The sequence below is a fragment of the Pseudomonas frederiksbergensis genome (genome assembly GCF_003732665.1).
GTDB lineage: Bacteria > Pseudomonadota > Gammaproteobacteria > Pseudomonadales > Pseudomonadaceae > Aquipseudomonas > Aquipseudomonas frederiksbergensis_G.
Map to the genome: position 1 here is coordinate 170,878 of NZ_MOBP01000013.1, position 57,459 is coordinate 228,336.

The 57,459-nt window shown below is 60.4% G+C and carries 48 protein-coding genes (2 of these 48 cut by a window edge); 19 read left to right on the top strand and 29 right to left on the bottom strand.

Going from position 1 to position 57,459, the window contains the following annotated elements; translation table 11 throughout:
- The 3 genes from hflK to cfaB all read left to right on the top strand — a co-directional run.
- A protein-coding gene (gene hflK, locus BK665_RS21200; protein ID WP_123408586.1) for a protease modulator HflK crosses the window boundary here: on the top strand, positions 1–482 show its final stretch. The gene continues 577 nt to the left of window position 1, outside the view; 482 of the gene's 1,059 nt are visible here — the last part of the coding sequence; the start codon falls outside the window, past its left edge; its stop codon occupies positions 480–482.
- Positions 479–2,389, top strand: coding sequence for a heavy metal translocating P-type ATPase (locus tag BK665_RS21205; protein ID WP_123408587.1), 1,911 nt, complete (start codon positions 479–481; stop codon positions 2,387–2,389). The genes hflK and BK665_RS21205 overlap by 4 nt, the downstream gene beginning before the upstream one ends.
- A gap of 227 nt (positions 2,390–2,616) precedes the next feature.
- The gene (gene cfaB, locus BK665_RS21210; protein ID WP_123408588.1) at positions 2,617–3,801 is read left to right on the top strand and encodes a C17 cyclopropane fatty acid synthase CfaB; all 1,185 of its coding nucleotides are present in this window, start codon (positions 2,617–2,619) and stop codon (positions 3,799–3,801) included.
- Here the strand turns inward: cfaB and cls are convergent.
- Positions 3,798–5,237, bottom strand: a complete 1,440-nt coding sequence (cls, locus tag BK665_RS21215) for a cardiolipin synthase (RefSeq protein ID WP_123408589.1) — start codon at positions 5,235–5,237, stop codon at positions 3,798–3,800. The genes cfaB and cls overlap by 4 nt on opposite strands.
- 131 nt (positions 5,238–5,368) lie before the next feature.
- On the opposite strand from cls, the gene BK665_RS21220 reads away from it, so the two are divergent.
- Positions 5,369–5,890: a DUF3617 domain-containing protein gene (locus BK665_RS21220; protein WP_123408590.1), complete on the top strand. Its 522-nt coding sequence runs from the start codon at positions 5,369–5,371 to the stop codon at positions 5,888–5,890.
- A gap of 88 nt (positions 5,891–5,978) precedes the next feature.
- Here the strand turns inward: BK665_RS21220 and BK665_RS21230 are convergent, their stop codons facing one another.
- The 7 genes from BK665_RS21230 to folE2 are packed head-to-tail and all read right to left on the bottom strand — an operon-like array spanning position 5,979 to position 12,113.
- Complete coding sequence (locus BK665_RS21230; protein ID WP_123408592.1) at positions 5,979–6,872, bottom strand: His/Gly/Thr/Pro-type tRNA ligase C-terminal domain-containing protein; 894 nt, start codon at positions 6,870–6,872, stop codon at positions 5,979–5,981.
- Between the two features lie 26 nt (positions 6,873–6,898).
- Positions 6,899–8,236, bottom strand: coding sequence for a dihydroorotase (locus BK665_RS21235; RefSeq protein WP_123408593.1), 1,338 nt, complete (start codon positions 8,234–8,236; stop codon positions 6,899–6,901).
- 2 nt (positions 8,237–8,238) lie between these two features.
- A complete protein-coding gene (locus tag BK665_RS21240) occupies positions 8,239–8,799 on the bottom strand; it encodes a gamma carbonic anhydrase family protein (protein ID WP_123408594.1) in 561 nt (186 codons plus the stop codon).
- Positions 8,796–9,671, bottom strand: a complete 876-nt coding sequence (locus BK665_RS21245) for a metal ABC transporter substrate-binding protein (protein WP_123408595.1) — start codon at positions 9,669–9,671, stop codon at positions 8,796–8,798. Before BK665_RS21245 ends, BK665_RS21240 begins: the two co-directional genes overlap by 4 nt.
- An 11-nt stretch (positions 9,672–9,682) precedes the next feature.
- Positions 9,683–10,549: a metal ABC transporter permease gene (locus BK665_RS21250; protein ID WP_123408596.1), complete on the bottom strand. Its 867-nt coding sequence runs from the start codon at positions 10,547–10,549 to the stop codon at positions 9,683–9,685.
- Positions 10,549–11,217: a metal ABC transporter ATP-binding protein gene (locus tag BK665_RS21255; RefSeq protein WP_123408597.1), complete on the bottom strand. Its 669-nt coding sequence runs from the start codon at positions 11,215–11,217 to the stop codon at positions 10,549–10,551. Before BK665_RS21255 ends, BK665_RS21250 begins: the two co-directional genes overlap by 1 nt.
- A complete protein-coding gene (folE2, locus tag BK665_RS21260; protein WP_123408598.1) occupies positions 11,214–12,113 on the bottom strand; it encodes a GTP cyclohydrolase FolE2 in 900 nt (299 codons plus the stop codon). The genes BK665_RS21255 and folE2 overlap by 4 nt, the downstream gene beginning before the upstream one ends.
- 86 nt (positions 12,114–12,199) lie before the next feature.
- Here folE2 and BK665_RS21265 point away from each other — a divergent pair, with 86 nt between their 5' ends.
- On the top strand, positions 12,200–13,390 hold the full coding sequence (locus BK665_RS21265; RefSeq protein WP_123408599.1) for an N-acetylmuramoyl-L-alanine amidase: 1,191 nt from the start codon (positions 12,200–12,202) through the stop codon (positions 13,388–13,390).
- Here BK665_RS21265 and BK665_RS21270 read toward each other — a convergent pair.
- Positions 13,387–13,764 (bottom strand): glutamine synthetase, encoded by a 378-nt coding sequence (locus BK665_RS21270; RefSeq protein WP_123408600.1) that lies wholly within the window; start codon positions 13,762–13,764, stop codon positions 13,387–13,389. The two genes, BK665_RS21265 and BK665_RS21270, sit on opposite strands and share 4 nt — an antisense overlap.
- Before the next feature lie 189 nt (positions 13,765–13,953).
- Here BK665_RS21270 and zigA point away from each other — a divergent pair, with 189 nt between their 5' ends.
- A complete protein-coding gene (gene zigA / locus BK665_RS21275; protein ID WP_123408601.1) occupies positions 13,954–15,159 on the top strand; it encodes a zinc metallochaperone GTPase ZigA in 1,206 nt (401 codons plus the stop codon).
- Complete coding sequence (locus BK665_RS21280; protein ID WP_123408602.1) at positions 15,159–15,827, top strand: DUF1826 domain-containing protein; 669 nt, start codon at positions 15,159–15,161, stop codon at positions 15,825–15,827. The genes zigA and BK665_RS21280 overlap by 1 nt, the downstream gene beginning before the upstream one ends.
- Here BK665_RS21280 and BK665_RS21285 read toward each other — a convergent pair.
- Positions 15,824–16,180: an NADH:ubiquinone oxidoreductase gene (locus BK665_RS21285; RefSeq protein WP_123408603.1), complete on the bottom strand. Its 357-nt coding sequence runs from the start codon at positions 16,178–16,180 to the stop codon at positions 15,824–15,826. The two genes, BK665_RS21280 and BK665_RS21285, sit on opposite strands and share 4 nt — an antisense overlap.
- Before the next feature lie 27 nt (positions 16,181–16,207).
- On the opposite strand from BK665_RS21285, the gene BK665_RS21290 reads away from it, so the two are divergent.
- On the top strand, positions 16,208–17,173 hold the full coding sequence (locus BK665_RS21290) for a CobW family GTP-binding protein (protein ID WP_123408604.1): 966 nt from the start codon (positions 16,208–16,210) through the stop codon (positions 17,171–17,173).
- Between the two features lie 85 nt (positions 17,174–17,258).
- On the opposite strand, the gene BK665_RS21295 is transcribed toward BK665_RS21290, so the two are convergent.
- Positions 17,259–17,672, bottom strand: a complete 414-nt coding sequence (locus tag BK665_RS21295) for a DUF3301 domain-containing protein (protein WP_123408605.1) — start codon at positions 17,670–17,672, stop codon at positions 17,259–17,261.
- Positions 17,673–17,792: 120 nt separating this feature from the next.
- Here BK665_RS21295 and pdxY point away from each other — a divergent pair, with 120 nt between their 5' ends.
- On the top strand, positions 17,793–18,665 hold the full coding sequence (pdxY, locus tag BK665_RS21300; RefSeq protein WP_054048266.1) for a pyridoxal kinase PdxY: 873 nt from the start codon (positions 17,793–17,795) through the stop codon (positions 18,663–18,665).
- A 148-nt stretch (positions 18,666–18,813) separates the two neighbouring features.
- On the opposite strand, the gene BK665_RS21305 is transcribed toward pdxY, so the two are convergent.
- On the bottom strand, positions 18,814–19,296 hold the full coding sequence (locus tag BK665_RS21305) for an acyl-CoA thioesterase (RefSeq protein WP_092275880.1): 483 nt from the start codon (positions 19,294–19,296) through the stop codon (positions 18,814–18,816).
- Positions 19,297–19,498: 202 nt separating this feature from the next.
- On the opposite strand from BK665_RS21305, the gene BK665_RS21310 reads away from it, so the two are divergent.
- Entirely contained in the window at positions 19,499–21,262 is a 1,764-nt protein-coding gene (locus BK665_RS21310) for a cation:proton antiporter (protein WP_123408606.1), read from the top strand.
- Positions 21,263–21,283: 21 nt separating this feature from the next.
- Here BK665_RS21310 and BK665_RS21315 read toward each other — a convergent pair whose 3' ends face one another.
- The 4 genes from BK665_RS21315 to uvrD form a co-directional block, all read right to left on the bottom strand.
- Positions 21,284–21,691 (bottom strand): SMI1/KNR4 family protein, encoded by a 408-nt coding sequence (locus BK665_RS21315; protein WP_007943369.1) that lies wholly within the window; start codon positions 21,689–21,691, stop codon positions 21,284–21,286.
- A 148-nt stretch (positions 21,692–21,839) separates the two neighbouring features.
- On the bottom strand, positions 21,840–22,709 hold the full coding sequence (locus tag BK665_RS21320; RefSeq protein WP_123408607.1) for a Tim44 domain-containing protein: 870 nt from the start codon (positions 22,707–22,709) through the stop codon (positions 21,840–21,842).
- 177 nt (positions 22,710–22,886) lie between these two features.
- Positions 22,887–23,327 (bottom strand): EamA family transporter, encoded by a 441-nt coding sequence (locus tag BK665_RS21325; protein WP_123408608.1) that lies wholly within the window; start codon positions 23,325–23,327, stop codon positions 22,887–22,889.
- A gap of 160 nt (positions 23,328–23,487) precedes the next feature.
- Positions 23,488–25,671: a DNA helicase II gene (gene uvrD / locus BK665_RS21330; RefSeq protein WP_123408609.1), complete on the bottom strand. Its 2,184-nt coding sequence runs from the start codon at positions 25,669–25,671 to the stop codon at positions 23,488–23,490.
- A gap of 258 nt (positions 25,672–25,929) precedes the next feature.
- On the opposite strand from uvrD, the gene BK665_RS21335 reads away from it, so the two are divergent.
- The 3 genes from BK665_RS21335 (at position 25,930) to BK665_RS21345 (ending at position 30,255) form a co-directional block, all read left to right on the top strand.
- Positions 25,930–28,803 carry an EAL domain-containing protein gene (locus tag BK665_RS21335; protein WP_123408610.1) on the top strand — a complete coding sequence of 958 codons (2,874 nt, stop codon included), beginning with the start codon at positions 25,930–25,932 and terminating at the stop codon, positions 28,801–28,803.
- Positions 28,804–28,937: 134 nt separating this feature from the next.
- A complete protein-coding gene (gene hexR / locus BK665_RS21340) occupies positions 28,938–29,804 on the top strand; it encodes a transcriptional regulator HexR (RefSeq protein WP_008027445.1) in 867 nt (288 codons plus the stop codon).
- 238 nt (positions 29,805–30,042) lie between these two features.
- Positions 30,043–30,255, top strand: coding sequence for a PA3496 family putative envelope integrity protein (locus tag BK665_RS21345; RefSeq protein WP_123408611.1), 213 nt, complete (start codon positions 30,043–30,045; stop codon positions 30,253–30,255).
- On the opposite strand, the gene BK665_RS21350 is transcribed toward BK665_RS21345, so the two are convergent.
- Positions 30,197–31,159, bottom strand: coding sequence for a LysR family transcriptional regulator (locus tag BK665_RS21350; RefSeq protein WP_123408612.1), 963 nt, complete (start codon positions 31,157–31,159; stop codon positions 30,197–30,199). The two genes, BK665_RS21345 and BK665_RS21350, sit on opposite strands and share 59 nt — an antisense overlap.
- Before the next feature lie 190 nt (positions 31,160–31,349).
- Between BK665_RS21350 and BK665_RS21355 the strand changes: the two genes are divergently transcribed.
- Positions 31,350–32,765 (top strand): acetyl-CoA carboxylase biotin carboxylase subunit, encoded by a 1,416-nt coding sequence (locus tag BK665_RS21355; protein ID WP_123408613.1) that lies wholly within the window; start codon positions 31,350–31,352, stop codon positions 32,763–32,765.
- An 11-nt stretch (positions 32,766–32,776) separates the two neighbouring features.
- Entirely contained in the window at positions 32,777–34,585 is a 1,809-nt protein-coding gene (oadA, locus tag BK665_RS21360) for a sodium-extruding oxaloacetate decarboxylase subunit alpha (protein ID WP_123408614.1), read from the top strand.
- 205 nt (positions 34,586–34,790) lie between these two features.
- Here oadA and BK665_RS21365 read toward each other — a convergent pair whose 3' ends face one another.
- Complete coding sequence (locus BK665_RS21365; RefSeq protein WP_259699645.1) at positions 34,791–37,127, bottom strand: autotransporter outer membrane beta-barrel domain-containing protein; 2,337 nt, start codon at positions 37,125–37,127, stop codon at positions 34,791–34,793.
- A 517-nt stretch (positions 37,128–37,644) separates the two neighbouring features.
- Positions 37,645–40,602 (bottom strand): autotransporter outer membrane beta-barrel domain-containing protein, encoded by a 2,958-nt coding sequence (locus BK665_RS21370; RefSeq protein WP_123408616.1) that lies wholly within the window; start codon positions 40,600–40,602, stop codon positions 37,645–37,647.
- A gap of 233 nt (positions 40,603–40,835) precedes the next feature.
- Here BK665_RS21370 and BK665_RS21375 point away from each other — a divergent pair, with 233 nt between their 5' ends.
- Together BK665_RS21375 and BK665_RS21380 are read left to right on the top strand one after the other, a co-directional pair.
- Positions 40,836–42,161, top strand: coding sequence for a HipA domain-containing protein (locus BK665_RS21375; RefSeq protein WP_123408617.1), 1,326 nt, complete (start codon positions 40,836–40,838; stop codon positions 42,159–42,161).
- Positions 42,158–42,436: a helix-turn-helix domain-containing protein gene (locus BK665_RS21380; protein ID WP_123408688.1), complete on the top strand. Its 279-nt coding sequence runs from the start codon at positions 42,158–42,160 to the stop codon at positions 42,434–42,436. The genes BK665_RS21375 and BK665_RS21380 overlap by 4 nt, the downstream gene beginning before the upstream one ends.
- An 89-nt stretch (positions 42,437–42,525) precedes the next feature.
- Here BK665_RS21380 and BK665_RS21385 read toward each other — a convergent pair whose 3' ends face one another.
- On the bottom strand, positions 42,526–43,362 hold the full coding sequence (locus BK665_RS21385) for an amino acid ABC transporter permease (RefSeq protein ID WP_123408618.1): 837 nt from the start codon (positions 43,360–43,362) through the stop codon (positions 42,526–42,528).
- Positions 43,359–44,180, bottom strand: coding sequence for an ABC transporter substrate-binding protein (locus BK665_RS21390; RefSeq protein ID WP_123408619.1), 822 nt, complete (start codon positions 44,178–44,180; stop codon positions 43,359–43,361). The genes BK665_RS21385 and BK665_RS21390 overlap by 4 nt, the downstream gene beginning before the upstream one ends.
- A gap of 111 nt (positions 44,181–44,291) precedes the next feature.
- Here BK665_RS21390 and BK665_RS21395 point away from each other — a divergent pair, with 111 nt between their 5' ends.
- A complete protein-coding gene (locus tag BK665_RS21395) occupies positions 44,292–45,191 on the top strand; it encodes a homocysteine S-methyltransferase family protein (RefSeq protein WP_123408620.1) in 900 nt (299 codons plus the stop codon).
- 120 nt (positions 45,192–45,311) lie between these two features.
- Here BK665_RS21395 and BK665_RS21400 read toward each other — a convergent pair whose 3' ends face one another.
- From BK665_RS21400 to BK665_RS21410, 3 genes are read right to left on the bottom strand one after another with little or no spacing between them, the layout of a single operon-like run.
- The gene (locus tag BK665_RS21400; RefSeq protein WP_123408621.1) at positions 45,312–45,983 is read right to left on the bottom strand and encodes a GNAT family N-acetyltransferase; all 672 of its coding nucleotides are present in this window, start codon (positions 45,981–45,983) and stop codon (positions 45,312–45,314) included.
- 17 nt (positions 45,984–46,000) lie between these two features.
- Positions 46,001–46,447: a GNAT family N-acetyltransferase gene (locus tag BK665_RS21405; protein ID WP_123408622.1), complete on the bottom strand. Its 447-nt coding sequence runs from the start codon at positions 46,445–46,447 to the stop codon at positions 46,001–46,003.
- Positions 46,448–46,456: 9 nt separating this feature from the next.
- A complete protein-coding gene (locus tag BK665_RS21410) occupies positions 46,457–47,080 on the bottom strand; it encodes an FMN-binding negative transcriptional regulator (RefSeq protein WP_123408623.1) in 624 nt (207 codons plus the stop codon).
- Positions 47,081–47,184: 104 nt separating this feature from the next.
- On the opposite strand from BK665_RS21410, the gene pdxR reads away from it, so the two are divergent.
- Entirely contained in the window at positions 47,185–48,735 is a 1,551-nt protein-coding gene (gene pdxR, locus BK665_RS21415) for a MocR-like pyridoxine biosynthesis transcription factor PdxR (protein ID WP_123408624.1), read from the top strand.
- Here the strand turns inward: pdxR and BK665_RS21420 are convergent.
- The 5 genes from BK665_RS21420 to BK665_RS21440 form a co-directional block, all read right to left on the bottom strand.
- A complete protein-coding gene (locus tag BK665_RS21420; RefSeq protein ID WP_123408625.1) occupies positions 48,732–53,303 on the bottom strand; it encodes a dermonecrotic toxin domain-containing protein in 4,572 nt (1,523 codons plus the stop codon). The genes pdxR and BK665_RS21420 overlap by 4 nt on opposite strands.
- 124 nt (positions 53,304–53,427) lie before the next feature.
- Positions 53,428–54,528, bottom strand: coding sequence for a polyamine ABC transporter substrate-binding protein (locus BK665_RS21425; protein WP_123408626.1), 1,101 nt, complete (start codon positions 54,526–54,528; stop codon positions 53,428–53,430).
- Positions 54,529–54,540: 12 nt separating this feature from the next.
- Positions 54,541–55,572 carry a histone deacetylase family protein gene (locus tag BK665_RS21430; protein ID WP_123408627.1) on the bottom strand — a complete coding sequence of 344 codons (1,032 nt, stop codon included), beginning with the start codon at positions 55,570–55,572 and terminating at the stop codon, positions 54,541–54,543.
- A 257-nt stretch (positions 55,573–55,829) separates the two neighbouring features.
- A complete protein-coding gene (locus tag BK665_RS21435; RefSeq protein ID WP_123408628.1) occupies positions 55,830–56,822 on the bottom strand; it encodes an AraC family transcriptional regulator in 993 nt (330 codons plus the stop codon).
- A 166-nt stretch (positions 56,823–56,988) separates the two neighbouring features.
- Positions 56,989–57,459, bottom strand: the 3' end of a protein-coding gene (locus BK665_RS21440; protein WP_123408629.1) for an asparaginase. It continues 534 nt past the right edge of the window; 471 of the gene's 1,005 nt are visible here — the last part of the coding sequence; the start codon falls outside the window, past its right edge; its stop codon occupies positions 56,989–56,991.

Below are 57,459 nucleotides of genomic sequence, written 5' to 3' on the forward strand. Positions count from 1 at the left end.
CCGCCGAACGTCGTGAACGCCTGCGCGGTGATCTGGTGCAAGGCATCAACCAACGCCTGTCCGAATTGAGCGCGACCGGGCAGGGGATTGGTATTGAAGTCGCCCGAGTCGATGTGCAATCAAGTCTGCCCGGCCCGGCGGTGAACGCGTTCAACGCCGTTCTGACCGCCAGTCAGCAAGCCGACAAAGCCGTGGCCAATGCGCGTACCGAGGCCGAAAAACTCACCCAGACCGCCAACGAACAAGCCGACCGCACCCTGCAAGTGGCCCATGCCCAAGCCAGTGAACGACTGGCCAAAGCCTCGGCCGATACCGCCACGGTGCTGAGCCTGGCCCAGGCGCAACAGCAGGGCACCGACCCACAAATGCTGCTGCGCATTTACCGTGAACGGATGCCGAAGATTCTCGGCCAGGCCGGTTCGGTGACCACGGTCGATCCGAAAGACGATTCCCGCCTGATCATTCAGGGAGCTGCACAATGACTGCCCAATCCGCCGCCGCACCGAGCATGTTGTCCTCGGCCGAGCAACGCAGCGCCGCGCGCCAACTGACCCTGGCCATGCTTGCCTTGGGCTTGCTCGCGCTGGGGCTGATGTGGCGCTGGGTCTCACCGGAGCAAACCGGGGTCAGCCAATTGCTGCTGGGTTTTGCCTCGATCCTGGTGGCCGTGCCGGTGATGCGCTCGGCCTGGTACAGCTTGCGTTACCCGAGCTTGCACGGGATCACCGATCAGTTGATTGCCCTGGCCATGCTCGGCGCTTGGGCCACTGGTGATTTGCTCACCGCTGCGTTGCTGCCGATCATCATGATCTTCGGCCACGTGTTGGAGGAGCGCAGTGTGATCGGTTCCCAGGAAGCGATTCATGCCCTCGGCAAACTGACCCGCAGCCATGCGCGCAAGGTGCAGGCCGACGGCGCCATCGTCGAAGTCGATAACGGCACCCTCAAGGCGGGCGACCTCGTGGAAGTGCGCGCCGGTGATCGCGTGCCTGCCGATGGCCGCGTGTTGTCCGGTCAGGCGAGCCTCGACACCGCATCGATTACCGGCGAGTCAGTGCCGTTGGAGGCGGTGGTCGGCATGACCGTGTTCGGCGGCGCGATCAACCTCGATGGACTGCTGCGCATTGAAGTGACCCGCACTGGCAACGAATCGACCCTCGGCAAAGTCATCGCGCTGATGCAAAGCGCCGAGCGTTCCAAGCCACCGATCACCCGTTTGCTGGAGCGTTACGCCGGCAGCTACATGGTGCTGGTGTTGTTGCTGGCGGCAGTCACCTGGTTCGTGACCAACGATGCCCAGGCGATGCTCGCGGTGTTGGTCGCTGCTTGCCCTTGCGCATTGGTGTTGTCGGCACCGGCCACGGCGATTGCCGGGGTGGCGGTGGCGGCGCGTCATGGGATTCTGATTCGCAGCTCGGCATTCCTCGAAGAACTGGCAGACCTGACCTCACTGGTGGTGGATAAAACCGGGACGCTGACCTTCGGCACGTTGCGCCTGCAATCCATCGACAGCCCGTTGGAAGATCGCAGTCACGTGCTCAAACTCGCCGCCAGCCTCGGCTCGGCGAGCAGTCACCCGGTCAGTCGCGCGTTGGCCAGCCTGGTCACTCAGGAGCATTTCCTGCTGCTCTCGGACATTCACGAACGCCAGGGTTTGGGCGTGGTGGCAATGACGGAGCAGGGCGAAGCCGCCCTCGGACGTCCGGAGTTATTCGCGCAGTTGGGTATCGATACGTCTGCGGTGCCGGATCACGACGGACCGATTGCCGGCCTGGCACTGAACGGAGAATTCCTCGCCTGGCTGTTGCTGGCGGACACGATCAAACCGGAAGCGCGGTTTGCCTTGAATGAATTGCGCGAGCTTGGCCTGGGTCGGCAATTGCTGCTCACGGGGGATCGGCAAAGTGTTGCGCATACCTTGGCCCGCGACGTCGGCATCAGCGACGTCGAAGCCCAGGCCTTGCCCGAGGACAAACTCAACCGAGTCATGACGGAAATCGGCAACGGCTTCCGGCCGATGGTGGTCGGCGATGGCATCAACGACTCTCTGGCGTTGAAGGCCGGCGTTGTCGGCGTGGCCATGGGCGCCGGTGGGGCGGACATTGCGTTGGCCTCGGCGGACATTGTGCTGATCGGCAGCGACCTGCGGCGGCTCGGCACTTGCGTGCGCCTGAGTCGCCAATGCCGCCAGACCTTGCAGGTCAACGTGATCATCGGTCTGGGCTGGACCCTGGCGATCGTCGCCTTCGCCGCATTCGGCTGGCTCGGTGCGGCGGGGGCGATGATTGCCGCGTTGCTGCACAACTTGAGCACGCTGTTGGTATTGGGCAACGCCGGACGTTTGCTGCGGTTTCAGGAGCCGCTGCTCAAATTGAAAGATGAAGTCTGATATACCCTTGGAGAACGCTCTAAACCGGGAGATATCCGCGCTCTGAACTTTTTAGAACTGTGTGCTCACTTCGTAGTCATCTAGGTGTGGACCATTGGTTGTCAGATTCACGACGGCGGTTTGAAGCGTCGCGAGCTATATAGAAAAAGGCTATTAAATCGATAGCCAGCTATTTTTCTAAGATGGTCTACCCTCAAATCAGACGTCTGAAATAAGGGGGATTTTCCATGCTCGCGCAACTTCCACCGGCCTTACAGAATCTGCAGTTACCGCTTCGCCTGCGACTCTGGGATGGCCATGAATTCAATCTGGGCCCGACGCCCAGCGTCACCATTGTGGTAAAGGACCCACAAATGGTTACCCAGTTGACCCATCCAAGCCTTGATGCGCTAGGAGCGGCGTTTGTCGAAGGCAAACTTGAGCTGGAAGGCTCCATCAGCGACGTGATCCGCGTCTGCGATGAGTGGAGCCAGGCATTGCTGGGCGACACCGACAGTCAGCCGGTGCGCCTCGTCCACGACAAGGAAACCGACGCCAAGGCGATTTCCTACCATTACGACCTTTCCAACGCGTTTTATCAGCTATGGCTCGACAGCGACATGGCCTATTCCTGTGCCTATTTCGAGACCGGCAGCGAAACCCTGGAGCAAGCCCAACAAGCCAAATTTCGTCACCTGTGTCGCAAGCTGCGGCTGCAACCGGGCGACTATCTGCTGGACGTCGGCTGCGGCTGGGGTGGGTTGGCGCGGTACGCGGCCCGGGAATTCGGCGCGAAAGTGTTCGGGATCACCCTGAGTAAAGAGCAACTGGCGCTGGCCCGTGAACGGGTCAAGGAAGAAGGCCTGGAAGATCTGATTGAACTGCAACTGCTCGACTACCGCGACTTACCCCAGGATGGGCGCTTCGACAAAGTGGTCAGCGTCGGCATGTTCGAACACGTCGGTCATGCGAACCTGGCCGAGTACTGCAAGATCCTGTTCGGCGCGGTGAAGGAGGGCGGTCTGGTGATGAATCACGGGATCACCGCGAAGTACACCGATGGCCGTCCGGTCGGGCGTGGCGCCGGTGATTTCATTGAGAAGTACGTGTTCCCCAACGGCGAGCTGCCGCACCTGTCGATGATTTCGGCCGAGATCAGCGAAGCCGGGCTGGAGATCGTCGATGTCGAGAGCCTGCGCCTGCATTACGCACGCACCCTCGATCACTGGAGCGAACGCCTGGAAGACAACCTGGAAGCCGCCGCCAAAGAGGTGCCGCAACAGGCGTTGCGAATCTGGCGGCTGTACCTGGCCGGTTGCGCCTACGCGTTCGCCAAGGGCTGGATCAACCTGCACCAGATTCTCGCAGTGAAAGCCCACCCGGACGGCAGCCATGAACTGCCCTGGACCCGCGACGACATCTACAACCCCTAGAGAATCGGGGAAATAAGCCGGGCGACCCGCATGCCGATCTGTTGCAAGCGGTGGGTCTCCCGGCTTTCTTCTTTGGCGATTTCGTGGGAAAGGGCGAAGTCGTCATTGAGCATCTGCTCCACCTCGGCGGCGAACGCGCTGTCGACCGTCAGCAACATCACTTCGAAATTCAGTCGGAACGAACGATTGTCCAGATTGGCGCTGCCGATGGCGCTGATTTCGCTGTCGATCAACACCACTTTCTGATGCAGGAACCCGGGTTCGTAACGGAACACCCGCACGCCGGCGCGCACGGCTTCGAAGGCATACAGGCTGGAGGCGGCGTAGACGATGCGGTGGTCCGGGCGCGATGGCAGCAGAAGTCGCACATCCACACCGCGCAGGACCGCCAGGCGCAATGCAGCGAATACCGCTTCGTCTGGAATGAAGTAGGGGCTGGTGATCCATACCCGTTCGGTCGCCGCATGGATGGCTTCGACGAAGAACAGGGAACAGGTCTCGTAGGAATCCGCCGGACCGCTGGCAAGCAATTGGCAGAGCACGCCGTCGTCCGGGTACGTGTCCGGCAGGATCAGCGGCGGCAGGGAGCGTGCAGCCCAGAACCAGTCTTCAGCGAATGATTCCTGCATGCTCGCCACGACCGGCCCGCGCACTTGCACGTGGGTATCGCGCCAGGGCGCCAGGGGCGGCTTTTCACCCATGTATTCATCGCCGACGTTGTGCCCGCCAACGAAGCCCAGCACACCGTCCACCACCACAATCTTGCGATGGTTACGGAAGTTGACCTGGAAACGGTTGAGCCAGCCGCTGCGGGTGGCGAAGGCCTTGACCTCGACGCCGGCCTCGCGCAACGGCTGCACATAACTGTGGGGCAACGAGTGGCTGCCGATACGGTCGTACAGTAAATGCACGGTCACGCCTTCGGCGGCTTTCTTCAGCAGCAGGGCTTGCAGGCGTTTGCCGAGGCGGTCGTCGTGGATGATGAAGAACTGGATCAGCACCGCTTCTTTCGCGTTGCTGATGGCTTCGAAAATCGCCTCGAAGGTGGCGGTGCCGTTGATCAGCAGGCGCACTTCGTTATTCGCCAGGCACGGCATGCGTCCCAGCTTCGGCATGGCTCTCAAGGAGGCGTAGGCATTGGAGGCGCGGGCGGTCAGGGCTTCTTCGACCCAGGGCCGCCAATTCAGCTCGGAGATGGCCTTGCGCATTTCTTCGTTGGCCTGGCGCCGGGCCTTAATGTAGCCATCGAAGGTGCTGCGACCGAAGACCAGGTACGGAATGAGCGTCAGGTAGGGGATGAACAGCAGCGACAGGGCCCAGGCGATCGAGCCTTGGGCGGTGCGGACGGTCAACACGGCGTGAATGGCGGCGATCAGGCCCAGCGAGTGCAGCAACGCGATCAGATAACCGAAAATGTGCGGTCCAAAATAATCCATGGGGCAACCTTGCTCCTGAAGATTCAATGCGTAAAAGACCATGTTCCGTGCAGAATGTCGCTATTTAATTAGCCCATGAACCGAAGCCCATGGCTGACGTCTAACGGCCACTATTGATCAGGAGTTACTCGATGAATGTTCGTCTGCTGGGCTTGGCCATGGCCCTTGGTTTGTCCCTTCCTGTGGTGGCTCAGGCGCAGATGCTGCAACCGGGCCTGTGGGAATTGACTACGAGCAACATGAAGGTCGACGACCAGAACCTGCCGGATTTGCAACTGATCCTCGGCCAGTTGCAAAGCCAGATGACCCCGGAGCAACGGGCGCAACTGGAGAAGCAGGGCATCACCATGGGCGGCAAGGGGATTCGTGCCTGTCTGACCCAGGCCCAGGTAGCGTCGGACAATATCCCGCTGACGGACCCGCAATCGGGCTGCAAGCAGGAAATCACCGACCGCACCGGCAACCAGTGGAAATTCCGCTTCAGTTGCCCGAAAGCGCAGGGTACGGGTGTGGCGACGTTCCTCAGTGATCGCGAGTTCACCACCAAGGTCAATGGCACGTTCAATGCCACCGGGATTCAGCAGAAGGGCAGCCTGGATACCCGCGCGGTTTGGCTGGGGCAGGATTGCGGCACTGTTAAACCAAGAGCTTAAAAGCTTCGCGAGCAAGCCCGCTCCCACATTGGATCTGTGTCGTTCACAAAACCAATGTGGGAGCGGGCTTGCTCGCGAAGGCGTCCTGTCAGACCCCGCAATCTTTGGGATGTAAAAACCCACACACCTCATCAATCCTCATCCGCCCGAAATCCTCCCCGCTGCAACTGCGCACGCTGACAAACCCGCCGTGCTTTTCTTTCTCTCCGACCACCAACAGATACGGCACGTTACGCTCACTGTGCACGCGAATCTTGTGGGCGATCTTTTCGTTGCGCAGGTCCACATGGGCGTGAATCCCGCTACGTCGCAGTTGCTCAGTCACTGATTGGGCGAAGGCGATCTGGCGCTCATCAATGTTCACCAGCATTACCTGGGGCGGCGTTCGCCAATGTTCCAGTTCCTCCTGGCTCGGCCAGCAAGTCCCATAAATCCGTTGCAGCGCCATGCCGCCGACATGCTCAAGGGCAAAGGCTTGCAGCACTTTGGTAGCGGGGACGTGCGGTCCCTTGGACAAATATTCACTGTCGCCCATGCAGTACACCGAATGCTGTTCGGTGGCGGACAATGGTCGCTGCCGGATCGAATGGTTGGTTGCCGCCAGCATGCGCATCCGCACTTCAATCGGGATCAGATCCGCCAGTGTCAGCGTGCGCTGCAAGGCAAACTCATAAAAGAAGCCGTCGCCCAGTGCCGAACCCTTCAGCAGCAGGACACTTGGATGCAGCTGCTTGACCGCCATGGCCAACATCAGCGCACAGGAGCGGCGCAGGATCTCCAGACCATCCGGCTCTTGAGGCGTGACGATACTGACCCGGGCATCGCCCTGGATCATGAAGCCACAGTCGACCAATACACCGTCCACCCGGCCGGCCACCGCAGCCTGGGCCAGCGCGAGCCCGATACTCGCCGCGACTTCGAACACCGACAATGGCTGATCGTATTCGCGCAGTGAACCATCGGGTAGGGTGATGTGGATCATGGTCACGGGTCTCGGCAAGGAAGGCGTTAGCGCATGAACCGCAGGGGCAAACCCTGGCAGTTGTCATGTAGACGATTGGCGTGCCAGGCAATTTGCCCCGACACCAGGGTGGTGCTGACGCTGTGGCGAAAACGGTGGTGAGCGAACGGCGTCCAGCCGCACTGGGAGAGGATCGGTTGCTGGGAAACGGCAACGCCATTGGGCTCGGGTTTGATCAGTACCAGATCGGCCCAGTAGCCTTCGCGCAGATAACCACGGTCAGGGATCGCGAACAGATCGGCCACGCGGTGACTGGTCTTGGCCACGAGGGTGGTGATCGGCAGTACTTCGTCCGCGACCAACTCCAGCAACGCGGGGAGGGCGTGTTGTACCAGCGGCAAGCCGGACGGTGCCAGCATATACGGCCGCTGTTTTTCGGCCCAGGTGTGGGGCGCATGATCGCTGCCGATCACGTCCAGTCGGTTGCTCAGCAACGCTTGGCGTAGCGCATCACGGTCGCTCTGGGATTTGATCGCCGGGTTGCATTTGATCAGGTTGCCGAGGCTCGCATAGTCGCGATCATCGAACAACAAATGGTGCAGGCAGACTTCGGCGGTGATGCGCTTCTGGCTCAGGGGTTTGTCTTCGAACAACGCCAGTTCCAGTGCAGTGGTCAGGTGTAAAACGTGCAATCGAGTGCCGTGGCGCCTGGCCAATTCCACGGCCATTGAAGAAGACCGAAAGCAGGCCTCGGCGTTGCGGATCAGCGGATGGGCGCTTGGGGGAATCTGTTCGCCGTACAGCTTTTTCAACGTTGCGGCATTGGCGTCGATGCTCGGCGTGTGTTCACAGTGAGCCAGCAGAATCGTCGGCACCTCGGCGAACAGCCGCTCAAGTATCCGCGGATCGTCCACCAGCATGTTGCCGGTGGAGGCGCCCATGAACACTTTCACCCCGGCCACTTCGCAAGGGTTGAGCGCGGCAACAGTGTCGAGATTGTCGTTGCTCACCCCGAAGTGAAACCCGTAATTGGCTACGGAATTGATCGCCGCCCGGCGCTTTTTATCGGCCAGCGCTTCGAGGGTCAGGGTGGCCGGACGGGTGTTGGGCATGTCCATGAAACTGGTGATGCCACCGGCCACCGCTGCTCGGGATTCGGTGTAGAAACTGCCTTTGTCCGGCGCCCCCGGATCACGGAAATGCACTTGGTCGTCGATCATCCCCGGTAGCAGACACTGACCCCGGGCATCGATTTCCACGTTCGCCTTTTCGCCTTCGATGCTGCTGGCGATCTTGACGATACGACCATTGCTGACCAATAGATCGCCGTCAAACTCACGACCTTCGTTCACCAACCGGGCATTGCGAATCAGCACGCTGCTCATGGTCAGAACTCGTTCTGCAGGGCTTTGTAGCCGCGCACCAGATCGACATTGGTGCGCGCCACATCCTCGGAAAACTCCGAGGCGCTGACACTCACCGGCGGGAACTGCGACAGGTCGGTGCCGGGGCCGATTCGGGTAGTGGACGGCACGTAGAAGGCATCGGGCAAGTCCCGGCCGTCGACTACCGAGTTGTGCCGCACCACGCAGCCGTTACCCACCGAACAGTTGAACAACACACTGTTGAAGCCGATGAACACCCGGTCGCCAACAGTGCAGGGACCGTGGACGATGGAGCGGTGGGCAATGGAGCTGAACTCGCCGATGGTCACCGCCGCGCCGGACTTGGAATGGATCACCACGCCGTCCTGGATATTCGAGTTGGCGCCGATGGTGATCGGCTCCATCTCGCCCGAGGCGTCCACTTCGTCGGCGCGAATCACCGCGTAGGGACCGACGAAGACGTTCTCGCCGATCACTACTTTGCCGCAGATGATCGCGGTTTTATCCACGTAGGCAGACTCCGCGATCACCGGCAGATCACCCGAAGGATTCTTCCGGATCATGGCTTGCTCAACGCGTCGTACAGGGTGTTGAGGTTGTATTCGAACAACCCGGCGAAGGTGCTGGCCGGACCGCTTGCCGCCAATGCATCGGAGTACAAGGTGCCGCCGATGTGTGCGCCGCTTTCATCGGCAATCTGCTTGAGCAGGCGCGCGTCCTTGATGTTTTCCATGAACACCGCTTTGACTTTGGCCTGACGAATCTGGGTGATCAACGCTGCGACTTCGGCGGCGGAAGGTTCGCGCTCTGTGGACAGACCTTGGGGCGCCATGAAGTCGATACCGTAGGCCTGGCCGAGATAGCCGAACGCGTCATGCGACGTGACGATCTTGCGGTTGCCCGGCGGCAGCGAACCGAGCTTGGCCTTGGCTTCGGCGAGCAGGGCGTAGATCTGTTTGAGGTAGGCCTGGCTGTTGCGCTGGTAGTCGGCCTTGTTCGCCGGGTCTGCGGCGATCAACGCTTTGGTGATGTTGGCAATGTACAGCTCGGTGTTCGCCAGGTTGTGCCAGGCGTGTGGGTCGGGAATGGTTTCGCCGTCTTCATCCAGCGAACGCGGAATCACACCGTGACTGGCGCTGATCACTGGAGCTTTGGTTTCAGTGCTGGTCACCAGACGATCCAGCCACGGCTCGAAGCCGAGGCCGTTCTTGATGATGAGCCTGGCCTTGAGCAAGGCCTTGGCGTCGTCCGGGGTCGGCTCGTAGGTGTGGGCATCGGCGTCCGGGCCGACCATGTTGGTGATCTGGATATGCTCGCCGCCGACCTGATGGGTCATGTCGGCGAGGATGCTGAAACTGGTGACCACCTGCAGTTTTTCTGCGGCGGACAGCGACATCGACAGCATCAAACTGAACAGCACGAGTAAAGCGCGCATCGGGAAACACCTCATTGGGATGTGAGCAAAGGCGGGCGGCGCAACAAGCCGTGCACCGGACCAAACACCACGGACAGCAAATACAAACCGCCAGCCACCAGCACGATGGCCGGGCCGCTGGGCAGCGAGTAGTAGAACGACAGCAGTAAACCGAACCACACCGAGAGGCAGCCGAGCGTGGCGGCGATGGCCATCAGCGCCGGCAAGCGACGGCTCCAGAAGCGTGATGCAGCGGCCGGCAACATCATCAGACCGACCACCATCAGCGCGCCGATGGCCTGGAAACCGATCACCAGATTCAGCACCACGAGGGTCAGGAATACGCCGTGGGCGAGTGGCCCGAGACGGCTGACGGTTTGCAGGAACAGCGGGTCGAGGGTGTCCAGCAACAGTGGTTTGTAGATCAGGGCCATGGCGATCAGGCTGAAACCGGAGACCCAAAGCATGCCGGTGAGCGTCGGCCCGTCGACCGCCAATGCCGAGCCGAATAGCAGGTGCAGGAGGTCCAGGCGTTTGCCAGCGATGCCAAGGATCAGCACGCCACTGGCCAGGGAGATCGGGTAAATCGCGGCGAGGCTGGCGTCTTCTCGCAGACCGGTACGCCGGGTGATCCATGCGGCCAGACCGGCCATGCTCAGGCCCGCGCCGAGGCCGCCGATGGTCAACGCGGGGAGACTCAGACCGGCGAACCAGAAACCCAATGCAGCGCCGGGCAAGATGCCATGGGCGACCGCATCGCCGATCAGGCTCATGCGGCGCAGGATCAGAAACACGCCAAGTGGGGCGGTGCTACACGCGAGCACCAGGCCGCCGAGCAGCGCCCTGCGCATGAATACAAACTCGTGGAACGGTTGCCAAAGGTGTGTGGCGGCGATCATCAGGCCACCTGCGTTTGCGGTTGTTGGCGAATCAGTTCGGTGCTGGGGCCGAGCGTGCAGCCGCTGCTTTTGATCAGCAGGGTGTGCGGAATGTGTTGGCGGACGGCGGCTAAGTCGTGGCACACGACGACCAGGGTTTTACCTTCGGCGTGCCAGGCGTGGATGTGTTTCCAGAGCAGTTCCTGGCCGAGTTCGTCGAGGGCTGCGTGGGGTTCGTCGAGCAGCAGAAGGGGCGCTTCGGCGAGACTCAAACGGGCAAGCAGGGCGCGTTGTAATTCGCCACCGGAGAGGGCCATCAAAGGGCGATGTTCCAGGCCTGAGAGGCACCAATCTTCCAGCACGGCTTTGAGTTTTTGGCTGCGGGCTTCAGGCGATTGTTTGCTGCCCCAGAATCCGGCGGCCACCAACTCTTGGAGGCTGATGGGGAATTGCCGGTCCAGGTGTTGTTGCTGGGGCAGGAACGAGAGGCCGCCCTTGCGTGGAACATCCAGCAGGATTTTGCCGGCCAGTGGTTTTTGCAGACCGGCGATGACTTTCAGCAGACTGCTTTTGCCCGAGCCATTGGCGCCGATGACGGCGGTCAGGCTGCCCTTGGGTAGCTCGAAATCTACGGCGGGTGTGAGGGGTTGGCCGGGTGCGCCCCAGCGTAGGGATTGGCCGCGGATCATTCGGCTGCCTCCCAATTCCAGCGGCTTTCGGCGACGGCGTCGTGGGCGTGCAAACTTTCGGCATGGACGACTCGCAGGTGAAACCCGTTGATGCCGGGAGAGCGTTTAAGGGCCAGGTTCAAGCGGCGTGCGGCGTCTTCGCAGAACATCAGGTTCTGCCCGTTGGCTAGGGCGAAGGCTTGTTCGTCGGCGCGTTTCACTGCGGTTTGCACGGCAGTGCCGAGGGCGGCTTCGGCGTCGTTGATGATCGCAATCAACGGTAAGTCGTCGAGGTAATCGTCCAGGCGCAGCTGTAAGTGAGCGGTGCTGCGTTGGCTATGCGGTGTGGCGAGGATGCCTTTTGTGGAACCGAGCCAGGCCAAAACGTCGGCATGTTGCAGAGGCGTGTTGGCGAAATCATCGATGAATTGCTGTTGGATAAGTTGGCGCGACAACGCGGCTGAACACGGGCACGTAGAGGAATAAGCCACGTCGATTTTTAGTTCCACGTGGAACATATCGTTTTTCAACCGCGCTTCAATGCACGCCGGATAGGTTTTCCAACCCGCCAATGGACTGATAAGCGCCGGTCGTTTGAGCAGTAAATCGGTATGAATTTTCAAGTAAGCGCTGGAGGACAATCCTTCGTGGCTGTCGAGAAAATGCTGCAAAACTCTGCGCAGTAATCCCGGCGTGAGGTTTTCCCGTTCAAGCGTTTCCAGCGCCAGATACAGCCGCGACATATGAATGCCGCGCGCTTCGCCATCGTCCAGGCTGACACCGGCATCCGCCTTGGCGCTCAGCCGTTGGCCATCGAATAACACAGGAAGAGCAATGCCGCACATGCCCACCCACTCGAGTGGCAGGGCTTGGCGTGAGGCCTGCGCGGCGATATCCGGCAGAGTCAGCGCATTCATGAGAAGGTCCATCGTGGGAGTTGATTTGGCATGTTATATTATTACATTCAAATCGACGATGCCTTTTTCACGAGCGGGCTTTCACCATGCACAGACGTCACTTGCTCAACTGGATCCTGGCCAGCGCGGCCCTCGTTTTACCCTTTGGTGTTTCGGCCACGCAGATTCGCAATGCTCGGCTCTGGCGTTCGGATGACAAGCTGCGATTGGTGTTCGATCTGAGCGGACCGGTGCAATTCAAGACGTTTTCCCTGAGCGCGCCCGAGCGGCTGATCATCGACTTGAGTGGCGCGAACCTCAGTGGCGATTTCAGTCAGTTGACGCTGAACAACACGATGATTCGCTCAATTCGTTCCGGTCACTACGGCCAGGGCGATACGCGGATCGTCCTCGACCTCAGCGAACCGGTGCAGCTCAACAGTTTTCTGTTGCCACCACAGGACGGGCAGGGCCATCGACTGGTGCTGGATTTGAAGACCGCCGCGCCAATTCAAATCGCCGCTGCGCCGATCATCGACAAGGCTCACCCCAAGCGCGACATCATTGTGGTGGTCGATCCCGGCCACGGCGGCAAGGACCCGGGCGCGGTCGGCGCCAAAGGCGAGCGGGAAAAAGACGTGGTGTTGTCGATCGCCCAATTGCTGGCGAAACGATTGAAACGCGAGAAAGGCTACGACGTGAAACTGGTGCGCAACGACGACTTCTTCGTCCCGCTGCGCAAACGCGTGGAGATCGCCCGCAAGCACAATGCCGACATGTTCATCTCGGTGCACGCCGATGCTGCGCCACGGCTCACCGCATCCGGCGCTTCGGTGTATTGCCTGTCCGAAGGCGGCGCAACCTCGGCCACGGCGAGGTTTATGGCGCAGCGGGAGAACGGCGCGGACTTGCTGGGCGCCACCAGCCTGCTCAATCTCAGGGACAAAGACCCGATGCTCGCCGGGGTGATTCTCGACATGTCGATGAACGCGACCATTGCCGCCAGCCTGCAACTGGGCAGTACCGTGCTCGGCAGCCTCGCGGGCATCACCACGCTGCACCAGAAACGCGTGGAACAGGCGGGATTTGCCGTGCTGAAGTCGCCGGATGTGCCGTCAATCCTGGTGGAAACCGGCTTCATTTCCAACGCCCGGGACAGTCAGCGGCTGGTCACGGCGCGGCATCAGCAGGCTGTCGCTGACGGTTTGTTCGAAGGGTTGCAGCGCTATTTTCAGAAGAATCCGCCGATGAACAGCTATGTGGCCTGGCAGCAGGAGCAGAAAAAAGCCCAGGTCTAGCAGCCGGTAATCCGGCTACAGGTGAACTTGCCGCTGCTGCCGCCAGAGCTGGAAAACCGATTGACGGTGGTCCAGCCAACGCGGCGGCTGTAGCCGACCCAAGCTTCGCCATCGGAGGCGAGCCCGGTGAAAAATGTCAGTTGCCCGTAGCGGCTGCTGGTCTGCGCCCAATAGCGTTTGCCGAGCACTTCGAAACCACGCAGATAGATCGTACTGCCGACGGTGTTGACGCTGTAGGCGTTGCCGTCAGGGTCGACGCACGCGAGCAGATTGGCGCTGCGGGTGCATTTGGCCAGGTTCGGGATTTGTCCCCAGGCATCGACGGCGATCAATAACGACAAGCTCAGCAGCGCGCATTTCAGGGCGTTTCCCATGGCGTTTCTCAAGGAGCGAATGGCTCAAGCATCGTGCCCTTTGTCTTGGCGGACAAGAGGGGAGTGGTTTATTTGTGCTGTTATACTATAACATTAAAAACATACTTGCCCTTGTGCCCCAAGAACGTGAAGAGCTGCGCGAACGCCATAAACGGGCGTCGACCGGCCACATCCTGTGAGGAATACCTGATGCCCAATCGTCTTCCCGTGACCGTCCTGTCGGGCTTTCTCGGCGCCGGCAAGAGTACGTTGCTCAATTACGTACTACGTAATCGCGAAAATCTGCGCGTAGCCGTGATCGTCAACGACATGAGCGAAATCAACATCGATGGCAGCGAAGTTCAGCGCGATGTCAGCCTGAATCGCGCCGAAGAGAAACTCGTGGAAATGAGCAACGGCTGCATTTGCTGCACCTTGCGCGAAGATTTGCTGGACGAGGTCAGCAAACTCGCCAAGGACGGTCGTTTCGATTACCTGTTGATCGAGTCCACTGGCATTTCAGAGCCGCTGCCCGTAGCGGAAACCTTCACCTTCCGCGACGACGAAGGCCAGAGCCTGGCCGACATCGCCCGGCTCGACACCATGGTCACCGTGGTCGACGGCATGAACTTCCTGCTCGACTATCAAGCCGCAGAAAGCCTCGCATCCCGTGGCGAAACCCTGGGCGAAGAGGATGAGCGTTCGATCACCGACCTGCTGATCGAACAGATCGAATTCGCCGACGTGATCCTCATCAGTAAGATCGATTTGATCAGCAGCAGCGAGCGCCAGGAGTTGATCGCGATCCTCGAACGGCTCAACTCCCAGGCGGAAATCATCCCGATGGTCATGGGCGAAATCCCGCTGGAAAAGATCCTCAACACCGGCCGCTTCGACTTCGAAAAAGCTGCCCAGGCACCGGGCTGGTTGCAGGAACTACGCGGTGAGCATGTGCCGGAGACCGAAGAATACGGCATCGCTTCAACGGCCTACCGCGCACGCCGACCGTTTCATCCCCAGCGCTTTTTCAGCTTCATCGACCGCCCATGGGTCAACGGCAAACTGCTGCGCTCCAAGGGCTTTTTCTGGCTGGCCAGCAAGCACATGGATGCCGGCAGTTGGTCCCAGGCCGGCGGTTTGATGCGCCACGGTTTCGCGGGTCGCTGGTGGCGTTTTGTACCGAAAACCCAATGGCCGCAAGACGAGGAAAGCACCGCCGGGATCATGGAAACCTGGACCGCCAGCACCGGCGATTGCCGCCAGGAACTGGTGTTCATCGGCCAGAACATCGACTTCGCGCAACTCACCGTCGAACTCGACAATTGCCTGCTGACCGACGATGAAATGGCCCAAGGCATCGAAGGCTGGCGCCTGCTGCCAGACCCGTTTGGCCCTTGGCACGAAGAGGCCGCCTGATGCTCACACTCACCCCTGTGGGCGCGGGCTTGCTCGCGAAAGCGTCCGCCCGCACACCGCGTCAGCACCACGGAGCCAACCCGAAAGTCCTGACAAAAATCCTCCACGACGACGCCAATCTCGCCGTATGGCAGCGCGAACTCCCGCTGCACATCGCTGATTTCGCTCGACTACTGCTGTCCCTGAACGAACCGGTCGCTGAGTCGCTATCGCTGGAAATCGCCAACGAAGACGCCGAGCCCAACCTGCGTGGATTGGCTGCAAATTACCGCGACCTCGAAGGCTACGAAGGCTTCGTCGCCGACATTTCCTGGCTGGTCAGCGCCTTCGCCTGTTTGCTCGGTGCCCGGCATGTCGGCTTGCGCCTGCGGGTATTGGACAAAGCCATGTGCCCACGCTTCCATGTCGATCACGTGCCGGTGCGGCTGATCACCACCTATGCCGGGGTTGGCAGCGAGTGGCTGAAGGAAGGGGCGATGGATCGTCGGCAACTGGGCAAACCGGAGGCCGAACCGCAGGCGCAGATTCAGCAAGTCCGCAGCGGCGATGTGGCGTTGCTCAAAGGCGAGAAATGGCACGGCAATGAAGGTTTCGGCCTGATCCATCGCTCACCACAACCGGCGCCGGGGGAGCGTCGGTTAATTCTGACGCTCGACTGGCTGAGCTAGGGGTTGAGCCAGTTGCCCTGGCTCTGTGCCTCGCAAAACGGCTTCAGATACGCTGCATCGGTGGCCACGCCGTAATAGTGAATATCCTGACGGTAGGGCATATTGGCGACTTGGGCGTTGCTGCACACGCCGAAGGCGCCGGTGGGGCATTGGTCGACGTATTGCACATCGACTTTCTGCCCGGGAAGGTTCGGCTGGCAGAAACCGTCAGCGAAGAGCTTTTGCGGGATGTTGCGGTTCTGCTGGCAGACTTTCACGTCGAGCCGTTCCGCCGTGCTGTGGACCACACACGCCTGGGCCAACACCTCGCCCGACACCAGCGCCAACAGCAACGACAACCCCATCAACCGCATCCACTACCTCCTCAGAAAACTTCGACCATGTTGCAGAACATCCCCACTCACGTCATTGCCGGTCCCTTGGGCGCCGGCAAGACCAGCCTGATCAAGCACCTGCTGGCGCAGCGGCCGGCGAACGAGCGCTGGGCGGTGCTGATCAACGAGTTCGGCCAGATCGGCCTCGACGCCGCGCTGCTGACCCAGGACGCCGATGGTATCGCACTGGGGGAAGTGGCCGGAGGCTGTTTGTGTTGCGTCAATGGCGCGCCGTTTCAGATCGGTCTTGGGCGGTTGTTGCGTAAAGCACGGCCGGATCGGCTGTTTATCGAACCCTCCGGGCTGGGTCACCCGGCGCAGTTGCTGCGGCAATTGAGTGAGGCGCCGTGGCTTGGGGTGCTGGCGGTGCAACCGTGTGTCCTGGTGCTGGACGCACAGGCGCTGGCGGCCGGGAAGCCGTTGCCGGTGGCGCAGCAGCAAGCGTTGAACAACGCGGGTTTGTTGCTGCTCAACAAGTCGGAAAACCTTGATGACGCGGAACGTCAGCGAATCACCGAGCAGTTGCCGACACGTCCTTTTTATTGGACCCAGCAAGCGGTGATGCCACTGAGCGAATTGCCGGGGCTTGAGAAGCAAGCTGTCGCGGGTGTGGATAACTTCGTCGCGCCCAGAGGGTTGGCGCAGATGCCGGCGATCTGGACCGATACCGCGTTTCCGATTTGCTTGAGCCAGGAGCAGGAGGGCGGTTGGAGCATTGGCTGGCGCTGGCATCCGAGCCAGACATTCGACGCTGCGCTCATTGGCAAGTGGCTCGAAAGCCTTGCCTGGCGTCGCGCGAAGCTGGTTATCCACAGCACTGGTGGTTGGGTTTCGGCGAATGCGGTGGATAACTCGGTGCTGGATTGGCAGGCGAGCGAATGGCGGCAGGACTCTCGTATCGAACTGATCTTCAGTGAGCCTCAAGATGTTGAATCGCTTCAAAGAAGTCTGGCTGACTGTCGGATGGGTTGAAGATCAAAAGATCGCAGCCTTCGGCAGCTCCTACATTTGGAATGCAATCCTCTGTAGGAGCTGCCGAAGGCTGCGATCTTTTGATCTATGGGCGCCACTTCGTATGTTCCTGCCGCCACTGGCTCATCTCGATCACTTCACCACGGGGCTTCACCACCTCAACCACCGGCGGTGTGTCGTCAAACGGCATCGGGTAGGGCGCCAGTTCAATCTGCGCGCTGTGTGCGCCGAACTGGGTGATGGTCCCGGTATGACGGGTTTCGCCGGTCACGGTGAATTCGAAGTTATACACACGCGCCAGACGTCGACGGCCACTGGCATCTTTGATAAAACCGATTTTTTTCAGCGCCACGTTGCCGTCGAGCAACTCGATTTCGAGTTTGGCGCAATGCTGCTTGACCCGTTCCAGCGCGCGCTCGCGCAAACCGTGGTTATGCCACAGCCACGCGCCGCCGGTGGCCAGCAGCATTAGCACGAAGATATTTCCGAGGGTCAGCATCAACAAAGTGCTCCAACAAGATAGTGCCAGCTTAACTGTGTCGCCGGTCTGTCGTACAGGCTGTGTTTAGTCGCATACTGCGCGGCTCGAATTTCATTCGTTTTACGGAAAACTCACCGCATGAAACGTACGCCCCATCTGCTCGCCATCCAGTCCCACGTGGTGTTCGGCCACGCTGGCAACAGCGCCGCGGTTTTCCCGATGCAGCGGGTCGGGGTGAATGTCTGGCCGCTCAACACCGTGCAGTTCTCCAACCACACGCAATACGGGCAATGGGCGGGTGAAATATTGCCGCCGCATCAGATTCCCGAGCTGGTGGAAGGCATCGCCGCGATCGGCGAACTGGGCAACTGTGATGCGGTGCTGTCCGGCTACCTCGGCAGTGCGGCCCAGGGCCGGGCGATCCTCACCGGCGTGGCGCGCATCAAGTCGATCAACCCCAAGGCGCTGTACCTGTGCGACCCGGTAATGGGCCATCCAGAGAAAGGTTGCAGTGTGCCGGCGGAGGTCAGCGACTTCCTGCTGGAAGAAGCGGCCGCCGTGGCCGACTTCATGTGTCCGAACCAGCTGGAGCTGGACAGCTTCTCGGGACGCAAACCGCAGTCGCTGTTCGATTGCCTGGCCATGGCGCGGGCGCTGCTGGCACGCGGTCCGAAAGCGGTGTTGGTCAAGCACCTGGACTATCCCGGCAAGCCTGAAGAGGTATTTGAGATGCTGTTGGTGACGGCCGAGGGCAGTTGGCACTTGCGTCGACCATTGCTGGCGTTCCCGCGTCAGCCGGTGGGCGTCGGTGACCTGACGTCCGGCCTGTTCCTGGCCCGCGTGCTGCTGGGCGACAGCTTGGTGGCGGCGTTCGAATTCACCGCTGCCGCCGTGCATGAAGTGCTGCTGGAAACCCAGGCCTGTGCCAGCTATGAGCTGGAACTGGTGCGGGCGCAGGACCGGATTGCGCATCCGCGGGTGCGGTTCGAAGCGACACCGATCAGCCTCTGAGTGCTGCGTCGAGCCCATTCGCGAGCAAGCCCGCTCCCACATGGGTTCTGAGGTGTGCGCACATTTTGTGCAACGCAACAGAATCCATGTGGGAGCGGGCTTGCTCGCGAAGGCTATCTAAAGAACACCACCTACCAGACTAAACTGATCAAGCGTCGCCCTTGATCTCCTGATAGCGCTTTTCCAGCTCCTGACGAATCTGCCGGCGCTGCTGGGCCTGGATGAAGCGGCGCTTGTCTTCGCTGTTCTGCGGTTGCAGCGGCGGGACGGGGGCCGGTTTGCGCTGGTCATCCACCGCGACCATGGTGAAGAAACAGCTATTGGTGTGGCGCACCGAGCGCTCGCGAATGTTTTCGGTCACTACCTTGATGCCCACCTCCATCGAGGTGTTGCCGGTGTAGTTGACCGACGCCAGGAAGGTCACCAGTTCGCCGACATGAATCGGCTCGCGGAAAATCACCTGGTCCACTGACAAAGTCACCACGTAGCGGCCGGCATAACGGCTGGCGCAGGCGTAGGCCACTTCGTCGAGGTATTTGAGCAGGGTGCCGCCGTGGACATTGCCAGAGAAGTTGGCCATGTCGGGGGTCATCAATACCGTCATCGACAGTTGGGCGTTTCCGGGTTCCATAGCGTTCTCACGGGTCAAGGCAGGATTTCGGGAGCGCACCTCTGCGGGTGCGTGGTCGGCATTTCAAAACCAACAGTTATCGGGACGCCGGGCAGGTGGCTGTCGTCACGCCGGATCGATCTGTTTCCATATATTGCACCGCCTTTCTGCCGGAAGTCGCGGTGTTACGCTCCGGGAAGTCGATTTCAAGGAGCCCCATACCATGCATGCCATCAGTTTCATCCAGGATCTGGCAGTGATCATGTTGGTCGCGGGCGTGGTGACAGTGCTCTTTCACCGGTTCAAGCAACCGGTGGTCCTCGGCTATATCGTCGCCGGTTTCATCATCGGCCCGCACACGCCGCCGTTCGGCCTGATCCACGATGAAGAAACGATCAAGACCCTGGCTGAACTGGGGGTGATTTTCCTGATGTTCTGCCTGGGCCTGGAGTTCAGCCTGCGCAAACTATTCAAGGTCGGGGCCACGGCGTTCATCGCGGCGTTCCTGGAAATCGTGCTGATGATCTGGATCGGCTACGAAATCGGCCGCTGGTTCGACTGGAACACCATGGATTCGCTGTTCCTCGGGGCGATCCTGGCGATTTCCTCGACCACCATCATCGTCAAGGCGCTCAACGACCTGAAGATGAAAAACGAGCGCTTCGCCCAGTTGATCTTCGGTGTGCTGATCGTCGAAGACATCCTCGGCATCGGCATTATCGCCTTGCTGTCGAGCATCGCCGTCAGCGGCACCGTCAGCTCGGGCGAAGTGTTCTCCACGGTCGGCAAACTCTCGCTGTTCATGATCGTCGCGCTGGTCATCGGCATCCTGCTGGTGCCGCGCCTGTTGGCGTACGTGGCTAAATTCGAAAGCAACGAGATGCTGTTGATCACGGTGCTGGGCCTGTGTTTCGGCTTCTGTCTGCTGGTGGTCAAGCTTGAATACAGCATGGTCCTTGGCGCCTTCCTGATTGGCGCGATCATGGCCGAATCCCGGCAGTTGTTGAAGATCGAGCGCTTGATCGAGCCAGTTCGCGACCTGTTCAGCGCAATCTTCTTCGTTGCCATCGGGCTTATGCTCGATCCGCTGATCCTGCTGCAATACGCCTGGCCCATCGCGGTGATCACCGTGGCAGTGGTGCTGGGCAAGATGTTGTCCTGCGGCCTCGGCGCCTTTATCGCCGGCAATGACGGACGCACCTCACTGCGGGTCGGGATGGGTCTTTCGCAGATTGGCGAATTCTCCTTCATCATCGCCGCGCTGGGCATGACCCTGCAGGTCACCAGCAACTTCCTCTATCCGGTGGCCGTGGCGGTATCGGTGATCACCACGCTGCTGACGCCGTACCTGATCCGCGCCGCGGATCCACTGTCGATCAAGCTCGCAGCGGTCATGCCGCAGCGCCTGAGCCGTGTGTTGGGGATGTATGGCGAATGGTTGCGCAGCATTCAGCCCCAAGGCGAGGGTGCGCTGCTGGCGTCGATGATCCGGCGGATTTTGTTGCAGGTCGGGGTCAATCTGGCCCTGGTGATCGCGATTTTCTTCTCGGGGGCATTTTTCGCCGAGCGTATGTCGACTTACCTGCAAGGCTGGATCAGTGACCCGAGCTGGCAGAAAGCGCTGATCTGGGGTGGGGCGTTGCTGTTATCGCTGCCGTTCCTGATCGCGGCCTATCGCAAGCTCAAGGCGCTATCGATGCTGTTGGCGGAGATGGGTGTGAAAGCCGAAATGGCCGGTCGCCACACGCAGCGAGTGCGCCGGGTGATCTCCGAAGTGATCCCGATCCTCTCGCTGCTGGTGATTTTCCTGCTGCTGGCAGCCTTGTCGGCCAGTATTCTGCCGACCAACAAGTTGCTGGTGCTGATTGCCGTGGTCACCGCCGCCGTAGCGGCGCTGCTCTGGCGTTGGTTCATCCGCGTGCACACGCGGATGCAGGTGGCGCTGCTGGAAACCCTGGACAACCATAAGGACGGATCCGGGCATTGACCGGCGGGGGCGCCGGGCGGATCAGCTTTCCAGCCAGACGTCCCGCGCCCAGTGCCAGACCGATTCCCAGGTTTCTTCGGCAATCAGCTCTTCTTCGGCTTGCCACAGCACCACGGTGCCGTCTTCTTCGACCAGGTAGTAGTCGTCACCGTCCTGGCAGATGGGGATCATGCTGCGATCAACCCCTGCGTCCCAGGCGTTGGCGGCAACGTCCGGCAGGTAGGTGTGGGATTGCGGGTCGGTCACGGTGACCGGTTCCAGGCTGCCGTAGACCACATCGCTGACGGTCAGCAAAAATTCTCTGAAGACGAACGGAATGTCGATGAACAGTTGTTCTTCGATTTCCACGATCTGATCTTCGTCGGGCAATTCCAAGGGGACCGGTACTGGTTCGTTGGCTTCACGCAGTTGTTCGATGATTTCTTCCACGTCCGGGATCCTCTTGCTTGATGGCGCGGTTTAGTTGGGGCGGTTTATACAGTAGCTCGCTATAGATGCAACCGCGAAATAGAAAACCCCGGCCAAGGCCGGGGCTTTTTACAGGGATAACATTGCGACAGGTTTAACCCGCGTCGGTTCAGCCGTTCTGGCGGATACCGGCGACCAGCCAAGGCTGGTTCTCGCCTTGCGGACGTTCCATGTTCCAGCTTTCGCTGAACACTTCGCCCTGGTCGAAACGGGAAGTCTTCGATACACCGCTGAAGGTCAGGGTGGCGATGGTCTTGTCCGCACGGTCATCCACGCCGTCCAGTTGTACCTGGAGGTTATCGATGTAGGTGGACTGGAAAGTGTCGCCCAGGTCGGCACGTTCGCGCTTGAGGAACTCCAGCATTTGCGGGGTCACGAACTCGGCGATCTTGTCCATTTCGTTGGCGTCCCAGTGTTGCTGCAGGGACTGGAAGTGGTTGCGCGCTGCTTCGATGAAGTTCTGTTCATTGAACCAGGCTGGAGCGTTGATCACCGGGCGAGCGGCGGCAGGCGCTGCCGAGCCACCGAAGATCGAACCGCCGGCAGGCTTGTTCTCGAACACTTCACGCTGCATCGGCGCGCCGGCTGGAGCCAGGTGCTCCTGCTGCTTGCGACGACGAGCGGCGATGAACCGGAAGATCAGGAAGGCGATGACCGCCATGATCAGGATGTCGAAGATCTGCATGCCCTGGAAGCCGCCGCCCATGAACATGGAGGCCAGCAGGCCACCAGCCGCGATACCGGCCAGAGGGCCGAGCCAGCGCGAAGCACCGCCGGCCTTGGCCGCAGCGCCAGCGGCACCGGCCGCACCCGCGGTGGCAGCAGCGCCGCCCGCAGCAGAAGAAGGGGCCATTTGGCTGGTCTGGTGGGTCGGCGCCGCGCCGGCGCTTTTGCCGCCGCCAAAGCGCTTGGCGTTGGCGTCCAGGCTCATCGTCAGGCCGATGCACAACGCCATGGCGATGCTAAGAAAACGTTTCATAAGGGGAATTCCCATTTGTGGATTGCACGCGGGCCATGTTGCACAGCTGAAGTGCCACTGGCTAGCGGTAGAGTGTTTCGGGCTTTTGCCTGACAGGTTGCGTTCAGCTAGTCGGGGGCAATAAGGCCTTTTACTTTTGTCTGTAGGAAGAGTGGACAGGCTCGGCGGGAAATTTACTCAGCGTCGCAGGGCCAGCATGACCACGCCTGCGGTGATCAGACCGATTCCACCCCATTGGCGCAGGTCGAGTTTTTCGCCCAGCAGGATCACGCCCAGCACCGCCACCAGCACCACGCTGAGTTTGTCGACGGGAGCGACCAACGAGGCCGGCCCGACTTTCAGTGCGCGGAAGTAGCAAATCCATGAAGCACCGGTCGCCAGGCCAGACAGCAGCAGGAACAGGTAGCTCTTGGCCGAGATTGATCCTAATGACTGATATTGGCCCGTCGCGTACAAAATCAAGGCCAGGCTGACCAGCACCACTATCGTGCGCAGGAGGGTGGCGAAGTCGGAATTGACGTTTTCGATGCCGATCTTCGCGAAAATGGCGGTCATGGCCGCGAATACCGCCGATAGCAGGGCCCAGAATGTCCAGGAGGAAAAGAAGCCTGAGCCCATGTTTGCGCCTTATCAGTTCAACCTTCTGAGTGGGGATAAACACCAAACCCTGTGGGAGCTGGCTTGCTCGCGAAAGCGGTGGATCAGCCAACAGCTCTGTTGAATTGAAAACCGCATTCGCGAGCAAGCCCGCTCCCACAGAAAAGCTACCAAGTAGCTTTTAGATTGCTTCCAGTTTGGCGTAGCCGAGCATCAACCACTTGCTGCCTTCCCCGAAGTTCACCTGCACCCGAGCCTGGGCCCCGGCGCCTTCGAAGTTCAGGATCACGCCGTCACCAAACACCGAATGCCGTACAGCCTGGCCCAGGCTGAAACCGGTGTCCGGGATCTCGCTGCCACCGAACAGGCTGCTGGAACTCTGCTGCTGACCACCACCGAAAGGACGGCTGACGCTGTTGGACAAGCGCACTTCCTGGATCAGGCCTTTCGGCACTTCCCGTACGAAGCGCGACACCTTGTTGTAGGTTTCGCTGCCGTACAGGCGTCGGGTTTCAGCATAGGTCATCACCAGGTTCTGCATGGCCCGTGTGATGCCGACGTAGGCCAGGCGCCGTTCTTCTTCAAGACGACCGGGTTCTTCCAGGCTCATCTTGTGCGGGAACAAGCCTTCTTCCATGCCCACCAGGAACACGTAAGGGAATTCCAGGCCTTTGGCGCTGTGCAGGGTCATCAACTGAATGCTGTCTTCATGCTCGTCAGCCTGAGTGTCGCCAGCTTCCAGCGACGCATGGCCGAGGAACGCTGACAGTGGCGTCAGGTCTTCGTCTTCTTCTGCGTTTTCGAAGTTGCGCGCAGCGCTGACCAGTTCCTCAAGGTTTTCTACCCGGGCCTGGCCTTTCTCGCCTTTTTCCGCTTCGTGGTAGGCAATCAGCCCCGACTGCTCGATGACGGTCTGGGTCATCAGGTGCAGCGGCATGTCCATGCACTTGGCGGCGAGGTTCTCGATCAGTTCGATAAACGCCCCGAGTGCGCCGGCAGCACGGCCGGTCAGGCCTTTATTGGCCACCAGCAGGCGCATGGCTTCCCACATCGACACATCGCTGTGGCGCGCGTGATCGCGAATCGCTTCGACGGTTTTTTCGCCGATTCCGCGTGCCGGCACGTTGATCACCCGTTCCAGTGCCGCATCGTTGCCGCGACCTTCCAGCAACCGCAGGTAAGCCATGGCGTTCTTGATTTCCGCCCGCTCGAAGAAGCGCTGACCGCCGTAAATGCGATACGGAATACGCTCGCGCAGCAAGGCTTCTTCCAAAACGCGGGATTGGGCGTTGGAGCGGTACAAAATCGCAATATCGCTGCGGGCCAAGCCAGTTTTCAGCGCGCTTTCAATGGTTTCCACCACATAGCGTGCTTCGTCGTGCTCGTTGAACGCGGCGTACAGATTGATCGCTTCGCCTTCGCCGCCATCGGTCCACAGCTCTTTGCCCATGCGCCCGGTGTTATTGGCGATCAGGGCGTTGGCAGCCTTGAGGATGCCGGCGGTGGAGCGGTAGTTCTGCTCGAGGCGAATGGTCTCGGCATCCGGGAAGTCGTCGGAATACTGATAGATGTTCTCGATTTTCGCCCCGCGCCAGCCGTAGATCGACTGGTCGTCGTCGCCGACCACCATCAGGCTGTCGCCGCCCTTCGCCAATAGGCGCAACCAGGCGTACTGCACGGCGTTGGTGTCCTGGAACTCGTCCACCAGAATGTGCCGGAAGCGCTTCTGATAATGCGCCAACAGGCCCGGATGATCGCGCCACAGATCGAGGGCGCGCAGCAGCAGTTCGGAGAAGTCGATGACGCCGGCGCGCAGGCACGCGGCCTCGTAGGCTTCATAAATGCTGCGCATGGTCGCCAGGAACAGGTCGCCGCTGGCTTGAATATGTTGCGGGCGCAGACCTTCGTCTTTCTGTCCGTTGATGAACCACTGGGCCTGACGGGCCGGCCAGCGCTGCTCGTCCAGGCCCAGCTCGCGGATCACCCGCTTGACCAGCCGTTGCTGGTCGTCGCTGTCGAGAATCTGGAAGGTCTGGCTCAGCCCGGCTTCCTGCCAGTGTGCCCGCAGCAAGCGGTGCGCCAGGCCGTGGAAGGTGCCGACCCACATGCCGGCCGGGTTCAGGCCCATCAACTGCTCGATGCGATGACGCATCTCCGCAGCAGCCTTGTTGGTGAACGTCACCGACAGGATGGAGTGGGGCGAGGCGTTCTCGACCTGGATCAACCAGGCGATACGGTGCACCAGCACTCGGGTTTTACCGGAACCAGCACCGGCCAGGACCAACTGACGACCCACGCGGGCAGCTACGGCCTGGCGTTGGGCATCGTTGAGGGAGTTCAGCAGAAGGGAGAGATCATCGCGCATCGGGGCATTCTAGGGGGCGGCGCCACACCGGGCAAACATCGCTTTGATTTAGCCGATGAAAGATCGATGGAGGACGACCGGTCGGTCACTGGCTGCAGGCGGCGGCGGGACTCGCTTGGGTGCTTTTGCGGCGACGCTCGTGATCGATACTTTGGTCTACTTTGTGACCTGGAGCAGTTTGGTCATCGCCATTGCTTGTGTATGCTCCGTGCAGAATTCGGGCTCACCACGCTCCATATAAGAACAAGAAAATTGCCTATGACCCTCAGCTCCGACCTGTCGGGCCCCTCTGTGGAGCCGCGGGTTATCCGCAAACAGTACGCCATGGAAATGGCGGTTGAGCGCACGCGCCTGCTCTATCAGGGCTCGCTGCTGCCGACGCTGTTCATGCTGATCAACGGTCTGGTCTGCGCCGGGTTGCTCTGGAGCCCGCAGCGCTACTTCCTGGTCAGCGTCTGGCTGGTGTGGTTGCTGTCGCTGGTGGCGCTGCGGGTGATTCAGGTCGCAGCCTTCGATTCGGCGATCCCCAACCGCCAGGCCCATCCGATCTGGATCCGCATGTTCTTGCTGGGCTCGGCCATGACCGGCCTGACCCTCGCCGGCGCCGGCATCGCCCTGGTGCCCGCTGACACCTTTATTCAGCAAGCCTGGGTCTTTGGCCTGATCGGCGCCGCGGCCCTCTCGGCCAGCGTGGCCTACGCGGTCAGCCTTCCGGCGTTTCTCTCCTTTACCTTGCCCTGTCTGCTGCCGGCCATCGGCTATATGTTCTGGGGCGGCGATGAACAGCAACAGGGCTGGGGCTGGTTTGGCCTGATTCTGCTCGGCGCGTTGAGCGTGGTGGCCTGGCAGGTCAATCGGCTGATTGATCGCGGCTTGTTGCGGCGCTTCCAGAATCAGGCATTGATCGAGCATTTGCAGCTTGCGCAAACCCAGGGCGACCAGCTCAATCACGAACTGGCCAAGGAAATCGATCAGCGCCGCAGCGCCGAAGAGGAATTGCGCGAGGCCCAGGTCGAACTGGAAAACCGCGTGGCCGAGCGTAGCCAGGAACTGATCACCGCGACCCAAGCCTTGGGCAAGAGCGAAGCGCGCCTGGCCCTGGCGTTGAAGGCCAGCGAATTGGGGCTGTGGGACTGGAACCTGCAAACCGACGAAGTCCATCACACGCAGATTCAGGAACTGTTCGGTCTGGCGCCGGAATATGTGACCGCCATGCTCAGTCACCTGCGACCGCGCCTGCATCCCGACGACGTGCCGCCCCTCAAGCGCGCGCTGATCGAGCATTTGAAGGGCCGCAGCGAGGATTACCAGATTGAATACCGCGTACGCCATGGCGACGGCCATTGGGTCTGGATCGAGGACCGTGGCCGCGCCGTGGAGCGCAGTGACAGTGGCCGGGTGATTCGCATGGTCGGCACCCGCCGCGACATCAGCGCGAGCAAAGGCCAGGAAGAGCAGCGGCAACTGGCGGCGACGGTGTTTGAAGCGGCCAGCGAAGGCATTGTGATCTTCGACCCGAATTACGCACTGATCGCGGTCAATCAGGCCTTCAGCCGTGTGACCGGTTACGACGTCGAGGACATGCTCGGGCGCAACGTCGTCGAGTTGCCGTGCAGCCGCGATGCCCGCCGCCACTACACCAGCATCCATCAGGCCCTTGAGCAGCACGGCAGTTGGCAGGGCGAACTGGTGGAGACCCGCAAGAACGGCGAACTTTACCCGCAATGGCTACAACTGAACGCGGTGCGCGATAGTCGCGGAAAGGTCAGCCATATTGTCGGCTTCTTCGCCGATCTTTCGGCCCGGCGCGAATCCGAAGAGCGCATGCGCTACCTGACCCATTACGACGAACTCACCGGCCTGGCCAACCGTTCGCTGTTCCGCGAACGGCTGCGTGAAGCCCATCAACGGGTGCGACAGGGCGGGCGGCGCAGTTTGGCGTTGCTGCACATCAATCTCGATCGTTTCAAGTTGCTCAACGACAGCCTGGGCCATGAAATCGCCGACCAGCTATTGCAGAAAATGGCCCGGCGTCTGGTCAACGCGTTGCCCGAAGCAGACACCATCGCACGACTCTCCGGCGACGAGTTCGCTGTGTTGTTCGACGCCTACGGCAACCTGTCGAGCCTGGCCCGGGTGGCCACTCGCTTGTCGAGCAAGCTGCGTTTGCCAGTGACAGTCGAAGGGCATGAATTGGTGGTCAGCGCCTCCATGGGCATCAGCATGTTGCCGGACAACGCCCGAGAGATTTCCGCGTTGGTGAGCCAGTCGAACATGGCCATGCAGCACGCCAAACATCTGGGCGGCAACAACTTCCAGTTCTACACCGACAGCCTGCAAGCCAGCACCCTTGAGCGTTTGCAGCTCGAGAATCAACTGCGCAAAGCCATCGAAGAAAAGCAGTTGAAGGTGTTTTACCAACCGAAACTGTGCCTCGCCACTGGCCGTTTGAACGCCGCCGAAGCCTTGGTGCGCTGGGATCATCCGACCATGGGCCGGGTGCCACCCAACGATTTCATTGGCCTGGCCGAGGAAACCGGGCTCATCGGTCCGATCGGCGAGTTCGTATTGCGCCAGGCTTGCTGGCAAGCCTGTGAGTGGCAGCGCCAGGGGCTGGCGCCGATCCGGGTCTCTGTCAATCTGTCGGTGCATCAATTGCGCCAGGGCAAACTGGTTAGCCTGGTGCGTCAGGTGCTGGAAGAAACCGGTCTGGCGCCGCATTACCTGGAGCTGGAACTCACCGAGAGCCAGTTACTGGACAGCGTCGAACACATCATCGCGACCTTCCAGCAGTTGCGTGATCTGGGGGTGAAGCTGGCGATTGACGATTTTGGCACTGGCTATTCATCCCTGAGCTACCTAAAGCGTATTCCGGTGGACTACGTGAAGATCGATCAGGCGTTTATCCGTGGCTTGGGGGAGGGCAGTGAAGATGCGGCGATTACCCGAGCGATTATCGCCATGGCCCATGGCTTGTCGTTGAAAGTCGTGGCCGAAGGCGTGGAGCGGCCTGAACAGCTAGAGTTTCTGCGGGTCGAGCGTTGCGATGAAGTGCAGGGTTATTTGATCAGTCGGCCCGTGGAAGCTGCGGATTTGGCCGAGCTGCTGCACAGGCAAGCCAACCCTTGGTAAGTGCTACATGGAGCGTACAACGCGTGGAATGGGGACATCGAGTTACGCATTGAGCAGGCAAAAAGCCGATTCATGTAGTATAACTACAAGCGTGCTACATCCCCGGCACCTGCCAATAACAAAGAGTCCACCCCTTGAATCTGCTGCAACACATCGCCCAGTCCCGTCACCTGTTACGCAAGTCGGAGCTCAAGGTCGCCGACCATGTGCTGCTTGACCCTGCGGCGGTGATGCACAGCTCCATGGCCGACCTGGCCCACAGCGTGGGTATCAGCGAGCCGACCATCGTGCGTTTTTGCCGCGCCATCGGCTGTTCGGGTTTCCAGGATTTGAAGTTGAAGCTGGCGCAGAGCCTGGCGGCCGGTGCGAGCTTCGGGCAGTTCGCGATTCATGAAGACGATTCCGTCGCTGACTACAGCCTGAAAATCTTCGACACCACCCTGCACACGTTGATGGAGGTTCGCGAGAAGCTCGATCCGGTGGAATTGCAGCGGGCGGTGTCGCTGATGTCCCAGGCTCAGCGCGTTGAGTTCTATGGCTTTGGCGCGTCGGGCGCGGTAGCGGCGGATGCCCAGCACAAGTTCTTCCGTTTGCTGCTGACGGCAGCGGCTTATTCCGATCCGCACATGCAGGCGATGTCGGCGGTAACGCTGAAGCCGACCGATGTGGCGATCTGCATTTCCCAGTCCGGGCGTTCCAAGGATTTGTTGATCACCGCGAACCTGGTGCGCGAAAGCGGCGCTTCGCTGATCACCTTATGTCCGAGCCAGACGCCGTTGGCCGAGTTGTCGACCGTCAACCTGGCGATCGACGTGCACGAAGACACCGAAATCTATACGCCGCTGACCTCGCGTATCGCCCATCTGGTGGTGATCGACGTGTTGGCGATGGGTGTGGCGATGGCCCGCGGGCCGAGCCTGGTCAACCACCTCAAGAGCGTCAAGCGCAGCCTGCGCAGTTTGCGGTTGTCGCCCAAATCGGTGAAAGCGCTGGATGATTGATCCGATCTGAAACCGCCGAAGGTCGTTCCGACCTTCATTCGCCAGCAAGCCCGCTCCCACATTAGACCGAGTTCGCCTGAACAAATCGGTCTAATGTGGGAGCGGGCTTGCTCGCGAAGGCGTCCTCGAAATCGCCACGCCCATCCGCAATATTCACACGGCTGTAACCCACCCGCCGCCAAACCGTCATCCCCCGCGTTCATCGTGTAACTCCCGTACTCGCCTTGGGAGACCTGCAATGGCCCAGCCCTACGAAGAACGCAACAGCGCCCTCAGAACCCGTCGCCAGCAAGAAGACCAGCGCCGCATGGAATTCCGCCGTGCTATCGAAGACCGTTGTGAACGCCGTCAACTTCTGGCCGAAATCGGCGATTTTCCGGACGACCTGGAACTCAATTACTGGCAGGCAGCACCGGCAACTTCCCGTCGAAACGCTCAACCAGCGCGCTGATCTGCACCCGTTCGCTGCGGATAAACGCAAGGAACGCGTGCGCTACCGGTGACAGGCGCTTGGCCTTGGCCTGCACCAGGCACCAGCTGCGATACAACGGCAGCTCTTCGACCGGCAACTCAATGAGCGCGCCGGTCGCCAATTCAAGGTTCAGGGCGTGGCGCGTCAACAAGGCCAGGCCCAGACCCGCCAACACACACTCACGCTGGGCTTCCGCCGATGCGACCTCCTGGGTCTGGGTGAAGTGCACGCGTTTCTCTTTGAAATACTCTTCGCACGCCATCCGCGTCCCGGACCCCGGTTCGCGCATCAGCAGCGTGTACGGCTCCAGATCCTGCAAGCGCAGCGGCCCCATATGGCACAACGGATGATCCGGCGGCGCCACGGCCACAATCGGGTTGTTCAGGAACGGCAGGAACTCCAGGCCCATGTCCTGGGGCACCATCGACATAATCACCAGATCATCGCGGTTGTCCGACAGGCGCCGGATCACCTGGCCCCGGTTGACCACCGTCAGGTGCAGGTTCACTTCCGGGTGCTGGCGCTTGAACGCGGCAAACAAGTGCGGCACGAAGTACTTGGCACTGGATTCCACCGCCAGTTTCAATTGCCCCTGCAACGAGCCCTGCATGTCCGATAACTGCATGTCGAGGTTTTCCAGGCGCCCGAAAATATCTCGGCTAGCGCGCTGAAGCGCTTCCGCCGCTTCGGTCATGTAGAGTTTTTTGCCGACGTAATCGAACAACGGCTGACCGATCAGCTCCTCAAGTTGACGAATCTGTAGGCTCACGGCAGGTTGTGTGAGGGACATTTCGTCAGCCGCACGGCTGTAGGACCTCAAATCACAGACTTCATTGAAAATCTGCAATTGACGCAATGTCATACGCATCAATGACTTACGCATTATTAAAGGGCTCCGGCCACTGGCTGATGCGCCAACTATAAGTCTTTACTTATGGCTAACCCAATTATTAATCATTTTTGTTAATCCCTTATGGGGACTAGTGTGGGGCTGCGACTAAATTGAAACATTTAGTCACGCGTCGACCTGGTCTAGCAGGTCGTGGGTATCACCGGCTCAAGGGAACCTCCAAGTGATAACAAAGATCCTGATCGCCAACCGTGGTGAGATTGCCGTACGAATCGTGCGTGCCTGCGCCGAGATGGGCATTCGCTCGGTCGCGGTCTATTCCGACGCCGACCGGCATGCCTTGCACGTCAAACGTGCGGACGAAGCCCATAGCATCGGTGCCGACCCGCTGGCCGGTTACCTGAACCCGCGCAAGTTGGTGAACCTGGCGGTAGAGACCGGATGCGATGCGTTGCACCCCGGTTATGGTTTCCTTTCGGAAAACGCCGAACTGGCGGACATCTGCGCCGAACGCGGCATCAAATTCATTGGTCCATCGGCTGAAGTGATTCGCCGCATGGGCGACAAGACCGAAGCCCGCCGCAGCATGATCAAGGCTGGCGTCCCGGTCACTCCCGGCACCGAAGGCAACGTCGCGGACATCGCCGAGGCGCTGGTCGAGGGCGACCGCATCGGTTACCCGGTGATGCTCAAGGCCACTTCCGGTGGTGGCGGCCGCGGTATTCGTCGCTGCAACAGCCGCGACGAACTCGAACAAGCCTTCCCACGGGTGATTTCCGAAGCGACCAAGGCTTTTGGTTCGGCGGAAGTGTTCCTGGAAAAATGCATCGTCAACCCGAAACACATCGAAGCGCAGATTCTTGGCGACAGCTTTGGCAACGTGGTGCACCTGTTCGAGCGCGACTGCTCGATCCAGCGCCGCAACCAGAAGCTCATCGAAATCGCCCCGAGCCCGCAACTGACCCCGGAACAGCGCGCCTACATCGGCGACCTGTCGGTGCGCGCGGCCAAGGCCGTAGGTTACGAGAACGCCGGCACCGTGGAGTTCCTGCTCGCCGAGGGCGAGGTGTACTTCATGGAGATGAACACCCGGGTGCAGGTGGAACACACCATCACCGAAGAAATCACCGGCATCGACATCGTGCGTGAGCAGATTCGCATTGCGTCCGGCCTGCCGCTTTCGGTGAAACAGGAAGACATCCAGCACCGTGGCTTTGCGCTGCAATTCCGGATCAACGCCGAAGACCCGAAAAACAACTTCCTGCCGAGCTTCGGCAAGATCACCCGTTACTACGCCCCCGGTGGTCCGGGTGTGCGCACCGACACGGCGATCTACACCGGCTACACCATTCCGCCGTTCTACGACTCCATGTGCCTGAAACTGGTGGTGTGGGCGCTGACCTGGGAAGAGGCGATGGACCGTGGCTTGCGCGCCCTCGACGACATGCGTCTGCAAGGGGTCAAGACCACCGCCGCGTACTACCAGGAAATCCTGCGCAACCCGGAATTCCGTAGCGGCCAGTTCAACACCAGCTTCGTTGAAGCCCACCCGGAACTGACCAACTACTCGATCAAGCGCAAACCCGAAGAGCTGGCCCTGGCCATCGCTGCCGCCATCGCCGCCCACGCAGGCCTGTGAGGAATAACAAAATGTCCAAGAAGATTCACGTAACCGACACCATCCTGCGCGACGCCCACCAATCGCTGCTCGCCACCCGCATGCGCACCGAAGACATGCTGCCGATCTGCGACAAGCTCGACAAAGTCGGCTACTGGTCGCTGGAAGTCTGGGGCGGCGCGACGTTCGACGCCTGCGTACGCTTTCTGAAAGAAGACCCGTGGGAGCGTCTGCGCCAACTGCGTGCGGCGTTGCCTAACACGCGTCTGCAAATGCTCCTGCGTGGCCAGAACCTGCTGGGCTACCGCCATTACAGCGACGATGTGGTCAAAGCCTTCGTCGCCAAGGCTGCGGTCAACGGCATCGACGTGTTCCGCATCTTCGACGCCATGAACGATGTGCGTAACCTGCGTGTGGCCATCGAAGCCGTGAAAGCGGCGGGCAAACACGCCCAGGGCACCATCGCCTACACCACCAGCCCGGTGCACACCATCGAGGCGTTCGTGGCGCAAGCCAAGCAAATGGAAGCCATGGGTTGCGACTCGGTGGCGATCAAGGACATGGCCGGCCTGCTGACCCCGTACGCTACCGGCGAACTGGTCAAGGCGCTGAAATCCGAGCAGTCGCTGCCCGTGTTCATTCACTCGCACGACACCTCGGGCATGGCCACCATGTGCCAACTCAAGGCCATCGAAAACGGTGCCGACCACATCGACACCGCAATCTCCAGTTTCGCCTCGGGCACCAGCCACCCAGGCACCGAATCGATGGTCGCCGCTCTTAAAGGCAGCGAATTCGACACCGGCCTGAATCTGGAACTGCTGCAAGAGATCGGCCTGTACTTCTACGCCGTGCGCAAGAAGTACCACCAGTTCGAAAGCGAATTCACCGCCGTCGACACCCGGGTTCAAGTCAACCAGGTGCCGGGCGGGATGATTTCCAACCTGGCCAACCAGTTGAAAGAGCAGGGCGCACTCAATCGCATGGGCGAAGTGTTGGCCGAAATCCCGCGGGTTCGCGAAGACCTCGGCTTCCCACCGCTGGTGACCCCGACCTCGCAAATCGTCGGCACCCAGGCGTTCTTCAACGTGCTGGCCGGCGAGCGCTACAAGACCATAACCAACGAAGTGAAGCTTTACCTGCAAGGCGGCTACGGCAAGGCGCCGGGCACCGTGAACGAGAAACTGCGTCGCCAGGCCATTGGCAGCGAAGAGGTGATCGACGTTCGCCCGGCTGACCTGCTCAAACCGGAAATGACCAAGTTGCGCGGCGAAATCGGTGCGGTGGCCAAGTCCGAAGAAGACGTGCTGACCTACGCCATGTTCCCGGATATCGGTCGCAAGTTCCTCGAAGAACGCAACGCGGGCACCTTGTCCCCTGAAGTGCTGTTGCCGATTCCAGAAGCCGGCGGCGTGACCTCGGCCAGTGGCGAAGGTGTGCCGACCGAGTTCGTCATCGACGTCCACGGCGAAACCTACCGCGTCGACATCACCGGTGTGGGCGTCAAGGCCGAAGGCAAGCGTCACTTCTATCTGTCCATCGACGGTATGCCCGAAGAAGTGGTGTTCGAACCGCTCAACGAATTCGTCAGCGGCGGCAGCAGCAAGCGCAAGCAAGCCACGGCGCCAGGCCACGTCAGCACCACCATGCCGGGCAACATTGTCGATGTGCTGGTCAAGGAAGGCGACACCGTGAAGGCTGGCCAGTCCGTGCTGATCACCGAAGCGATGAAGATGGAAACCGAAGTGCAGGCCGCCATCGCCGGCAAAGTCACCGCCATCCACGTGGCCAAGGGCGACCGGGTGAACCCGGGCGAAATCCTGATCGAGATCGAAGGCTGATTTAACAGCCAGGATCACACCGCTTTAAACCTCGGGGGGGCATGTGCTCCCCTTTTTTTTGCCCGATATTTGGGTGCACCACAATCCTTGTGTGGGAGCGGGCTTGCTCGCGAAGGGGCCGTGTCAGTCGACATCCATGTTGGCTGACAAACCGCTTTCGCGAGCAAGCCCGCTCCCACAGGTTCCGAGGTGTGTCAGGTGTTGATTAGAACGCCATGCGCCACTGGCCCATTACGCCGTGATTGCGGCTGTCGCTGCCGACCTCACCGGTCAGGCCTACGCCCACGCTATGGTTTGCCGAGACCCCAAGATCCAGACCCGCATCCACCAGCAAGCTATTGCGATCCAGTTCCGCACCATAAACGGTGTAGTTGTTGCCGCCAGTGACCAGTCGCTGGCGCGTTGAGGTGTAGGTATCGCCGTAAGTGTGTTTCCAGCCAGCACTGAATCGCGGCGTCAGGCGCATACCGTTATCCAGGGTCTCGACCTTCGCCACACGCAGGCCAACCGTGCTGTTCACATTGCTTTGGGATTGCTGGTGAACCTTGAGCGATGCGGCCCCACCTTTCTCGGTGTAGCCGTCGCGTTGATAGCGTTGATAGCCGAGGCTGGCGAACGGTTCGATGCTGACGTTGGCGCGGCCCAGGTTGTAGCCCACTTCGGCGAAGGCTTGCTGGGTACTGGCGTCGTAGCTGCCCTTAGGGCGATCACTGAAACCGGTGAAGGCGATTCGGCGTGCAGTGCTGCCGTCGTGGTTGCTGTAAGTAGCACCAAGACGAAGTGACATCGGGCCGTTCTGACGCAATGCATAAGCGCCCAGATGCCAGCTATCGAGGTCGCCGTCGAGCTCCTTGCTGTCCAGTCGAGTCCGGGATGTCCCGCCCATCAACCCCAGGCGCCATTCCTCATCGATGCTCCAGTCCGCGCCAAGCAGCAGACCTTTGGTCGAGTGTTGCATGGGCTCAATATCCCGATCCAACGTCCCCCCGTGGCCAAGAGCTTGCAGCCAGACCCTGCCCTTGTCTTCGTTGCCGGCCGCCAGGCGTGGTGCGTTGTTTCGCTCGCGTAAGTTGTGGGTGCCCAACTGACGCATGGCCGACAGCATGCTGCCACTGACCGGATCGGCACTGCTCAAGGTCGCTTTGGCGAGGTTGGCGTTGCTGGAGCCGGCGAGTTGTTCGAGGGCGTAGGCGGCTGTTTCTTTGTCGGTGGCGAGTAGGGCGGTGATGGCGGCGTTAGTCGGAGTGGATGATTGCGGCACCGTGCTGGAAGTGCTGGCGACGGTAGCTGGTTGTGGCGCTGCGCCAGGAGTATCGGCGGCGACAGCCGGTTGAGTCGCTGCGTCGGGAGTAACGGCGGCGACGGCTGGTTGTGTCGCTGCATCTGGAGTGCCGGCGACGATGGTTGGTTGTGGCGCTGCGTCGGGAGTGCCGGCGACGATGGTTGGTTGTGGCGCTGCATCTGGAGTGCCGACGACGATGGCTGGTTGTGGCGTTGCGTCTGGAGTGCCGGCGACGATGGCTGGTTGTGGCGCTGCGTCGGGATTAACGGCGGCGACGGCTGGTTGTGTCGCTGCATCTGGAGTACCGGCGACGATGATTGGTTGTGGCGCTACATCGGGAGTGCCGGTGACGATGGTTGGTTGTGGCGCTGCGTCGGGAGTGCCGGTGCCGATGATTGGTTGTGGCGCTACATCGGGAGTGCCGGCGACGATGACTGATTGTGGCGCAGTGCCGTAAGTATCCACGTTGGTAAGTGGCTTCAGATCTGACGCTGGAGTGCCGGTGGTCATGGATGGCCTCACTTGCGCGACGACGGTATTTAAGATGTCGGAGGACAACTGAGCTTCGGGAATACGCTCTGGCTCGCTGATATTTTTGGCGAACTCCCGTCCGTTGTCGGAAGTAGCGAGACTCTCGATAGGTACTTCGTTACGAGCGTAAGTCATGCCGACGCTTTTAGTGTTGTACCTAAGGCTCGGTGCCATAAACGCGAGGTCATTGAGAACTTTGTCGAATTTGCCTTCGACTTTTTCTTTCGCCTCGATGATGGTGTAGCGACTGCTCAGCGGATATTCACCCGGCATCGAGACAATTTTCAGGGTGGAGCCACCCAGCCTGGCAGTGCCGTCGACTTTGATCGTTTCCCCACCGCCATCGGGATTGACCTCGTAGGCCAATACACCGGTCTTGGAAAGACTCAAATCCCCTTTGACCCTTGGGGCGCCGTGCATTCTGTTGACGTTGACCAGACCATGTACCCTCAGGTCGCCGACGGTGCCATTACCCGCGAAAGTACCGCTTTCTTCGACGTCCACTTGCCCCTTGATGTCGCCTTTGTTGAAGAGCTGTCCGACTGCAATCGCGCGACCCAGGATCTTTCCGTTGTTGGTCAGGACGCCGTCATTGAGCACTGCCACTCCATCCTTGAAATCGCTCTTGCTGTTTAACGTCCAAGAGCCCTGAGTATTGAACAGGCCCGTGAAGTTTTTTGTATCGCCCAGCTCGCCGCCGTCAGAGGCATCCAGTTGCAGGACATTCATGCCACCGCCGCCATCAGCCCGACCTTTAAAGCTGCCGCCGTTCTTCAAGATGAAGAGGTTGTTGGCGTCCGTTCCTTTTACAACGCTCTCAGGTGAGTTGATCTCTTTGCTGACAGTGCTGGCAGCGTCAGTGAAGGCTTGAAGAACAGCCAGCGGATCGCGTTTTGACTCGACCCTCGGTACTACCTTCGCATCGACGGGGGCCGATGATTCGGTAGGAATAGACAGCTCTTGAGCCGTGGAAAATTCAGCACATCCCAGCGTCAGTGCAATGGCCAACGCGAGGTGTTGTGGTCGGAATTGGTGTTGATCGGGCATTGAGTTCGACCTCGTTTGAATGAAGGCCAAACTCTAAGGGGGAGGTTGTGGGGAGCGATGTCAGGCGCTTCCCGCAGATTTGCAGGTTGTGTCAGATTGTTCTGTAGAAAAAAACCGGCCGTTGAAGAACAGCCGGTTTTACCTTCTGTGATTGGAGTCTTTGCCTACAACAATCCCGGAAACTTCGATTGGCGAACTGTCAGAAACTCATCTGCCACTGCCCGATCAACCCGTGATTGCGACTGTTGCTGCCAATCTCGCCGCTGTAGCCCACACCGAGGGTATGCCGCGCCGAGATTCCCAGATCCAGCCCCGCCTCCAGTACCAGGCTGTCGCGATCCAGCGAACTGCCATCGACGCTGAACGCCGTGCCGCCGACCACGAAGGCTTGGCGCGTCGAGCTGCTGACATCGCCATACGTGTGCTTCCAGCCAGCGGTCATGCGCGGGGTCAGGCTCATGCCGTTGTCCAGGGTGCTCAGGTGTGCCAGGCGCACGCCGAAGGTGCTGCTGAAGTTGTCCTGGGTTTGCTCTTCGACCTGCAGCGCGGCGGCGCCACCTTTCTCTTTGTAGCTGTCGCGGTGATAACGCTGGTAGCCGAGGTTGGCGAAGGGTTCGGCGCTGAGGCGGCCGCTGCCCATGGCGTAGCCCAATTCGGCGAAGGCTTGTTGGCTGTCGGCGTCGTAATCGCCTTTTGGTCGATCGCTGAAACCGTTGAACGCGACGGTGCGTTTGCTTTCCCCTTGGTGGCCGCTGTAGGCCGCGCCGAGACGTAGCGCAAACGGGCCGCTTTGGCGCAGGGCGTAGACCCCGGCGTGCCAGCTCTCGACATTGCCGTCGACCCCGGTGGCATCCAGATCGGTTTTCGAATAACCGCCCAACACGCCCAGGCGCCATTGCGGATTGAGTGCCCAATCGGCGCCGAGCACGCTGCCCTTGGTGCGTTGTTCCAGACCGCTGTTGCCGTGTTCGCCGTCGAGTTTGCCGTAGCCACCGATGGCTTGCAGCCAGAGTCGGCCCTGGGCATTCGGGTCGTTGAGGTTGCGGGCTTCGGATGGAACGCCGGTGGAGGCGAGCACCGGTGTGTCCCGGGAATCGAGGCCCACCAGCAAGCCTGAACCGCCGCCCATTTGCTGCATCGCCGAGAGCATGCTGCCGCCAATCTGGCTGCTGGCGCCGAGGGTGGCGCTGGTGAGGTTGGCGTTGCTCGCACCGGCCAATTGCTCGATGGCTGCGCCAGCCGTGGCGTTGGTGGTGTTGAGCAGCGCGTTGTAGAGCGTGTTGTTTTTACCTATCGAAGCCAGGCTGTTAGCGGCGCTGTTGCCGTTGGCGGTGGCCGCGAATTGGTTGAAGGCGATGTCGTTTCGGGTGTAGGTCAGATCGACCTGAGTCGGGGTGTACGCGAGGGTCGGCGTGAGGAACGCGTAGTCGCTGGTGACCTTGCCAAACGTGCCGTTGACGCTCGCGGCTTGCAACACGGTGTAATGGCTTTGCCACGGGTAGGTGCCGCTGCCGGGGTTCACCGCCAGGGTCGCGCCATTCAGATTCGCGGTGCCGCCGATTTTTACCGGGGCGCTGGTGCCGTCGGCATTCACGCCATAGGCCAGGGTGCCGCCGCTGCCGAAGGTCAAGTCGTGAGCGATGGTTGCGGTGCCGAGTCGGGTGTTGGTCTGCAACGTGCCGTTGACCAGCAGATTGCCCACCGAACCGCCGCCTGCATACACGCCGCCCTGATCCACCGTCAGCGTGCCGGCAATGCTGCCCTGGTTGAGCAGCGTCGCGCCATTGCGCACCGCGCCGCCGTCGCTGAAATCACCGCTGCCGGTCAGGGTCCAGGCCCCTTGCTTGACCTCCAGCCATTCGAAGTTGCGACTGGCACCGAAACTGCCGCCCGCCACATCGTCCATCACCACCCGGTCGTAACCGCTGCCGCCATCGACCACACCGACGAAGCGGCTGCCGTTGCGCAACGTCAGGCTGTCATTGCCGCCGCCCAGGTCCAGGGCCAAGCCGTTGCTGCCACTGATGGTGCCGCCGTTGGTTACGCTGTCGGCAAACTCGCCGACGAACTTCACCCCGAAACCGTCGAGACCCTGAATGGTGCCGAAGTTTTCCAGGGTGGTCGCTGCCACCCCCGAACCGCCGCTGCCATCGTCCACCAGGATCGCGCTGTTGGCGCCGCTGATGAGTGCACCTTTGGCGTTCAACACATAGCCGCCGCCCAACGCGATACCTTCGCTGCCATTGGCGAAACCGCCCTTGTCCACGCCGCCCGCGCCGACGCCTTGAATGGTGCCGTAGTTTTCGATGTGGGCGATGTTGTCGATGTCCACACCATCGCCGTCGCCGTTGGGTTGCAGCCCCGAGTAAGCACCGGTAATCGTGCCGTGGTTGATCACCGTGCCGTCGCCATCGGAGCCGAAGCCCGAACCGTTGCGCCCGGTGACCTGCCCGTAGTTGACCAGCGTGGCGCCGAGGTCAGTGGTGATGCCGTGGCGGCCGCCGGAAATGGTCCCGTAGTTGGTCACCGTTACGCCGGTCGCGGTGTCGATATCAATGCCGTCGAACTTCTCGTCGACATTGTGCGAGTCGCCCGTGGAGATCTCGCCATAGTTGGTGATCGTCGCGTTGGCCCCGGTCTTCATCCCGTCGCTGGCATCCCCCCGAATCAGCCCTCCCGCACGGTTGATGATCGTGGTTTTGACGCCGTCGCTGCGCAGCGCATCCAGGTCCAGCCCCTGGCCGGTGGTGGAGCGAATGATCCCGCTGTTATCGATCAACAGACTGCCGCTGGCGAAGTTGCTGTCGATGCGCAACGCATCGTTGAACCCCAGAATCTGCCCGCTACTGCGGTTATAAATGCTGTAGTTGCGCGCCTGGGTCAGGTCGCCACTGCTGTCGATCGCCCGTCCACCGGTAGACACGATCTTGCCCGCGTTATCGACCACCACGCCGACGCCACTGGTCTTGTCCTTCAGAGTCACGGCCTTGCCGCTGTTGGTGATGCTGCCGGGGGCGGAAATCGTCAGCGTGTCACTGCCGCCAAGGGTTTGCGCGGCGGTGGTGGCGGTGTCGATCTGCACGTTTTTGGCTTGGGCGGTGGTGGCGCTGATCAGCAGGGCGATGGTCAGGGCGAGACGCTGGGGCGAGAAGGGCATGGGGTAGGCAGCCTTTTTGTTATAAGCGGGCTGTCTTGTATAGCGGAGGGTTTTTACAGAATGATGTCTGATTGATAACAGGTTTCTGCAATTTAATGCGTAAATTTCATCCTGTTTGTTTAATAAGTGCATTTTAATGCGTAAATTAGGTCGATGGTTTACTCGTGGCATGCACTATATTGCATGAACAGATCATTTTCTTACGATGGTACGCATCAAATTGCAGGTGAGTTATGTACACATTGACGCTGCAGGTCTACACATCTGGTAATTGGCTTGATGCGATGACTCTGGTTTTTACCGAGCCAGAAAAAGGTTTCGAAGGGCCGTGTCGATTTGGTTACAAAAAAGACTATGTGGCTAACAACCTTGAGTACATCGAATCGCCTTTTTCCAAAGCGGTCAGCGCCAGGTTGCCATTGGATTGGGATAACACGTCGCTGAAAAAGGCGCCGGCCTTTTTGCTCGACATCGCTCCTGCCGGCGCTGCAAGACGCTTTCTTATGGCGCGCGTTGGCCAGGACAAACCTGAAGGCATCAGCGCTGATTTATTTTTGCTGGGACGGAGCACCCCCGCCCCTATCGGCCACATGCGTATCAAGGAGTCGGCTGAAGAGGCAGACGACAGGCCCGCCATAGGTTTTCGTCGAGAAGAAGTAGTCGCTCGCGATAATACTTTTTTGGAGTACGCCTATGAGCAGGGCGCAGCGATAGGCGGTGCCACGGGGGCGGGTGGTGAAGCCCCCAAGCTTTTGATGTCTCAAGGGCGGGACGGCCTGCTATATCCGGATGCTGTACTGAGCGACGATCAAGTGGCGCAGCATTGGTTTGTTAAATTTGCTCGTAACAGAGCTGCCCAGACTGATCAGATAATTCTCAAAAGCGAATTTCACTATTACAAGGCATTGCACGTTCTGGGGATCGAGACGATAGCGGCAGATGGGCTCGCGCTGGAGGAAGCAACAAAACCCAGTCTTTGGATGAAGCGCTTTGATCGGGAGGTAACAGATCAAGGTGTTGAGCGATTAGCGGTTGAATCGATCTACTCGCTGGCAGGTGTGACAGTCCCCGGCAGTTACATGAACCACCTTGAGGTGATCCAACTCCTCGCTCGGCTGTGGAAACAAGTCGGGCAGGTCGATCAGGTTCCTGCGCTGGTGTCCGATTATCTACGTCGTGATTTGCTTAATAAAATTCTGGGTAACTCCGATAACCATGGCCGCAATACTTCGATTATTCGCGGCACAGAATCCTTCCGCCTTGCTCCGATCTACGATTTGGCTCCAATGGTGATGGACGACGAGGGAGTCACGCGCACCACTAAATGGCCCAAAGACCTAGAGGTGGCTGGCGAGGTGAAATGGCGCGAGGTATGCAATGCATTGGCGGATATCGGAGATCCTGAATCGCTCTTTGAAAATCTGCGAGCGGATGCTGATCGCTTGTTGGCTTTGCCGGACATTCTCACCGCCAGCGGTCTTCCTGAGGCCACTATGAATCACCCTGGGGTTGCGTTGAGAAATCTTGAGCAACGCTTGAAGACATGGGGGCTGAGATGACCATTACCATTGATGCCCGCGCTCTGTTGATCGAAGGCATTCAAGAGGGGCTTGCCCAAGGCACTCTAGAAATAGGCGAAGCAGTCCGTCGATTACGGGTTGAGGTCACCGGCCTGCACCAAACCCAGTTCGCGAAGATGTGCAAAATCTCTGTGCGCACACTCGTGCATATCGAGCATGGGGAAGGGAATCAAACGTTGAAATCGCTTAATTCTGTGTTCAAACCGTTTGGCTTGAAGATGGGCGTGGTGCGGATTCGACGGGATTTCAGCTAAGTCGACAGCAAGGCATTACCGAAGGCTGCATGCGTTAAAGATCAAAAGATCGCAGCCTTCGGCAGCTCCTACGGGGGGCGTGTTCCGACCTAGCTACGGCTCACATAGGCCTTGCCGTAATGCCGCTCCATCCGCGCCTGTATCAGCTCCAGCCCAATCGACATCACCCAATAAATCACCGCCGCGGTCGTCAGCATTTCGATGTAGCGATAACTCGAGCGCCCATACGACTGCGCCAAAAACATCACCTCCCACACCCCCATCACCGAGATCAACGACGAGTCCTTGAGCATGGAGATGAATTGGTTGGTGGTTGGCGGGATGATGGTGCGCATGGCCTGGGGCAGGGTGACGCGCCAGAAGATCACGGTTTCGCGCATGCCCAGGGCCAGGGAGGCTTCCCGTTGGCCGTGGGGGACGCCGAGGATGCCGGCGCGGAAGATTTCGCTGAGGTAGGCGCCGTAGTTCAGCGACAGGGCGATGATCCCGGCGGCGATGGCGCCGGGCACGATGCCCAGTTGCGGCAGGCCGAGGTAGATCAGCAGGATCTGGATCAGCAGCGGTGTGCCGCGAAAGAACGACGCGTAGAAACTCGCAATGCCGAACGCCACGGCGCTTTTCGACAGCCGCCCCAGGGCTGTGATGAAGCCCAGCATTGATGAGGCGACGATTGAGCAGGCGCAGAGAAACACGGTCAGCGCCGCACCTTGCAGGAAGCCGTTAGGCGCCAGGTGCAGGCCGACGAGGTTCGGCAGTTTGTCGAGGATGATCGAGAACTTCAGGTCGAAGCTCAGGAAGAAACTGGCGAACAAGCCGAGCATCGCCGCCCAGGTCAGGTACAACCGCGTGCGAAATCCGAAGATCCGTTGCAGCCGTGACTCAGCGACGGGTTGCGGCGGCTGGGGAGGTGTCGGGAAAGAAGTCATTTGCTGATATCGGCGCCGATCCATTTTTGCGAGAGCTTGCTCAACGTGCCGTCCTGTTTCAACTGCGCGAAGACTTCACGCACTTTGCCGTCCCACTGTGCATCGCCCTTTTCAATGGCCACCGAATTCGGCTCGGAGTACAGCGCCTCGCCAGCCAGTTTGAAACGTTTGTCTTCGTTCAGGCGCGGTTGCGCGGTCACCAGGTTGGTGAGGATCGCGTCCAGTCGAACCCCGGCGCCCAGGCCCAAATCCTGGAAGGCCACGTTGTCGGTGTCATACGGAGCGATCTGCACGTCCTCGAACGGGTATTGCAACTGCGTGTCTTCGGCGCCTTCGATCACCAGGTTTTTGTTCAGGTAGCTTTCGTAGCTGGAGGCGCTGGTGAGGCCGACTTTCTTGCCGCTCAGGTCCTTGGCGCTGTGGATACGATCATCCTTGGCGTTGACCACGATCACGGCTGGCGAGGCGTAGTACTCGACCGGGAAATCGAAGACTTCGGCGCGGGCCTTGCTCGGGGTCATGGAGCAAATGCAGATGTCGTAGCGACCGCTCCAGCGGCCGGCGGCAATCACGTCCCAGGACGGGGTTTCGAGGCGCAGTTTCACGCCGAGTTTCTCGGCCACGGCTTTGGCCACATCGACGTCGAAACCATCGAGTTGGTTCTGGTCGTTGAGGAACGAGAACGGTGGATAACTTTCCATCAGCACGCCCACCAATTCTTTCTTTTGCTCGACGCGATCCAGCGTGGCGCCGCCAAAGGCTTGAGTGGAGGCAGCCAGAATCGTCAGGCCCAAGGCCAATAGCGGTTGAAATTTCACAGTCGATCCTTGAAAAAAAGAGGTTGTTATTAACCAGATGTTACGTATTAAATAGTTATAAGAACGACTCTGGTAGTGAGTTATTTTCATAAGCATATGAGTGAATGGCATATGAGCGCAGGAAGCACAGTGATTCTGGATGGCGGCATGGGCCGTGAGCTACAGCGCCGAGGGGCACCGTTCAGGCAGCCCGAGTGGTCGGCGCTGGCTTTGAGCGAAGCACCGCAAGCGGTCGAGGCGGTGCACGCGGCTTATATCGAAAGCGGTGCAAACGTCATCACCAGCAACAGCTACGCGGTGGTGCCGTTCCATATCGGCGAAGAGCGCTTTGCCGCTGAAGGCCAGGCCCTCGCGGCGTTGGCTGGCGAGTTGGCGCGGCGCGCGGTGGTGGCGGCAGGCAAACCGGTACGCGTGGCCGGTTCGTTGCCGCCTTTATTCGGTTCCTACCGTCCGGACCTGTTCGACGCTGCGCGGGTGACGGAATTGCTGACACCGTTAGTGAAGGGCCTCGCGCCCCACGTTGACTTGTGGCTGGCGGAAACCCAGAGCTCGATCGTCGAGGCGCGGGCGATCCACGCCGGGCTGCCGAAGGATGGCAAACCGTTCTGGCTGTCGTTTACCTTGAAGGATGAAGACACCGACGACGTGCCGCGCCTGCGTTCCGGTGAGCCGGTGGCCGAAGCAGCCGCCGTGGCCGCTGAGCTGGGTGTCGAGACGTTGCTGTTCAACTGCAGCCAGCCGGAAGTCATCGGCGCGGCGATTGATGCGGCGCGGGAAACCTTCGAGCGGTTGGGTGTGAATATTCACATCGGCGCGTACGCCAATGCCTTCCCGCCACAACCGAAAGAGGCCACGGCCAACGACGGGCTCGACCCGTTGCGCGACGATCTTGACCCGCCGGGTTACCTGCACTGGGCGGCGGATTGGCAGAAGCGTGGGGCCAGCCATTTGGGCGGGTGCTGCGGGATCGGGCCGGAGCACATTGCCGTTTTAGCCCAGAAATTGGCGTGAAGCCATTCGCGAGCAAGCCCGCTCCCACAGGGTTTCGGGTTAGCCACAATATGTGTGATTAACCCAACCCAATGTGGGAGCGGGCTTGCTCGCGAAGGCGTCAATCCAGACGCCGCTAATTTACCCGCGGCACTCAGCCAGGGTTTTCACTTGACCCGAATCCGTCTGGTTTTCATCTGAAAGCCACCGCTCAAACCCAGCCCCAATCGCCGGCCATTCCGAATCCAGAATCGAATACCACGCCGTATCGCGATTCTGTCCCTTGACCACCATGTGCTGGCGAAACACCCCTTCAAAACTGAACCCCAACCGCTCGGCCGCATACTTGGAGCGGGCGTTGCCGTTATTGCACTTCCACTCCAGGCGCCGATATCCCAAAGCGAACGACTCTTTGGCCAGCAGATAAACCGCCTCGGTACTTTTTGGCGAACGTTGCATCGCAGCGCCGAAGGTCACGTGGCCGATTTCGATACGCCCTTGGGCCGGGACGATCGACATCAGGCTTAGGATGCCCTGCACATCGCCGCTGGCACGGTCGATCACGGTGAAGAAATACGGGTCGCTATTGGCCGCGTGGTTGTTCAGCCAATCGTTAAAGGCACTGCGCTCCGGGAACGGGCCGTAAGGCAAGTAATCCCAGAGTTTCGGATCGGCGCCGGGGCCTTGCAGGGCTTTGAACAAGCCGTCGGCGTGGCGCGCCGGGTCGAGTTTCTCCAGGCGAATGAAGCGCCCTTCGATCAATTGAACCGAGGGAGCCGGGGCGCCTTTCCAGTCCGCGAGTGAAGTCGTCATGGTGCTCTCCTTGAACCTTAAATGTTTTTGCGAAACTGGATGTAACCGGGGCGTTCGGCGATGCGCTCGTAGAGCTGGATCGCGGTGGCGTTGGTTTCGTGGGTCAACCAGTGAACCTTGCAGCAACCGTCTGCCTTGGCGGTGGCGTAGACGAACTCGATCAGCTTGCGCCCGACGCCGGTGCCACGGGTTTCGGGCGCTACGATCAAGTCTTGCAGATAGCAGGAATTTTCGATGCTCCAGTTCGAGCGATGGTAGATGAAGTTCACCATGCCCACCGCTTTGCCATCGGCCCACGCGAGGGCGGAGTGGGTCGGCTCGTTCGGGTCGAGCATGCGCTGCCAGGTGCTTTGGCTCACGACTTCCGGCAATTCGGTGTTGTAGAAGCGCAGGTAGGCTTGCCACAACGGCAACCACGCGGCGTGGTCGTCGGCAGTGACTTGGCGAATCTCGATCTGACTCATGTTCATTCCTTAACGCATCAAGTGGGCGAGGGCCTGGTCCTGCGCGTCGGGGCTGGTGGCCAACCCTTCGCGCACACCGGCGATGTCTGCGGCGTTGCGGTTCTGGCTCAGTTTGCGTTTGCCTTCCAGGCGCTGGATCGGCAAGGCAAAACCGACGATGGCTTTGAGCATACCGTCGATGTAGTCGGCGGGGGCGTCAGCGACTTTCCAGGGCTGGGCGCGGCTCGCTTCGTGGCGATCGGTGAGGGCGCTGACCAAATTGAGCAGACGATGGGCGTCGGTGAACACTTCAGCCACACCGTAAGCGTGCACGGCCACGTAGTTCCAGGTCGGCACGACTTTGCCGTGCTCGGCTTTGCTCGGGTAAAACCCCGGGCTGACGTAGGCGTCGGCGCCGGCAAAAATCACCATCGCCTCTGCGCCGTTTTGCAGTTCTTTCCACTGTGGATTGGCCTTGGCGAAGTGCCCGTAGAGGGTGCCATTCGGACCTTGTTCGGCGTCCAGCAGCACCGGAATATGACTGGCTTGCAGGCCTTGCTCGCCGTGGGTCACCAGGATGGCGAGGCGGGTGGCGAGTATCTGCTGCTGCATGTCCGGCAAATCTTTGATGGCAAACGAGCTGGGGTTGTACATGGAAATATCCCTTGGCGAATGGCTCCATCCTAGGCAGGCTATTGGTCTGTTGTAAGAGCCATTACAGGCCAATTTCATAGGTCCATTCTTGATAGGTTCAGGCCATGACCGATGCGCCGCTGTCCTTGTCCTTCAACCCCGCCGGTATCGAACTCGATCCCCGGCAAGGGCTCAGCCGTCAGCTCTACCAGGCCTTGCGCGTGCGCGTGCTCGATGGGCGACTGGCCAGTGGCACGCGTTTGCCGGCCAGTCGCGACCTCGCGGCGGCATTGTCGATTTCCCGCAACAGCGTGGTCCGCGCCTACGATCAGCTCTACGCCGAGGGCTTTATCGAAGGGCGGGTGGGCGACGGCACTTACGTCGCGCAATTGCCGCAAACCGCGCTTCCGGCAAAAAAACTATCCACAAAAGTATCCACAGGGTTGTCAACAGGGTTACCCACAGCCTTATCCACAAATTGGCTGGATTTACCTGTGATTCCATCCAGTAAAGTTATCCACAGCGGTGCTCTGGAGCGGGTTGAAAAGAACCATTTGGCCTTGCCGCCGAGTGGTCCGCCAAAGGCTTTTCGCGTGGGTGTGCCGGCCTTCGATCTGTTCCCGTTCGAGGTCTGGGCCAAGCTGAACGCGGCTTTCTGGCGCAAACCGGATTTGCAGCAGCTGTGTTATGGCGACCCGGCGGGCGATGCGCGATTGCGCGGGATGATTGCCGCGTATTTGCGCAGTTCCCGGGGCATGCAGTGCACGGCTGAGCAAATTGTGATCACCAGTGGCGCACAGCAGGCGATTAGCCTTTGTGCACAGCTGCTGGTGGAGCCGGGCGATGGGGTGGCAATCGAGAATCCGGGGTATCGGGCGGCGGGTCATGCCTTCGCCGTGGCCGGGGGCCGATTGCATGGTGTTTCGGTGGACAGCGAGGGGATCAATTGCGCCGAACTGGAAGGTTTGCAGGATTGCCGACTGGCCTACGTCACGCCGTCTCATCAATACCCGACCGGGGTGATCATGAGCCTGGCCCGGCGCCTGGAGTTGTTGGCGTGGGCCGAGCGCACCCAGGGCTGGATCGTCGAGGACGACTATGACGGCGAGTATCGCTACAGCGGCGCGCCGTTGGCACCGTTGGCGGCACTGGATCGACAGGGCCGAGTGCTCTACGTCGGGACCTTCGGCAAAGTGGCGTTCCCGGCATTGCGCCTCGGTTACCTGGTATTGCCGCCCGGTCTGGTGGATGCGTTCTCCCGTCGCCGCGCCGTGGATGTGCGGCATTCGGAAGTCAGCACCCAGGCCGTGATGGCCGAGTTCATCGCCGCCGGGCATTTCCAGCGGCACATCCGCCGCATGCGCCGTGCGGCCCTGAGTCGGCGTAATGCCTTGCTGGCGGGTTGGCCGAAAGATATTCCCGGCGTGGGCAGCTTGCCGACCGTCGCGGCCGGGTTGCACATGACCGTGCCGGTCGACAGCCTGGCCCGGGAACAGGAACTGGTGGAAAAAGCCGCCAGCGTCGAAGTCGAAATCAACCCCTTGAGCAGTTATTGGCTGCCCGACTCGACCCGGCCCGTGGATCAGCGAGCCGGGCTGGTGCTGGGTTTCGCCGCCGTGCCGGAGGCCAATATCGAATCGGCGCTGCGGCGCTTGCGATCCGCGTGGGGCTGCTAGGCAAGGGGCGGCGCCGCAGGTTCCAGGGCCATAAACAGGGCGCGGATAGCCGGGTCGCTGATCCGGCGGAATACGTAGTCAACCGGTTCAATCGACGTCAGTTGTTGGCGAAGCACGGGGTCGAGTGTTGCCAGGTAACCGTCGGCGATTTTCAGATGCGCCGCGGTGGGGTGAGCGACCGGGCTGTTAAGCGTGTCGTAGTGAAAATGCGCGACCCACAGTGGCTGATCATTGCGCGTGGTGTCGAGTATCCGGTACTCCTGGAAGTAGTCGCCCCTGGACTTGGTCTTGATGCGTCCTTGTGGGTTACGCACGAGCCCGATCTGGCCGTTCTCATGCAACCACTGGAAATACGCCAGGCGTGGTTTGCGCTGCTTCAGCATGGCGGCACGCACACTGATGCCGGTGCTGCGCAGTCGGGCGGCGGCATCGCGTAATTCCCGACTCAACGTGGCGACGGGCGGTGGCACGCCGGTGGCTGCGCGAATGTTCGCCGAGGCAATTTCGACGGCGGCGGCTTCCTCTTCGTATTTGAGTGCCTGGGAATCGAACAGGTGCTGCATGTCGGCCGGAATTCGGTTGGCCCGTTGCGCATCCTCGCGGGTGCGGGCGATGAAACCGTCCAGATCGAGATTCAGGTTCAGCCCGTCGGAGATGACATCAATGTCAGCCCTGACCGGTTTGCTCGGCGTTTCACTTTTCGGCACCAGCTTCTTGAAGGTTGCCGCCTCAGGCACCGATTCACTGGCCGGCAGAGCATCTCGCGGGCGCGTTTTCGTGACCTTGCCGGGTTGATGGGACGGGCCTGCGACCGGGGCGTTGGGTTCCGCTTCAAAAAGCAGTTCGTCCTCGGGCAGTAACGCATACAGCCGCGCTTGTGCCAGGGCCTGGAATTCCTTGATCAGTGTCTGCAAATCAAGCAACGCTTCGGGGTGCGTCCTGCCGGGGAATTGCGCCGGCAGGTCGTCGATGCGCTGGAGTGTGTCGGCAAAAGCGTCCAGCAAAGGCGTGAGTGCCGCGATGCGTTGTTCGGCGGTTTGCTCCAGCGGCGGGGCTTTGTCGATATCGGCCAGTTTTTGACTGGCCTCGGCGGCTTCAATCACGATGTTCGCCACGGCGTCCCGTGCCTGTGGCATTGGCGCGCCGGGTTGTTCTTTTACGCACAGTTCGTACGCCAGGCCGATTTCATTGGCCTTGTAATCCAGGGCACTGTGCCGAGGCAGCAGTTTGCGAATGGCCTGGGACGATTCGAGCGCGGCCCTTCCCAGGACTTTGAGGCCGTCCAGGGCATTGTGGGCCAGCGCGAGCCGCTGGATGATCCCGTGGCTCAATTCGATCGCTTTTTTCACCGCCACCCGATTGCTGCCGACCGGTAGCGCCGGGTTGAGTGAGCCTTCGCCTGTGAACGGAGCGATGGTGCGCGAGTAGTCGTTGCTTTTGAGTGAGAACCACAACGCCAGGTGCTTTTCCAACAGGGTCGTGAGGCGCAGCAGGTCATAGGCGTAACCGAATGTGCCACCGAGCTCGCGCCACTCGTGCAATTGCTCCAGGGCTTCTCGATGATTGTCGATCAACACTTCGAGCCGGTCCCCCAGCGCTTTGGCCTCGCTGTCGAACTGATCGCCGCTGGCGCGCATCAGTTTTTCCTGCAGCGTTCTGATTTCTGCCAGGATCGCGCCTTCGCGACTTTTGAACGCTTGCAGCTTGGCCTGCAACGCATCCCTGCGCTGGCCCTTTTCCAGTTGAATGCTTTTCAGACGACTCTTCAGGCCACCACCGCGCAGGCGCAATCGCGTGTCCACGTACCAGTTGCCCTGTCGGTCATGGGTCAACAACGGGCCGCCCCGCGCGGGGGCTTTCGAGTTGAAGATCACCACTTGCTCATCGTCATTGACCCGCACCTGAAACCAGCGCTGGCCGGCCCTGGCGTATTGCTTGCCCTGGAGCTGGTACAGGTGCGGCGGTGTGACGTTGAGGATGACCAGATCTACATCGCTCATGTCCGGCGCACGGACTTTCAGGGTGTTCAGGTAAACCCCCAGTGCCGAGGGCGTGCGTCGTGGGATCGATGCGCCCGCTTCCAGTTCGCTGTCATGACCGGCGGGCAGCTCGCCGGACAGCACCGTAGCGTCCAGTGTGATGACGGTTGGCGCGGGCAGCGGACGCGATGCTGGAGGCTGGGCCGGGGCGTTTTTCCGTTTGTTGCGTGAATAGCCGATGCCTTCGGTGGTACGGCGCAGGCTGGCCCGATGAATCAGGAGCATGCCCAATGTCATCAGCACATCCCCCAGGGACGTCCATTCCACCAGGCTGTCCCCACGCTCACGCGCCTCCAGCCCCTGCTGCAACTGGCCGATGCTTTGCCAGACCCACGCGGCGGTGCCCACCGGACCGGTCAAAAAAGTCGACGCCACATTGAAAATCGCCCAACCGCTGTCCCGCAACAGCGCCCAGCGGCGTTCGCCGTTGGACAGGGACAGACGGTCCGCTTGTTCGACCAGGGTGTTGGCGTTGCTGGCGAACAATGTCGGGAGCAGATCGCCGGTGATTTCCTCTGTGCCGAGGCTGATCGGGCCGCTCAGGTCGAGATTCAGCAACTGTTCGATGCCCGTTTCCGTCGCCAGCCACGGTGAAGGCAGGCCGACCGGAAACACATACTGTGAATACTCGAAACCGAGGGTGGGCGTCGGTAGCCAGGCCAGCACCGAGTCGCGCAATTCACCCGGTTGGTGAAGCGCGTAAATCATGTTTTGCAGCGAGGTGAATTGCAGCAACGGCTGCTCCAGCGCCGGGCGATAAAGCAGGCTCGGCCCGCTGTGTGGACGGCGCGGGCCGATGATGAACATGTTCGCCACGGTGTCGCCCGTGGACAGCAAGCGATGCCGGGGAACAAAGCTCAGCGGGCGGACGACGACGTCGAGCAGGTCCTTGGGCGGGCGGCCCTGGGCGGTTTCTATCAGCTCGCAGACGTAGCGATAACCGGTTTCGTCCACGCCGCACTCGTTCTGCAGTTTGCATTCCAGGGCTTTGAGCCTGAGCAGATCAGGCAGCAGGTTGACGTAGTGTTGTTGCTGGCGCGCGGCCTCGCCGGGGTCGTCGATCAGTCTGGTTTTGAGCATCGCCGGGTAACGTTTGCCGACGTTGACCTGCTGCGCCATGTCCACGAGGTAGGCAACGGTGAGCCAGTCGGGGCAGGGCTGGTTATCCTTGAAGGTCAATTCGGCCTGGTAAGGCGCGGTGTTCTGCAAGGCGAACTCGCCGAGGGTTTCAACCTGGACATCGAGTGGGTTGGGCAGGGTGAAAGCGCCGACGGTAAAGCTGTTGGTGATGGTGATCTGCAATTCATCGAGCGGCAGATCGGCGGCATCGTTGCCGTGGAGCGCCAGTCGGTCTGTGACGATGGCGTTGCGCATCTGCTCCTGGGCGTAATCGGCGATCAGTTTGATGTCATTGAGGCCGGAGACGTTGCGCAGCCGGCCCTGGTTCGACAGGTAATGGCCGTACGCTTGCAAGTCAGCGGCCGAGGCGTTCGCGAGCCAGTCGGGAATCGCCGCCTGCAGTTGGTCGAGGTGTCTTTTTTCCTCGTCGCTGAAATGGCCGACGCCACGGGTGCCGGGAGCCAAAAGAACATAGGGTGAGTCGGGGGCCGATTTGAGCGCCGCGATAGCCTCGACCTGACCGGCAATCAGAGCCCAGGCCATGTAGTCGAAAATGCTGCCGTCAGGTTCGAACAGCCGCCATTGCAAGGACTGTCCGGTATTGTCCATGCCGATTCGTGCGGGCAATGAGTCGCTCAAGGTTTGCATGGACTCGAACGCCTCGTAGCCGCCTTCGATGGTGTACAGCAACAGCATGTCGCGGGATGTGTGCGTGGCTTTCAGAACGATCGCTCCGCCCAGCAACAGGTGACGCGAATTGTCCGGCGCGTTGTAGTCGATATCGATCAGGCAGGCTTGAATGCCCGGGATCGTGGTATTTGCTTGAGCCCGTTCGGCCTTGTCCGGGTGCGCGGAAACAGCGCGGGCGACTTCGCACTGATCAGCCGTCCAGCCTTTGACTTGCTGCAGGTTCAGGGCCTTTCTCAAGGTGTCGCTCAGTTCATGCCAGCGGGGCTTTTGGTTGACCGGCTCATTCCAGTAATCGAGTTGCTGTTGCTGGAATTCGATGTACAGCACCGGTGCGAAGGTATTCAACAGGTTGGCGATGTCTTCGATGCTGACGGCCAATTGCACGGGGGATTGGCTCAGGGGCGTCAGGGTCAGGAAGTGCTCGCCCTCGATGAAATTGGCGACGGTCGAGGACTTGCTCTGGCGGATCAGCGCCACAGTCAGCGTCTCGGCGAGGGGCTCAAGGCTGATCAGCGAGTCGCCTGATGCCTGCCATTGGGGCGTGACGATCAGCGTGCGATCCGGATCAATCGCCAGTTCCGGGTACTGCTGGCTCAAGGCATCGCGCAACAGTTTTGCGCCGACTTCCTTGAGGCCGGGACCTTGGTTGGTCTGGGAGATCAGCGCGCTTTTTTCCTGAAGCAAGGTGGTGGCGCTTTGAGGCGGGGGCGTCGGCGTCATGGTCGTTTCCTTGTGACCGGGGGCAGGCTCCAACGGTAAGAAACGTAACGCGGGTTCAGGTGGTAATTATTTATCGCAGGCAAAAAAAGACCCGCGCGAGGGCGGGTCTTCTAAGCGGCGTCTATCAGGTCCCGGACTTGATCTTGGTCCAGGCCCGGGTCCGTGCGCGCTCGGCATCACGCGGCAGCGGTTGCAGGGTGTAGAGCGTGCCCATCGCCGACTCGGTCGGGTACAGATTCGGGTTGTTGCGAATTGCCGGGTCGACCAGTTCCGTGGCGTCCTTGTTCGGATTCGGGTAGCCGACGAAGTCGCTGACCGGCGCAATCACCTGGGGTTGCAGCAGGTAGTTGATGAAGGTGTAGGCGTCTTCCGTGTTCTTCGCGCCTTTGGGGATCGCGAGCATGTCGAACCAGATCGGCGCGCCTTCTTTCGGCAGGCGCATATCCACGACCACACCGTTCTTGGCTTCCTTGGCGCGGTTGGCTGCCTGGGAGAAGCTGCCGGAATAACCGACCGCGACGCAGATGTCACCGTTGGCAATGTCGGCCATGTACTTGGAGGAATGGAAGTAGGTGACGTACGGACGAATCTTCATCAACAGCGCTTCGGCCTTGTCGTAGTCCGCAGGTTTTTTGCTGTTGGGGTCCAGACCCAGGTGTTGCAGGGCCAGCGGCAAGATCTCCGATGGCGAGTCGAGCAGGGCGACGCCGCACTGCTTGAGCTTGCTGATGTTCTCTTCCTTGAAAATCAGGTCCCAGCTGTCCACCGGGGCATCGGCGCCCAGGGCAGCTTTCACCTTGTCCGGGTTGAAGCCGATCAGGATGGTGCCGTACATGTAGGGCACGGCGAATTTGTTGCCCGGATCGTTGGCTTCGATCAGCTTCATCAGCTTGGGATCGAGATGATTCCAGTTCGGCAACTTGCTGCGGTCCAGGGGCTGGAACACCCCGGCTTCAATCTGCTTGGCCAGGAACACGTTGGACGGCACCACCACGTCATACCCGGAGTTACCGGTCAGCAACTTGGCCTCCAGGGCTTCGTTGGTGTCGAAGATGTCGTAGACCAGTTTGGTCTGGGTGTTCTGCGCCTTGAAATCGTCCAGGGCTTTGGGGGTGATGTAGTCGAACCAGTTGTAGACGCGCAACGTTCGTTCTTCGGCGTGCACGGCGCCGCTAAGTACCGTTGCGCACAGCGCTGGAGCGATAAAACGCTTGAGTCTGTTCATTGTTCTAATTCCTCATTGGGCGCTTTCAAAACCTTCGAGAACGTTCACGGCGTTGATGCCGATTTCTTCTACCGCGTAACCACCTTCCATCACGAACAGCGTCGGCTTGCCGAGCTTCGCGATGCGCGCGCCCATGGCCAGGTAATCCGGGCTGTCGAGCTTGAATTGGGAGATTGGATCGTCCTTGAACGTGTCCACGCCCAGGGACACGACGATGATGTCGGCGCCGTACTTTTCGATTTCCTGGCAGGCCTGATCCAGCGCGGCGCTCCAGGTGTCCCAGCCGGAACCTGCGGGCAGAGGGTAGTTGAAGTTGAAACCTTCGCCGGCGCCTTCACCGAGCTCATCTTCGTAGCCGAGGAAGAACGGGAATTCCGCTTCCGGGTGGCCGTGGATCGAGGTGAACAACACGTCGTTGCGTGCGTAGAAAATTGATTGGGTGCCGTTGCCGTGGTGGTAATCGACGTCGAGGATCGCGACCTTTTTATGGCCCTGATCGAGGAAGGCCTGGGCGGCGATGGCGGCGTTGTTGAGGTAGCAATAACCCCCCATCAAGTCGCTGGCGGCGTGGTGTCCCGGTGGACGGCACAAGGCGAAGGCACTGCGAGCGCCATGCTGGATCGCGGCTTGGGCGGTCAACGCCACTTGCGCTGCACTGTACGCCGCTTGCCAGGTGCCGGCGGTGATCGGCGCGCCGCCGTCGAAGCTGTAATAACCGAGCTGGCCGTGCAGGCTGGTGGGTTTGATTCGGCGCAAGGTGCGGGCCGGCCAGGTGTAGGGCAGCAAATCGCCGTCGGTATTGAACTCGGTCCAGCGTGCCCAAGCACCTTTGAAGAAATCAAGGTAGTCGCGGTCGTGGATGCGCGCGATCGGCTCGAGGCCGAAATCCTGTGGCACTTCCACCGGGCCGAGGTCGCGATCTTGCACACGCTGTAGAACGTGATCGGCACGGGACGGCATTTCGAAGCAGGGCATTAGTTGCCCGTCCATCAATTCACAACGACCGTGGTGCAGGTGGTGATCGTCCGAGTAGATCGTCAGCATTTTCTTGTTCTCCGCAGGCTGATTCGGTTGAACACAGTCTTGCGGGGCGCGGCGTTTGGGAGAACGGCAGGAAAGGCCAAAAGGGGATTAATGTGGCCAAAAGGTTTGACCGAAATTCGCCCCTTATTGGCGCGGCAATGCCCTCGAATGACGCAGAACCCTGTAGGAGCGAGGCTTGCCCGCGAAGCTTTTAGCGTTCTTAAGGACGCCTTCGCGGGCAAGCCTCGCTCCTACAGGGATTTGATTCCCGCACTATCTCAAGGGCGGAACTGGCTCGGCGCCACGCCACTCCAGCGCACAAAGGCATGGCGGAAACTCGCGGTCTCGCTGAAACCCAAGGCTTCGGCGATGCGGTAGATCGGCAATTGGTCCTCGCAGAGCATCTGCTTGGCCTGCTCGAAACGCAGCTCATCGAGCAATTCCTGATAGCTGCAGCCCAGGTCCTTGAGATGCCGGCGCAGGGTGCGCGCCGAGCAGTTCATCTGCTCGGCCAAACCGTCGAGCCCGGGCGCGGCATTCAGTTGCGCTTTCAATAGCTGGCGGATGCGCCCCAGCCACGCCTGACGCCCGGTGAATTCGGTGTTCTGCTTGCGGCAGCGCTCGGCCATGGCTTGATGGGTGATGACGTCGGCCAGGGGCAACGGTTGGTCGAGCCAACGTCGGTCAAAGGCAAACGCGTTGTCCCGCGCCTCGAAGTTCAGCGGGCAATGGAAGTGTTCGGCGTAGGTCGCCTGATAGTCCGGCGCGGCGTGTTCGAAGCGTGCAGCCAGCAGCGGCAGCGGGTGGCCCAGCAGGTCGTCGCAGATGACTTTCAGCGAGACCAGGCAAAACTCGGCGTTGAACACGGCCATTGCCGGGCTTTCCCGGTAATCGGCAGCGACGAACCAGATGCGCTCGCCATCGTCTTCCAGGCTCAGTTCGAAAAGTGTTCCCAACAGCGCCGGATAACGAATCGCCAGACGCAAAGCGTCACCGAAGGTGGCACTGGTGAGCAGCGCATAACCGAGCATGCCGTAGCACGAAACGTGCATCCGCCGACCCAGTTCCAGGCCAATGTCACGCTTGAGCGCGACCGCGTTGGCGCAGACCTGCATCTCCTGATTGGTGGTGATGCGCGTGTCCGCCCGGCTCAGATCCGCCGCGCTGATGCCGCTTCCGGCCAGTAATTCGTCTTGGGCCGGGCCGTCGGCCTTGAAGGCATTGAGCACCAGGGAGACAGCGTTGAGGGTGGTGAGGTGGGAGTGGAGCATGGAGGATTCCAGCCATTGGATGCTGGAGAGGCAGCAAGTTACATGCCTGACGTAGATCCGCTGTGGGAGCGGGCTTGCTCGCGAAAGCGGTGTATCAGCCAACATTAATGTCGCCTGACACTCCCTCTTCGCGAGCAAGCCCGCTCCCACAGGGTTGTGTGTGGTGTTAGCTCAGCTCGCCGCACAGGTCGAGTTCTACCAGGCGTCGCACTTCTGCGTTATCCAGCCCCGAGCCCAGCAGCGCATGCAACTTGCCGAACGCAGCCTCACGGGTCATGCCGCCACCGGACAACACGCCAACGCCACGCAAGCGACTGCCTGCCTCGTACACATCCAGCTCAACGCCACCTTCATGGCATTGAGTGACGGCAACCACCACAACACCGTTATCCCGCGCCCGTTCCAGAGCGGCGAGAAACGCCGGGTTGTCGCTCGGCCCGGTGCCGCTGCCGTAGCACTCCAGCACCAAACCCTGAATGCCGCTGTCGAGCAGACCCTTCAACACTTCGGCGCTAATGCCGGGGAACAATGGCAGCACCGCGACGTTTGCCAGTTGCTTGGGCTGGTTATAGGTCAGCGGCGCGGGCAGGGAAGTTGCCTTCACACCGCCACCCTGACGCTCAAGCCGCTTGAACGG

What these genes read in the sequence shown, in the direction of transcription:
- BK665_RS21370 (WP_123408616.1), bottom strand. Translation starts at nt 40,602, where the DNA reads ATGCCCTTCTCGCCCCAGCGTCTCGCCCTGACCATCGCCCTGCTGATC.
- BK665_RS21235 (WP_123408593.1), bottom strand. Translation starts at nt 8,236, where the DNA reads ATGAGCAGCGTGCTGATTCGCAATGCCCGGTTGGTGAACGAAGGTCGT.
- BK665_RS21220 (WP_123408590.1), top strand. Translation starts at nt 5,369, where the DNA reads ATGAATGTTCGTCTGCTGGGCTTGGCCATGGCCCTTGGTTTGTCCCTT.
- BK665_RS21245 (WP_123408595.1), bottom strand. Translation starts at nt 9,671, where the DNA reads ATGCGCGCTTTACTCGTGCTGTTCAGTTTGATGCTGTCGATGTCGCTG.
- BK665_RS21430 (WP_123408627.1), bottom strand. Translation starts at nt 55,572, where the DNA reads ATGCTGACGATCTACTCGGACGATCACCACCTGCACCACGGTCGTTGT.
- BK665_RS21395 (WP_123408620.1), top strand. Translation starts at nt 44,292, where the DNA reads ATGAGCGCAGGAAGCACAGTGATTCTGGATGGCGGCATGGGCCGTGAG.
- pdxR (WP_123408624.1), top strand. Translation starts at nt 47,185, where the DNA reads ATGACCGATGCGCCGCTGTCCTTGTCCTTCAACCCCGCCGGTATCGAA.
- oadA (WP_123408614.1), top strand. Translation starts at nt 32,777, where the DNA reads ATGTCCAAGAAGATTCACGTAACCGACACCATCCTGCGCGACGCCCAC.
- BK665_RS21435 (WP_123408628.1), bottom strand. Translation starts at nt 56,822, where the DNA reads ATGCTCCACTCCCACCTCACCACCCTCAACGCTGTCTCCCTGGTGCTC.
- BK665_RS21410 (WP_123408623.1), bottom strand. Translation starts at nt 47,080, where the DNA reads ATGTACAACCCCAGCTCGTTTGCCATCAAAGATTTGCCGGACATGCAG.
- cfaB (WP_123408588.1), top strand. Translation starts at nt 2,617, where the DNA reads ATGCTCGCGCAACTTCCACCGGCCTTACAGAATCTGCAGTTACCGCTT.
- BK665_RS21325 (WP_123408608.1), bottom strand. Translation starts at nt 23,327, where the DNA reads ATGGGCTCAGGCTTCTTTTCCTCCTGGACATTCTGGGCCCTGCTATCG.
- folE2 (WP_123408598.1), bottom strand. Translation starts at nt 12,113, where the DNA reads ATGAATGCGCTGACTCTGCCGGATATCGCCGCGCAGGCCTCACGCCAA.
- BK665_RS21240 (WP_123408594.1), bottom strand. Translation starts at nt 8,799, where the DNA reads ATGATCCGGAAGAATCCTTCGGGTGATCTGCCGGTGATCGCGGAGTCT.
- BK665_RS21295 (WP_123408605.1), bottom strand. Translation starts at nt 17,672, where the DNA reads ATGCTGACCCTCGGAAATATCTTCGTGCTAATGCTGCTGGCCACCGGC.
- BK665_RS21420 (WP_123408625.1), bottom strand. Translation starts at nt 53,303, where the DNA reads ATGACGCCGACGCCCCCGCCTCAAAGCGCCACCACCTTGCTTCAGGAA.
- cls (WP_123408589.1), bottom strand. Translation starts at nt 5,237, where the DNA reads ATGGATTATTTTGGACCGCACATTTTCGGTTATCTGATCGCGTTGCTG.
- BK665_RS21345 (WP_123408611.1), top strand. Translation starts at nt 30,043, where the DNA reads ATGGCCCAGCCCTACGAAGAACGCAACAGCGCCCTCAGAACCCGTCGC.
- BK665_RS21310 (WP_123408606.1), top strand. Translation starts at nt 19,499, where the DNA reads ATGCATGCCATCAGTTTCATCCAGGATCTGGCAGTGATCATGTTGGTC.
- BK665_RS21305 (WP_092275880.1), bottom strand. Translation starts at nt 19,296, where the DNA reads ATGGAACCCGGAAACGCCCAACTGTCGATGACGGTATTGATGACCCCC.
- BK665_RS21400 (WP_123408621.1), bottom strand. Translation starts at nt 45,983, where the DNA reads ATGACGACTTCACTCGCGGACTGGAAAGGCGCCCCGGCTCCCTCGGTT.
- BK665_RS21280 (WP_123408602.1), top strand. Translation starts at nt 15,159, where the DNA reads ATGCTCACACTCACCCCTGTGGGCGCGGGCTTGCTCGCGAAAGCGTCC.
- BK665_RS21405 (WP_123408622.1), bottom strand. Translation starts at nt 46,447, where the DNA reads ATGAGTCAGATCGAGATTCGCCAAGTCACTGCCGACGACCACGCCGCG.
- BK665_RS21365 (WP_259699645.1), bottom strand. Translation starts at nt 37,127, where the DNA reads ATGAATGTCCTGCAACTGGATGCCTCTGACGGCGGCGAGCTGGGCGAT.
- BK665_RS21350 (WP_123408612.1), bottom strand. Translation starts at nt 31,159, where the DNA reads ATGCGTAAGTCATTGATGCGTATGACATTGCGTCAATTGCAGATTTTC.
- BK665_RS21380 (WP_123408688.1), top strand. Translation starts at nt 42,158, where the DNA reads ATGACCATTACCATTGATGCCCGCGCTCTGTTGATCGAAGGCATTCAA.
- BK665_RS21375 (WP_123408617.1), top strand. Translation starts at nt 40,836, where the DNA reads ATGTACACATTGACGCTGCAGGTCTACACATCTGGTAATTGGCTTGAT.
- BK665_RS21265 (WP_123408599.1), top strand. Translation starts at nt 12,200, where the DNA reads ATGCACAGACGTCACTTGCTCAACTGGATCCTGGCCAGCGCGGCCCTC.
- BK665_RS21205 (WP_123408587.1), top strand. Translation starts at nt 479, where the DNA reads ATGACTGCCCAATCCGCCGCCGCACCGAGCATGTTGTCCTCGGCCGAG.
- BK665_RS21230 (WP_123408592.1), bottom strand. Translation starts at nt 6,872, where the DNA reads ATGATCCACATCACCCTACCCGATGGTTCACTGCGCGAATACGATCAG.
- BK665_RS21335 (WP_123408610.1), top strand. Translation starts at nt 25,930, where the DNA reads ATGACCCTCAGCTCCGACCTGTCGGGCCCCTCTGTGGAGCCGCGGGTT.
- BK665_RS21320 (WP_123408607.1), bottom strand. Translation starts at nt 22,709, where the DNA reads ATGAAACGTTTTCTTAGCATCGCCATGGCGTTGTGCATCGGCCTGACG.
- BK665_RS21270 (WP_123408600.1), bottom strand. Translation starts at nt 13,764, where the DNA reads ATGGGAAACGCCCTGAAATGCGCGCTGCTGAGCTTGTCGTTATTGATC.
- BK665_RS21290 (WP_123408604.1), top strand. Translation starts at nt 16,208, where the DNA reads ATGTTGCAGAACATCCCCACTCACGTCATTGCCGGTCCCTTGGGCGCC.
- BK665_RS21385 (WP_123408618.1), bottom strand. Translation starts at nt 43,362, where the DNA reads ATGACTTCTTTCCCGACACCTCCCCAGCCGCCGCAACCCGTCGCTGAG.
- uvrD (WP_123408609.1), bottom strand. Translation starts at nt 25,671, where the DNA reads ATGCGCGATGATCTCTCCCTTCTGCTGAACTCCCTCAACGATGCCCAA.
- BK665_RS21425 (WP_123408626.1), bottom strand. Translation starts at nt 54,528, where the DNA reads ATGAACAGACTCAAGCGTTTTATCGCTCCAGCGCTGTGCGCAACGGTA.
- pdxY (WP_054048266.1), top strand. Translation starts at nt 17,793, where the DNA reads ATGAAACGTACGCCCCATCTGCTCGCCATCCAGTCCCACGTGGTGTTC.
- BK665_RS21255 (WP_123408597.1), bottom strand. Translation starts at nt 11,217, where the DNA reads ATGATCCGCGGCCAATCCCTACGCTGGGGCGCACCCGGCCAACCCCTC.
- BK665_RS21250 (WP_123408596.1), bottom strand. Translation starts at nt 10,549, where the DNA reads ATGATCGCCGCCACACACCTTTGGCAACCGTTCCACGAGTTTGTATTC.
- zigA (WP_123408601.1), top strand. Translation starts at nt 13,954, where the DNA reads ATGCCCAATCGTCTTCCCGTGACCGTCCTGTCGGGCTTTCTCGGCGCC.
- BK665_RS21285 (WP_123408603.1), bottom strand. Translation starts at nt 16,180, where the DNA reads ATGCGGTTGATGGGGTTGTCGTTGCTGTTGGCGCTGGTGTCGGGCGAG.